Source organism: Singulisphaera rosea (assembly GCF_054877945.1).
The window spans coordinates 57672-115342 of record NZ_JBTYIP020000021.1; the positions used below are offsets into that span (position 1 = coordinate 57672).

The 57671-nt window shown below is 65.0% G+C and carries 35 protein-coding genes (2 of these 35 cut by a window edge); 16 read left to right on the forward strand and 19 right to left on the reverse strand.

The window, feature by feature from the left end:
* The 5 genes from ACYOEI_RS28260 to ACYOEI_RS28280 all read right to left on the reverse strand — a co-directional run.
* Nucleotides 1–6448 carry the 5' portion of an FG-GAP-like repeat-containing protein gene (locus ACYOEI_RS28260; protein WP_462853003.1) on the reverse strand. The gene continues 1271 nt to the left of window position 1, outside the view, so the window shows 6448 of its 7719 coding nt (coding positions 1–6448); its start codon is at nucleotides 6446–6448; its stop codon lies beyond the left edge, outside the window.
* A 650-nt stretch (nucleotides 6449–7098) separates the two neighbouring features.
* Nucleotides 7099–8124, reverse strand: coding sequence for a CPBP family glutamic-type intramembrane protease (locus ACYOEI_RS28265; RefSeq protein WP_462853004.1), 1026 nt, complete (start codon nucleotides 8122–8124; stop codon nucleotides 7099–7101).
* Nucleotides 8125–8404: 280 nt separating this feature from the next.
* Nucleotides 8405–9475, reverse strand: a complete 1071-nt coding sequence (cobT, locus tag ACYOEI_RS28270; RefSeq protein WP_462853088.1) for a nicotinate-nucleotide--dimethylbenzimidazole phosphoribosyltransferase — start codon at nucleotides 9473–9475, stop codon at nucleotides 8405–8407.
* A 41-nt stretch (nucleotides 9476–9516) separates the two neighbouring features.
* On the reverse strand, nucleotides 9517–10008 hold the full coding sequence (locus tag ACYOEI_RS28275) for a DinB family protein (protein ID WP_462853005.1): 492 nt from the start codon (nucleotides 10006–10008) through the stop codon (nucleotides 9517–9519).
* Between the two features lie 37 nt (nucleotides 10009–10045).
* Nucleotides 10046–11104, reverse strand: coding sequence for a hypothetical protein (locus ACYOEI_RS28280; protein ID WP_462853007.1), 1059 nt, complete (start codon nucleotides 11102–11104; stop codon nucleotides 10046–10048).
* A 147-nt stretch (nucleotides 11105–11251) separates the two neighbouring features.
* On the opposite strand from ACYOEI_RS28280, the gene ACYOEI_RS28285 reads away from it, so the two are divergent.
* Both ACYOEI_RS28285 and ACYOEI_RS28290 read left to right on the forward strand, forming a co-directional pair.
* The gene (locus ACYOEI_RS28285) at nucleotides 11252–11800 is read left to right on the forward strand and encodes a cob(I)yrinic acid a,c-diamide adenosyltransferase (RefSeq protein ID WP_462853008.1); all 549 of its coding nucleotides are present in this window, start codon (nucleotides 11252–11254) and stop codon (nucleotides 11798–11800) included.
* Nucleotides 11797–12558 (forward strand): SDR family NAD(P)-dependent oxidoreductase, encoded by a 762-nt coding sequence (locus ACYOEI_RS28290; RefSeq protein ID WP_462853009.1) that lies wholly within the window; start codon nucleotides 11797–11799, stop codon nucleotides 12556–12558. The genes ACYOEI_RS28285 and ACYOEI_RS28290 overlap by 4 nt, the downstream gene beginning before the upstream one ends.
* Nucleotides 12559–12660: 102 nt before the next feature.
* Here the strand turns inward: ACYOEI_RS28290 and ACYOEI_RS28295 are convergent, their stop codons facing one another.
* Together ACYOEI_RS28295 and ACYOEI_RS28300 are read right to left on the reverse strand one after the other, a co-directional pair.
* Complete coding sequence (locus tag ACYOEI_RS28295) at nucleotides 12661–12852, reverse strand: hypothetical protein (RefSeq protein WP_462853010.1); 192 nt, start codon at nucleotides 12850–12852, stop codon at nucleotides 12661–12663.
* A 310-nt stretch (nucleotides 12853–13162) separates the two neighbouring features.
* Nucleotides 13163–14302 (reverse strand): DUF1559 family PulG-like putative transporter, encoded by a 1140-nt coding sequence (locus tag ACYOEI_RS28300; protein WP_462853011.1) that lies wholly within the window; start codon nucleotides 14300–14302, stop codon nucleotides 13163–13165.
* 1219 nt (nucleotides 14303–15521) lie between these two features.
* Between ACYOEI_RS28300 and ACYOEI_RS28305 the strand changes: the two genes are divergently transcribed.
* The 3 genes from ACYOEI_RS28305 (at nucleotide 15522) to ACYOEI_RS28315 (ending at nucleotide 19189) form a co-directional block, all read left to right on the forward strand.
* Nucleotides 15522–16778: a Gfo/Idh/MocA family protein gene (locus ACYOEI_RS28305; protein WP_462853012.1), complete on the forward strand. Its 1257-nt coding sequence runs from the start codon at nucleotides 15522–15524 to the stop codon at nucleotides 16776–16778.
* 238 nt (nucleotides 16779–17016) lie between these two features.
* Nucleotides 17017–18114 carry a DSD1 family PLP-dependent enzyme gene (locus ACYOEI_RS28310; RefSeq protein ID WP_462853013.1) on the forward strand — a complete coding sequence of 366 codons (1098 nt, stop codon included), beginning with the start codon at nucleotides 17017–17019 and terminating at the stop codon, nucleotides 18112–18114.
* 292 nt (nucleotides 18115–18406) lie between these two features.
* A complete protein-coding gene (locus tag ACYOEI_RS28315) occupies nucleotides 18407–19189 on the forward strand; it encodes a sigma-70 family RNA polymerase sigma factor (protein WP_462853014.1) in 783 nt (260 codons plus the stop codon).
* Nucleotides 19190–19377: 188 nt separating this feature from the next.
* On the opposite strand, the gene ACYOEI_RS28320 is transcribed toward ACYOEI_RS28315, so the two are convergent.
* Together ACYOEI_RS28320 and ACYOEI_RS28325 are read right to left on the reverse strand one after the other, a co-directional pair.
* The gene (locus ACYOEI_RS28320; protein ID WP_462853015.1) at nucleotides 19378–19563 is read right to left on the reverse strand and encodes a hypothetical protein; all 186 of its coding nucleotides are present in this window, start codon (nucleotides 19561–19563) and stop codon (nucleotides 19378–19380) included.
* A 221-nt stretch (nucleotides 19564–19784) separates the two neighbouring features.
* A complete protein-coding gene (locus ACYOEI_RS28325; protein ID WP_462853016.1) occupies nucleotides 19785–20798 on the reverse strand; it encodes a sugar phosphate isomerase/epimerase family protein in 1014 nt (337 codons plus the stop codon).
* A gap of 194 nt (nucleotides 20799–20992) precedes the next feature.
* On the opposite strand from ACYOEI_RS28325, the gene ACYOEI_RS28330 reads away from it, so the two are divergent.
* Complete coding sequence (locus tag ACYOEI_RS28330; protein WP_462853017.1) at nucleotides 20993–21646, forward strand: HAD family hydrolase; 654 nt, start codon at nucleotides 20993–20995, stop codon at nucleotides 21644–21646.
* Between the two features lie 27 nt (nucleotides 21647–21673).
* Here the strand turns inward: ACYOEI_RS28330 and ACYOEI_RS28335 are convergent, their stop codons facing one another.
* From ACYOEI_RS28335 to ACYOEI_RS28355, 5 genes are all read right to left on the reverse strand, one after another.
* Nucleotides 21674–22780, reverse strand: coding sequence for a YncE family protein (locus ACYOEI_RS28335; RefSeq protein ID WP_462853018.1), 1107 nt, complete (start codon nucleotides 22778–22780; stop codon nucleotides 21674–21676).
* 121 nt (nucleotides 22781–22901) lie between these two features.
* Entirely contained in the window at nucleotides 22902–24323 is a 1422-nt protein-coding gene (locus tag ACYOEI_RS28340; RefSeq protein WP_462853019.1) for a DUF1501 domain-containing protein, read from the reverse strand.
* Between the two features lie 25 nt (nucleotides 24324–24348).
* The gene (locus ACYOEI_RS28345; RefSeq protein WP_462853020.1) at nucleotides 24349–28206 is read right to left on the reverse strand and encodes a PSD1 and planctomycete cytochrome C domain-containing protein; all 3858 of its coding nucleotides are present in this window, start codon (nucleotides 28204–28206) and stop codon (nucleotides 24349–24351) included.
* A gap of 424 nt (nucleotides 28207–28630) precedes the next feature.
* Complete coding sequence (locus tag ACYOEI_RS28350) at nucleotides 28631–29740, reverse strand: 3-keto-alpha-glucoside-1,2-lyase-like domain-containing protein (protein WP_462853021.1); 1110 nt, start codon at nucleotides 29738–29740, stop codon at nucleotides 28631–28633.
* Between the two features lie 179 nt (nucleotides 29741–29919).
* Nucleotides 29920–31932, reverse strand: coding sequence for an alpha/beta hydrolase family protein (locus ACYOEI_RS28355; protein ID WP_462853022.1), 2013 nt, complete (start codon nucleotides 31930–31932; stop codon nucleotides 29920–29922).
* A 141-nt stretch (nucleotides 31933–32073) separates the two neighbouring features.
* On the opposite strand from ACYOEI_RS28355, the gene ACYOEI_RS28360 reads away from it, so the two are divergent.
* The gene (locus ACYOEI_RS28360) at nucleotides 32074–34572 is read left to right on the forward strand and encodes a PSD1 and planctomycete cytochrome C domain-containing protein (RefSeq protein ID WP_462853023.1); all 2499 of its coding nucleotides are present in this window, start codon (nucleotides 32074–32076) and stop codon (nucleotides 34570–34572) included.
* Nucleotides 34573–34595: 23 nt separating this feature from the next.
* A complete protein-coding gene (locus ACYOEI_RS28365) occupies nucleotides 34596–35963 on the forward strand; it encodes a DUF1501 domain-containing protein (RefSeq protein ID WP_462853024.1) in 1368 nt (455 codons plus the stop codon).
* Here the strand turns inward: ACYOEI_RS28365 and ACYOEI_RS28370 are convergent.
* Nucleotides 35953–41973 carry an NACHT domain-containing protein gene (locus ACYOEI_RS28370; protein ID WP_462853025.1) on the reverse strand — a complete coding sequence of 2007 codons (6021 nt, stop codon included), beginning with the start codon at nucleotides 41971–41973 and terminating at the stop codon, nucleotides 35953–35955. The two genes, ACYOEI_RS28365 and ACYOEI_RS28370, sit on opposite strands and share 11 nt — an antisense overlap.
* A 201-nt stretch (nucleotides 41974–42174) precedes the next feature.
* Between ACYOEI_RS28370 and ACYOEI_RS28375 the strand changes: the two genes are divergently transcribed.
* Nucleotides 42175–42840, forward strand: coding sequence for a hypothetical protein (locus ACYOEI_RS28375; RefSeq protein WP_462853026.1), 666 nt, complete (start codon nucleotides 42175–42177; stop codon nucleotides 42838–42840).
* A 77-nt stretch (nucleotides 42841–42917) separates the two neighbouring features.
* Here the strand turns inward: ACYOEI_RS28375 and ACYOEI_RS28380 are convergent, their stop codons facing one another.
* Entirely contained in the window at nucleotides 42918–43727 is an 810-nt protein-coding gene (locus tag ACYOEI_RS28380) for a hypothetical protein (protein ID WP_462853027.1), read from the reverse strand.
* 758 nt (nucleotides 43728–44485) lie between these two features.
* Here ACYOEI_RS28380 and ACYOEI_RS28385 point away from each other — a divergent pair.
* The 5 genes from ACYOEI_RS28385 (at nucleotide 44486) to ACYOEI_RS28405 (ending at nucleotide 52179) form a co-directional block, all read left to right on the forward strand.
* Nucleotides 44486–46000: a hypothetical protein gene (locus tag ACYOEI_RS28385; protein ID WP_462853028.1), complete on the forward strand. Its 1515-nt coding sequence runs from the start codon at nucleotides 44486–44488 to the stop codon at nucleotides 45998–46000.
* Between the two features lie 144 nt (nucleotides 46001–46144).
* A complete protein-coding gene (locus ACYOEI_RS28390; protein ID WP_462853029.1) occupies nucleotides 46145–46771 on the forward strand; it encodes an RNA polymerase sigma factor in 627 nt (208 codons plus the stop codon).
* On the forward strand, nucleotides 46768–49425 hold the full coding sequence (locus tag ACYOEI_RS28395; RefSeq protein ID WP_462853030.1) for a WD40 repeat domain-containing serine/threonine protein kinase: 2658 nt from the start codon (nucleotides 46768–46770) through the stop codon (nucleotides 49423–49425). The genes ACYOEI_RS28390 and ACYOEI_RS28395 overlap by 4 nt, the downstream gene beginning before the upstream one ends.
* A gap of 331 nt (nucleotides 49426–49756) precedes the next feature.
* Nucleotides 49757–50725 carry a WD40 repeat domain-containing protein gene (locus ACYOEI_RS28400; protein WP_462853031.1) on the forward strand — a complete coding sequence of 323 codons (969 nt, stop codon included), beginning with the start codon at nucleotides 49757–49759 and terminating at the stop codon, nucleotides 50723–50725.
* A 443-nt stretch (nucleotides 50726–51168) separates the two neighbouring features.
* Complete coding sequence (locus ACYOEI_RS28405; protein WP_462853032.1) at nucleotides 51169–52179, forward strand: sulfotransferase domain-containing protein; 1011 nt, start codon at nucleotides 51169–51171, stop codon at nucleotides 52177–52179.
* Nucleotides 52180–52234: 55 nt separating this feature from the next.
* Here the strand turns inward: ACYOEI_RS28405 and ACYOEI_RS28410 are convergent, their stop codons facing one another.
* Nucleotides 52235–54259, reverse strand: a complete 2025-nt coding sequence (locus ACYOEI_RS28410) for a YjhG/YagF family D-xylonate dehydratase (protein ID WP_462853033.1) — start codon at nucleotides 54257–54259, stop codon at nucleotides 52235–52237.
* Nucleotides 54260–54511: 252 nt separating this feature from the next.
* On the opposite strand from ACYOEI_RS28410, the gene ACYOEI_RS28415 reads away from it, so the two are divergent.
* Together ACYOEI_RS28415 and ACYOEI_RS28420 are read left to right on the forward strand one after the other, a co-directional pair.
* Entirely contained in the window at nucleotides 54512–54775 is a 264-nt protein-coding gene (locus ACYOEI_RS28415; RefSeq protein ID WP_462853034.1) for a GlsB/YeaQ/YmgE family stress response membrane protein, read from the forward strand.
* A 43-nt stretch (nucleotides 54776–54818) separates the two neighbouring features.
* Entirely contained in the window at nucleotides 54819–55328 is a 510-nt protein-coding gene (locus ACYOEI_RS28420; RefSeq protein ID WP_462853035.1) for a DUF4112 domain-containing protein, read from the forward strand.
* A 7-nt stretch (nucleotides 55329–55335) separates the two neighbouring features.
* Here ACYOEI_RS28420 and ACYOEI_RS28425 read toward each other — a convergent pair whose 3' ends face one another.
* Both ACYOEI_RS28425 and ACYOEI_RS28430 read right to left on the reverse strand, forming a co-directional pair.
* Complete coding sequence (locus tag ACYOEI_RS28425) at nucleotides 55336–56688, reverse strand: DUF1501 domain-containing protein (protein ID WP_462853036.1); 1353 nt, start codon at nucleotides 56686–56688, stop codon at nucleotides 55336–55338.
* Between the two features lie 47 nt (nucleotides 56689–56735).
* Nucleotides 56736–57671, reverse strand: partial view of a DUF1549 domain-containing protein gene (locus tag ACYOEI_RS28430; RefSeq protein ID WP_462853037.1) — the end only. 1629 nt of this gene lie beyond the right edge of the window; the window shows 936 of its 2565 coding nt (coding positions 1630–2565); its start codon lies off the right edge, out of view; it ends in the stop codon at nucleotides 56736–56738.

A 57671-nucleotide genomic window follows, 5' to 3' on the forward strand; every position in this document is an offset into this window, starting at 1 on the left:
TGCGCACCTGATACTCGCCGTCGGGCAGGTGGGCGCCCGACCCGGCCGGGCCGCCGAACCGATAGGCCCCGCCAGCCAGCGTCGTCATCGAGGGCTCCGAGGGGTCGAGCTTGCCGTTCCGGTTGAGGTCGAGGTAGACGACGGCCCCCTCCCTCGGGACGTCGCCGGCCTCACGCTTGCCGTCGCCATTGGCGTCGTCGAAGACCACGCCCGTGATCTGTGCGGACGGGGTGGCCAAGTTCGGGGCGAGTTGCGAACTCGTGAAGTTGACCGTGGCGTTCTGCCCCGTGGTGACGAGGATCGCCAACGGTTGGTTCACCGGGCTTTTGTTGAGCAGCACGAACGACGCGCCGGTCGATGCGTTGGAGTCCGTGACCACGAGGTCGTTGAGGCCGTCGCCGTTCACGTCGGCCGCCACGAGGGTCCAGTACGAAGAATCACTCAGGGTGATGAGCGAGGGGTTGATGCGGTCGAGATAATATCCATTGACGCCCCCCTGATTCGGGTAAACATTGACCACCCGGGACGAGAGGGGGAGAGCGACAAGGTCGGGTTTCAGGTCGCCGTCGAAGTCCGCCAGGGCGATGGACCCGGAACTCTCCACGGAGGCGCCGATGTCGGTCGGGACGGGCGTGGGGAGTTGGAGATAAGTAAGAACGTCCGCGGGAAAGGATCCCGTCGCATCCTGCAGGGCGTAGAAGAAGGCCCCGGTGGTGGAGAACACCACGTCGAGTCGGCCGTCCCCGTTGATGTCCCCGACTGCCGTCGGAGATTCGCTGACGGGCGTGAAATTGATGATATTCACGCTCTTGAATGAACCCGTGCCGTCGCCGAATAGCTCGGCCGCGCCGAGCGTGAGCTGCGGGGAGGGACCGCTCGTCACCAGGTCCAGGTTCCCGTCGTTATTCATGTCGCCGACGGCCAGCGCCCGGCTCGTGCCCACGGGAGACGCGACGAGTACCGGCGCGGCGCCGAGGTGCAGCAGGGCGATGCGCTCGGCCGTATTCGACTGCCCGGACGGGATGTAGAGGACGGCCAGCTCGTCCAGTCCGTCGTGGTTGAAATCGCCCGTGGCCATGTCGAACGCCTGACTCGCCCCGAGCTGCCACAGGCCGGAGGTCGTGCTCAGCAGGGCGGAGCGATTCGTCCCGCCCTGGTTGAACAAAACGTCGACCACGCCGTTCGGGCTGAGCACGGCGAGGTCGGGCCGCCCGTCGCCGTTCAGGTCGGCCACCTTGATCTGGGCGGCGTTCGTGAAGCCGATCGCGTACTCGACGGGAGCGGAGAAGGTCCCGTCCCCCTTGCCGAACAGGATCGCGACTTCCTTCGATTGCACCGAGGGGATGGCGAGATCGATGTGGCCATCCCCGTCGAAATCGGCGGAGACGACCCAGTGCCCGAGGCCACTCGTGTCGAGCGGGGTGGGCTGAAATTGCGCATCGGACGTGAAGGGGGAAGTCTGCCTCCACCCCTCCGGCACGGTCTGCTGGATCGTGTAAGAGCCAGGGGTGAGATTCGTGAAGATGTAACTGCCGTCCGTCCGGCTGGTGGCCGTCGCGACGACCTTCCCGTCCTGCAACAGGTGGACGGTCCAGCCGGCCAGCGGGGTCGCCGGGTCGAGCTTCCCCCCGGCGTTCAAGGTATTCCCCTGGACCGTGCCGCTGACGGTCGCGAAGGCCAGGGCCCCGAAGTCATTCCGCGTGCCCGAGTCGTCCGTCTGCCGGACGTCGTAGCCCGACGCGTCGAGCGTTACGGTATGCCCCTGTGCGAAGCTTGTCTGGAAGTAGCTCGGGGTCATGCCTCCGTCGGCCAGCGCCAGGATTTGAAAGGGGCTCAGGGCCGTGTCCCACACGCTCACGTCGTCGAGGAAGCCTCCCATCGGAAACGCGGGGCTGTCCCCGCCTTGGTTCCCGAGATCGAAGCTGACCTGATCGGTCGTCGCGATATCGGGGGACGACAGGGCCCCCGCGCCGCCGCTGCCGTCGAGGTAGCCGTTGACGTAGAGCTTGATCGGTGATGCCGTATCATTCGGGTCATACGTGAAGGACACGTAATACCATTGGTTGTCCGCCAGCGATGTATTGCCGCGGACCCCGACGGATTGCCCGGTCCCGACCTGGCGGAGGTCGAGGTAGAGCTTGCGATCGCCCGAGCCGTTGCGCGAGAAGTCGTTGAAGCTGACGAGCAGCGACCAGCCTTCGAAGGGACTTTGCGGCGACTGGGACCCGGCGATCATCTGCTTGAAGCCCGTGTCGGTGGTGAAACGCACCCAGGCCCCGGCGGAGAAAGCCCCGGTGCCCGGCTCCAGGTCGTCGTGTTGCGCCACCTCGACGAACTGGTTGCTGCCGCTGAGCTTCAGGACGTTGTTCGAGGGCCCGCTGAAAGGGCGTGCGTCGATGCCGAACGTCGCGGCCGTGCCGATCTGCGGGCCATTGACGAGGGTGCCGCCGTGGACGTTCGCGCTATTGGACGTGTCGTAGACGTAGGTGCCGTTGACATTCTCGAACGTGTACAAGGCCGCCGCCCCGGCCGGCGGGACTACGACCACGTGATAGGTCCCGGCTTGCTGTCCGGCGAAGGGGGCGAAATTGTAGCTGCCGTCGCTCCGAGTCGTGGTGTAAGCCTCGCCGGGATCGAGGCGGCCGTTCTGGTTCTGGTCCAGGAATACCAACCACCCCGCGAGGCCCGGCTGGCCCGCCCGCTGGTGGGACCCGTTCAGGTCATTAAACACCGTCCCCTGGATGGCCGACTTCTCGTTCACGACGAAGTCGGCGTTTTTAGGGTTGGTCCCGTCGTAGGTCCGGGACTCGGTGTTGCCGTTCACGCCGAAGTCGAAATAATCCGGCAAAGGATTGATGAGCACGACATTGAACGGCGTATCGTCGGGCACCTGGGGAACTTCGACCGTGGCACTGCCGTTAATGCCGGTCGTGAAGGACTTCTCGATCAACAAGGTCGTCGGGCCGAGGATCTGGTCGACCACCTGATCCCCGCCGTAATCCGTGGTGTTGCCCAACACGGTGATGGTCCGCCCGACGGTCAGCCCCGCGGGCAGCGGCGAAGTGAACGTCAGCAAGGCCTTGCCGCTGGCGTCCTTGGTGATGCTGGAGATGTTCTGGGTGACCCAGCCGGAGATCCCGTAAAAGCCGCCGTTGGAAGTCGGGGCGGAGACCGGCTCGTTCGAGTCGAGGCGTCCGTTGTCGTTCACGTCGATGAAGACCGTCCAGCCGTCTTCTCCCTCGCCCGATACGTCGGGCTCGCCGACCTCGTTCTGTTCGTTCACGCTCCCCTGGATCGCGTAGTCGGTCGTGAAGCCGTCGGAATAGGCCGAGAACACGGGGGTATTGGTGCCGTCGTCGATGACTGCATACACGTAGTACATCCGAGGCAACAAGTTGCCGGGGGTCGCCAAAGCGAGGGAGGTGATGTTCCCGCTCGAATCGACCTGGTACGGGACGTTGCGGGCGATCCGCTTGCCGTCGTAGCCCGAGGAGTCCGTATCGAGGTAGAGATCCATCGTGGTCGAGCTCGTGAACGCCGAGTCGACCTTGGCGTGGATCGGCACCTGGATCGTGTCGCCGTGGGGATTGGACGGGGTGGTCAGGCCGATCACGGGGGGCGGGTTGTAGAAGGTCGCCGAGAAATGCGGTGAATCCCAGCCGCCGACGGTGGCCGTCGCTTGGGAGTCGGCCGAGTAGGGCTGATCGGTCACCACGGTCTGGTTGACCAGAATGGCGTTGACCGCATGCTCCACGTTGTACCCGGAGATGTCGGATCCCTTCACGGTGAAGAAATCCCCGACCTTGAGGTCGCCCAGCGACTGCGAGAAATGGATCAGGGTGTTGCCATGGCCGTCGTCGGTGATGCTATCGATTGTCGCCGAGGTCGGCGGGAACTGGTAGTTGGTGCTCGTCAGCTTGAGGATGTAGCTGCCGCCCGACGGCTTGAGGGGCACCGACGGCGGATTGTCCTTGTTGCTCGGGTCGACGATGCTGATGTTCCGCGACGTGGCCGTATCCAGTTGCGTCAGCTTGGTGAAGCCCAATTGCGCGAACTTCGGGTCGTCCTCGGAGATGAACGTCTTGCCGCCGTCGGTGCTGACGCTGATCGTCTGGGTCCCCGAGTTGGGCGCGAAGTTGACCGATAGGTTCGCGCTGGTGGCGCCATTCGGGACGTCATACTCCTGTGTATACGAGTAGACCGACGGCTGGTCGTTCGTGGGCTCGTTCCTGAGCTTCGAGACGTCGTGACTGCCGATGATCTTCACCGACTTGGTGTCGAACGTGTAATCGAAGCCGATGTCCACCGAGGTGACCACCAGGTTGATGTCCGTCCAGGCGGCGACATAGCTATTTTCCGGGTGGTCCTCCTGGTAGGAGAAGCGGAAATCCATCGAGGCGAGGTGGGTGCCGCCGATGAGCGGCACGCTGTGCGGCACGTTCACCGAGGCGTCGACGGCAATCCAAAGGTCGCCGCCATTGTCGAAGTTGAATTTCGCGTCATAAGTAAACGTGCCATCCAGCAGCGACGCATGCACGTCGGCGGAGTACACCTGGTCGTTCCAGTCCAGGTCGATCTCGCCCGAGCCCGTACCCAGCACGCCGGTGGTGTTGCCGTTGCCGTCGGTGAAGGCTCCCAGCCACACGTCGGCGCCCAGGGTCAATTCGTCCTCGTTGGCACTGAACCCCCCTACGGCCCGGAACAGGGTGCACTCCTGCCCGAAGATCTTCACTTCGCTCCCGAACTCGACCACGATCTCGCCCGAGACGGTCAAATCCCTGGGTTGGTCGATGTTCTGGACGGTGGCCTCCATCCCGACCAGGAATAGTCCCGTGTCGCCGATGGGGATGCGCCCCTGCTTCGATCCGTCCCATTCCAGGGAGATCTCCTGCAGCTTGTCGTCTTCGAACGCGATTTCCCCGGCCACTCGCCAGTTCTCGGGGAAGGACATCATCAGCGTGACGTCGAATTGCGTCACGAGCGTGGTCGGGTCGACCGAGTAGTCGACCTCCAGGTCGTCGATCTTGAAGACCCCCAGGTTGACGTTGGTCAGTGCCAGGGAGAGGTTGTCGACGGTCACCGCGCCCGTCGAGGTATTGATGTGGACCCCGCCGGCGCTGCCGGTGGCGCCGAACGTAGCGGTCGCCTTGAACAACTCCTCCACGCTGATCCCGCCGGTGAGCTTCATGTCCCCGGTCGCGCGGGTGTAGTCGATGTTCAGGCCCTCGGGGGAGACCATCAGCCCGAACAGGTCGATATCGCCGGAGATCGTGAGATCGAGGGTATCGACCTGGCCGCCGACGATCTCCAGCCCGGGCGTGCCGGTGTTGGGGTCGGCCACGAAGGAGGCCGCGACGGTGTCGAACACCTTGTTGCTGACGGAACTGACCGCCTGCTGAGCCGTCGAGACCTTCACGTCGCCGGACATGGCGAATATCGACGATTTCGAGGACGTCCCGGGCTCGAAGTCGATCGTCAGCGGGTGGCTGGAGGAGCCCAGATCGATCTTCAAGCCCAACAGGTTGAAGCTCTCCACCACCCCCAATTGGAACGTGGCCACGGCGCCGTCCTTGACGACGATGCCGTTGTTCTTCAGGCCCACGTGCACGTCGACCCCTTCCAGGCCGAAAGTGATGCTCTGTCCCCCGACGCGGACGCCCACGTTGTCCGCACGATCGTAGTTGGCCGTGAATGCCGCCGAGCCGAATTCCACGCCAGCCAGCTCGAATGAAGACTTGAGCGTAGCGGTCATCTGCTGCACGCCGGGCACCGCCCCCAGCCCCGGGGCCGGGTCGACGACCACGAACTGGCTGCTGCCCGAGACCGTCCCGGCCAGGCCCGTCAGCTCTGTGTCGGTGTCAGCGACCGTCACCTTCCCTTGCAGGCGGATCACGGCGTCGGACGTGTCGGGGACGTCGTCGGGGTCGAAAAACCGGAGGTTGTCCGGGGTGAACGTCGCGCTGCCGTTATCGATCGTGACCGGCAGCCCCCCCGAGGCGAGCGCGACCCCTGTCGAAGAGTTGAGCAGGTCGGCGGCCGCGATCGTCACGTCGCTCAGCCCCGTCCAGAGGTGGATCGGCGACGAGGCCGACGCGGGGGCGATATCGACCTCGACGTTCCCGTTGACGGTGAACGTCGACGTCGGGTTATTGTCCGAGTCGGAGAAGAACACTAACCCGCCGAGTCTCAACAGCGGCTTGAAGGATTCTCCCGAGGTCGGGGTGAGCCCGAGATCCGCGCCGTTCGTGACGGTGTATGTCGAGGCGGCGGAGTTGAAGGTGAAATCCCCTTCGAATTGCAGGGGGCCGAGAGTCACCACCGCCGGAGTCACCCGGTCCTCAAGCCCCTCGAAAGCCAGGGAGGCCCGGGCAGGAGGGCGTCGCGCCCCAACTCGGCGCGTGGACAGCTTCTGCGCGGACTCGAGCCGCTTCCGGAGGGCTTTGTTCATCGGTGTGTCCGGTGTAACTCAAGGCGGGATCAGCGGTGTTCCAGGCTGGGCAATGGGCCGGTGTCATGACACATTGCGAACGTGGAGCAACACCTCACCGTCGGCGCCGCCGGCCTCGCTCCGCCGTCAACGCGATGGAGTGGTGTTCCCCGCGGACGAGTCCACGAGTGACAACGGACTGTCTCGCGACGCCAAACCCGGCCCGATCGATCGATCACAACCGCGTCGAGGCCCTCGCCCGGCTCGAAGACTCGGAGGAATGAGCCGGCCAGAGACGTCGCCGATGAGCAGTACGAATCACAGGTACGTATTGACGATCTCGCCGCGCTCTCTATGGCACATATTAGATCGAAGCAAAACGACCGAGTCTAGGGAAAAATGCGATATCTGCGAAATATGTACGCTGAACGGCTTAGTTAGAGGTCGTGTTGATTTTCACGAACGTAATGCCGATCAAATCCAAATGACTCGGCCCAGGACCCCGGCGTGTGCTCTGTTTGAGATAATGAACATGTGATTAAAATTTGAGCTGCCCCTGGCCGGACGGGTCGCAGGATTCGCCGGGCGCGATCGCACACGCTGCGGCGTGGTTGCTGCCATGCAGCACCGGTTGCGCACCCTGCCTACGATTTCACGGGGTTCAGTCCCGTCTATTCCTGCTCGCGATTCTCGAGGATCACCTCGAGTTGTTCCTTGACGCCCGCCCGGAGGTAGTCCACGGAGACGCGGTCTCCCGCCTTGTGGATGAGCAGGAATTGCAGGAGGCTGCCGGTGTCGCTGACGGGATTCCCGTCGAGCGTCGTGATGATGTCGCCGGCACGAAGTCCCGCCTTGGCCGCCGGTCCGTCGGGGACGATCTCTTGAACGAGGTGACCCTCGTGGACGGCCACTCCCCCGACACCGATTCGGGGACTGTTCGACATCCAGGTCAGGAGCAACATCATCAACACCAACGCCGCGCTGTTCTGAAGCGCGTGCATGAGCATGGAGGTGACAATTGTCTTCCTCCAGAGATAAACGGCGCCGAGGACCATGCCGATCACCGAGATGAGCGAGATCTGCAGCGGCCCGAACGGATGAACGAGGCCGAAGATGATGTCTTGCAACGGGACGGCGAAGAAGGGACTCATGTGTCGGCGGAGCTTGTTGAAGAGCATGCCCCGGAAGAAACTTTCCTCCGCAATCGGCGCGGCACAGACCGCCAGCAGGACCAGGGCGATCCTGTCCCAGGGGTTGGGCGAGCCGGCGATCGGGGCGAGCGGAAGCTCGGGGGTCGGCGGCTTGCCGTTCACCATAATGATGACCATGAGGCAGCCGAGGAGCAGCATCCACATCACCGGGATCGAGCCCAGCGCGATCAGGCCCTCGAGTCCGATCCTGAGGATCCCGGGACGCTCCGAGAATCGAGGGGATGTCCCCAGGCGCCAAGAAGCCATGACGAGCGGGAACGAGAACAGCCAGATCATGTTCAAGGCCGTCATGGGGATCCAGATCCATGAAGGGATCCAGGCGACCCACTCGGCCTTGAGCACCACCGAGATCACGCGCAGCAGGATCAGCGGGATGAACCCGAGCAGGATGTCGCTCCATCGCCAAGGGACGTCGGCGAAGGCAAACGGCGTTTTCTTGGAATCGAAAGCGAATTCGCCCGAGAATTCCGAGGTTAAGATGTCCATCGACGTTTCCGTTTGGTGATTCGAGTCAATATCAAATCAAAACTTTTTAACCAAGGAGGAAACACGGATCACTCAAGAACTGAATATTTGATTCGCATTCGAGATCGGTGCCAATCTACGTCCCCTGTTGAACAGTTCGGCTTCCTCGCATCTTAAGGAAATGTTGGCTGAAGCTGGAGGGCGGCGAGGGAGGGACGCTCTCTGGATTCTCCGCGGTGTATCTTGGGTCTTGCTTGGTGGAGCCCGGCGGGTCGTGCCGCGAATCCGCGCGAAATCCGACTCAGTCGAAGGGAAGAGAAGTTTTCTCCGAGACGCCGGCCGATTCGAACGTGGCCATGTCGCGGAGGATATCGCCGGAGGCGGCGATCAGGGGCAAGGCCAGGGTCGCTCCCGTCCCTTCTCCCAGCCGGAGCCCGAGTTGGAGGAGCGGGGCCAGCTCCAATTCCTCGAGGACGACCCGATGGCCGGGCTCGGGGCCGAGGTGGGCGGCGACGAGAAAGCCACGGACGTTCGGGCAGAGTCTCGCGGCGATCAGGCCGGCGACGCTGCTAATTAGGCCGTCGAGGACGACCATCGCCCGACGCCGACAGGCGCCGATGGCGAGGCCGGCCAGGCCGAGGATCTCGAAGCCCCCGAGCCTTGCGAGCCAATCCCACAGATCCTCGGAGCCCTGCATGTGTTTCGCGACCGAGGCGTCGATCAGTCGGCACTTCTCGAGGTAAGCCGAGTCGTCGACGCCGGTCCCTCGGCCGGTGACGAGCTCGGCCGGCGTCCGGGTCAAGGCCGAGAGGAGTGCGGAGGCGGTCGTCGTGTTGCCGATCCCCATCTCGCCCAACGCCACGACGCGGACGGCCTCGGGCCGGATCCAGGCCTCCGCCATCTCGAGGCCGACACCGACCGCGCGGAACGCCTCGTCTCGGGACATCGCGGGGCCGACGGAGAAGTCGCGGGTCCCGGGGCCGATCGGTCGGGAGACGAGATGATCGAGGTCGACCAGACTCGGGGGGAGCGACGCGACGCCGAGGTCGACGACGCAGACTTCCGCACCCGCCCTCCGCGCCAGGACATTCACGGCCGCGCCTCCTGCAACGTAGTTCGCGACCATCTGGCCGGTGACTTCCGCGGGATAGGCGCTCACCCCCCTGGCCGCGATTCCGTGATCCGCGGCGAAGACGGCGACAAGAGCCGGGTCGCCCGAGGGGCGATCGGTCCCCTGGATCGAGGCGAGCTGCCGTCCTAGGTCGAGGAGGCGTCCCAGGCTTCCCGACGGCATCGTCAAACGTGCCTGCCGGTCGGCCGCCTTCGATGCCCAGGACGGGTCGGGAGGGGCGACGTCCCGGATGGCACGTATTAGCGCCTCCGGGACGTCTCGTTGCGGTCCCGAGGGGCCGCTCAAAGCGCCACCGGCTTCTTGAGCGCGCGGCGTACCGCCACGAACTGGCCGACGTGCAACAGGACGTGCGTGCCCATCAACTGGTACAGCGAACCGACCGTCGGGCACGTCTTGCGCGAGGCCTCGGGGCCCGGCGCGTCCAGCTCTTCTTCGCTCACCTGATCGAGCAGCGCCTTCGTCGCCTCGCGTTGCGCCTTGGCCAGCTCGAGATAATCGGCCTTGGTCAAGAAGCCCTTGGGGTCGATCGCCGACATGTCCTCCCGACCGTGCTGAACGTCGAACCCTTCGGGAAGCTTGGGGCTCGAGCCCGGCACGAGCCTGTCGAGCATCCGGCTCTCGGACAAGATCAGGTGGCCGAGCTGCCAGGCGATCGAGTTCATCCCCTCGACGGGGGTCATCCGGATCTCGGCGTCATCCAGATCGCCGACATACAAGGAGACGAAGCGATCGGCCATGGCATAGGTCTGACGAATGACGTCTTTCGCAGTCATAAAGGTCGTGCTTCCCGGGAGGAGGATGGGCCGGCGATCAGCGCGAGGCGCTTGCGTCGCCTTTGATGACAAAGTCGGCGATGAACAATTGAGACTTCTTATCGGACGTCCGGCCGCTCGACGTCCAGAGGACGCGCTTGCCGTCGGGGCTGAAGACCGGGAGGCCGTCGAATCCTTCCTGGAACGTGATCCGTTCTTCGCTCCCCGAGTCGACGTCCATCAGGTAGAGCTCGTAGTTCTGATGGCCGTGCCGGCTCGTCGCGTAGAGGATGTGCCGGCTGTCGGGGTGGAACGACGGGCCCCAGTTGACGAACGAGTTGTCCGTGAGGGCCCGCTCGGCGGTCCCTTCCGTGTTGTTGATGTAGATCTGGAGCAGGTCGTTATTCTTCCGGTCGCTCCGGTAAATGATCCGCTTGCCGTCCGGCGAGAAGAACGGCCCGCCGTCGTACCCCTTCGCGTTTGTGATCCGCTTCGGATTTTTGCCGTCGGCGTCCATCACGTAGATTTCGCCGTCACCGTCGCGGAATGATGTAAAGACGATCTTGGAGCCGTCCGGCGAATAACTCCCCTCGGCGTCGTATCCCGTTGCGTCGGTCAGTCGGACGAGGTCCGATCCGTCGAGGTTCGCGCGGAAGATGTCCATCGTCTCGGGGAATTCCCACTTGTACCGCTCGGTCCGGCTATAGGCCGGAGCCCGGGGCCCTTCGGGCTTCTTGGGATCGAGATGCGTCGACGCGAAGAGGATCGACTTCCCATCGGGGTGGTAGAACGCGCAGGTGCACTGACCTTTGCCCGTGCTGACCATGATCGGATGGGCGTCTTTGGCCAGGTCGGCGGTGAAGATCTGGTAGTCGTCCCGGTTCGGAGCAGGGGTCAGGAAGATCGTCGGCGGCGGGTTGCTGACGGCCTGGAAGATGATCGCCTTGCCGTCGGGCCGGAAGTAGCCTTCGCCTGCCTTTGCGAAGCCGAACGTCACCTGGCGGATGTTCTTGAGGTGCTTGGCCTCCTGGACGGCAGCTTCTTGGCCGGCCGCCGCGGAGGCGGCCGAGGGAGGCTGGGCGACCAGCACGGCGGTCAACGTCAGGAGGCTGAGCATGGGGAGGAGCTCCGTCTTGAGGTTCGTGACCCGGTGAGTGCCCAGGAAGAGACGACCTTTCCCGCACGGGCTGGCGTGCCTAGTATAAGGCCGGGCACAAGGGGTCGCCAATGGTGACCGAGCGGTTGGGGGCGGGGAGACGAGGCCTTGAAGATCTACACGAAAACCGGCGACGACGGGTCGACCGGGCTGCTCGGCCGGGGACGCGTCGCCAAGGACGACCCGAGGATCGAGGCCTACGGCACGGTCGACGAGCTCAACGCGGTCCTCGGGATCGCCCGAAGTCAGGGGATCGATCGGGAGTCCGACCTCATGCTCGCCCAACTCCAGGATCAACTCTTCGTCCTGGGATCGGCGTTGGCGGATCCTTCGCCGACCGGCCCCTATCACGGGGCCGTCACGGCCGAGCATGCGGCTTGCCTGGAAGGCTGGATCGATACGCTCGAATCCGAGCTCCCCCCCCTTCACCAGTTCATCCTCCCCGGCGGCTCGCCGGGCGCGGCGCAGCTCCACCTGGCCCGGACCGTCTGCCGACGCGCCGAGCGTTGGGTCGTCAAGCTGGCCCGGCAGCCCGACGAGGATGTCCCCCTGACCCTCGTCGTCTACTTGAACCGGCTCAGCGACCTGCTCTTCGTGCTGGCACGCGCGGCGAACCATCGGGCCGGCGTCGCCGACATCCCCTGGGGTGGACTATGAGCCTCAAGGGCCGAGTCGTCCTGATCACGGGGGGGCGTCGCGTCGGATCCGACCTCGCCCGGCGCCTCGCCGAAGCGGGGGCCGCGGTCGCGATGACGTATCGTACGAGCCGGGAGTCGATCAACCGGACGATCGCCGAGGTCGAATCACGGGGGGCCCCAGGACTGGCGATCGAGGCGGACCTCTCGATGCCCGAGGAGGCCGCGCAGGCCGTCGCGCGGGTCGTCGAGCGATTCGGCCGGGTCGATGCGCTCGTCAACATGGCGAGCGTCTACCGACGGACCCCGTTCGCCACGCTCCAGCCCGAAGACCTGGACGCCATGCTCGCCGCCAACCTCGTCGCCCCCTATCACACGGCCATCGCCGCCGCTCGCGCGATGCTCGGCCGCGACGCGGGGGTGGGGGACGACGGGATCAAGGGACGGATCGTCAACGTGGGGGACTGGGCGACCGATCGACCCTACAAGGACTATCTCCCCTACCTCGTCGCCAAGGGGGGACTCACCACGATGACGCTCGCCCTGGCCAAGGAATTGGCCCCCGACGTCCTGGTGACCATGGTCCAGCCCGCGATGATCGACCCGCCCCCCGACCTTTCGGAAGCCGAGCGCGACGAGGTCGTGGCCGCCACGCCCCTAAAGCGGGTCGGCACGCCCGGCGATCTCAACCGGCTGATCCTCTACCTCCTCGACGGCACAACGTTCAGCACGGGGGCTTGCTATCGCGTCGATGGCGGGCGTTTCCTGGGGACGGACTGAATCCGAGCCCCGATTCGAGGAGAGAGCCATTCGAGGCATTGCCGACCGACCTGGCTTCGTCGCGAGGTCGTGGTCCCTGTTCCGCGAACGGGCCGGCATCGGTCAATGCTTCTTATTGGCTTTCTCCGCCCTCTTCTTGGCCTGGGCCTCGAATTTCTCCTCGGCCTGTCGGACTTCCTCCGGCATGTTGGCCTTCGGGTCATCGGCGGTGGGCGGTGCCGGGTAGTCCTGGCTGCAACCGAGGTAGCTTGCCATCAGCAAGAAAATGGCGCAATAACGGACGAGACGCTTCATGCACGTTCCCTCATTGAAACCGGGTGGCTGATCGGAGAGCGGGGACGGCGGTCGGACCCTACGTCCGGGGCTGGACGGGATCTTCAAACGCGAGCGTGACGCCGCGATCGATCGGGCGGAAACGAAAACGCCCGACCGTGGGGCGAGGGACGCTCGCGGGTCGGGCTCATCAAGGATTCGTTGGGCATCGGACATCCTACCTTCCGATGCCAACGCCCTTTTGAATTCTCCAGTTGAGAGAGGCGAACGCGGCCCCACACCTGCGGGGGCCGCATTCGATCCACGCGACACCTTTTCGCGAGGAGGCGTCTCAGTACGAGTCCGCGCTCACGACTTCGGAACCATTCCGGGACCCGAGGGCCCACCAAGCCTGCGGATTGACCGTGTCCTTGATGAACTTAACCGAGCCGTCGGCATAGGCCTCGTTAATGCCGCCGGGGTGGTTGCTGTTGGGAGGGGCGCTGCCGAGGGGGGCGACGTAATATCCGGCCCAGACCGAGTTGCTATCGATCCCCGCGGGCTCGCCGGGGTTGGTGCAGTTCATCTGGTTCGGAGTGCCGAAGTGGTTGTACGAGGTGAGGACGAGCCACACCGGGAACGTCGCGATCCACATCTGGCCGGGGCCGCCGCCGTACCGGGTCCCCTGGGTCCCGGGGATGGCCCGGCAGGCCGAGTAGAAGCTCAAGGCACCCGTGAGGCCCGAGCCGGCCGCGACGGCACCGCCCGGCGATCGGAACGTCCCGCGCCTGGCGTTCGGGCTGCTCCGCGTGAAGCTCGAGGTATTGACGCCGATCAGACGCTCGCTGATCAGGCCGGTGTTCGAGGTCCCGTCGGTGATCGACGCGATCGTCACCGGGCCGTAGGAGGCTCCCGAATAATAGCAGTTGGTCGCGGGGCACATCGCCTTGTTGTTCGTCGGGACGATCGTCCCGCTCGCGATCTGGATGACGCCGGGGCCGCCGTAGTTGCCCATGTAGTTCGTCATGCCGTAGTACAAGGTTCCGCTGATGAGCCTGAGCGGCTGCCAGTTGTTCTCCGAGGGGCACATCAGGAGCGAAAGGTTGGCCGAGGAGACCGTGGTGTTGGCCAGCCCATTCCCCGTCCCCATCGCGTCCATATTGAAGTTGGTCGCGTTGTAGAAAGGCTGGGCCTCGGTGTACTGGAGCAGCGGCGGGATCCAGCTATAAGGGAGCTGGGTGTCCGACTTGGCCACCCAGTTGGTGGAGTGCGGCGGGAAGACGCCGTTGGAGCTCTCATAATTCATCACGGCCAGGGCGAGCTGCTTCAGATTATTAGTGCACTGGATCCGGCGAGCGGCTTCGCGGGCCGCCTGCACCGCGGGGAGCAGCAGGGCGATCAGGACGGCGATGATCGCGATGACGACCAGCAGCTCGATGAGCGTAAATCCGCGTCGGGGTCGCTTACACTGCGTCTCGGGAAGCCAATTCATCGGGAGAAGCCTCGAAAGGACAACGTAAATGAGAGACCCACCGCTCCGTGGGACGTCGGGGAGGAGATCTGTAAGGAGACGACCGGCGCGAAGCCCTCGGGCCCGTGCGGCCCGGCCGTCACCGCCTTACTTGGCGCGACTAACCTCGAATCGACGGCCGTCGTCAGCCCAACGGGCTGCTCGTCTCGAACTCGAATTCGAACGACCATCCACTCGCCCAGGCCAAAACGAAGGGTGGCAAGCCGTCGTCAAGGCGCAAGGAGAACCGCATCGGCCCGCCACAGGTCGAAGAAAATCTGTTCAAAAATTCAATGAATGATATGATCACTCATCGAATTCGTGGCGCCGCCCCTTTGGAGCTTGCACCGACGGGAGACGTCTGCACGGTTGCCGTCGACGGCGGGGCTCGATAGGGCCTCCGCGCGCCGGGGTCGAAGCCGGAAGCTCCCAAGGGAGTTTCGACTTCAACGGGCAGGAAGCCCGTCGGACGGCGTGGTGGAGAGGGCACCGTCGACGGCTCGGTCTGGGGGCCGAACTTCGTGCCTTCGCCCGGGGAGGACAAGGGACACATTCGTCGGCGAATGAATGTCAATCAAAACATGCGTGACACTGAATCGATTGAGCAAAACCCTTATTAGTCTACGGACTGATCTGCTGACAACAACAATCCTAATTATAGCAAAGTTTTCACGGAGTCAAGGTGAAAATCCTCGCGAAGTCTTCGCAATCCGGTCCCCGCCCCGTCGCCCTAAAACAAAACCCAGCCGCGACATCTGTAGGTTTAATTTATTAGGTATCGAGGCCCTTTGGATTGATCGTATCGAGATGCTTTTCTGTTTATCGGGTCTTTTCCGTCCGCAGGAACCGCGACCATTCCCGGCGATGTCGAAGGCGAGGGCCTCGGCGGGGGTGGAGCTGTGTAAGAGGGGGAGGGAAGTCGACACGTGCGACCGCGAGTATCTCGAGTTCTACCCCCGATTGTCCTGGGTGAGACCCGGAACAGGGGCAGCCACGAGACCCTGGTAACGCACCCTTGGGACGGCTATAACCGATCCGGTACGAGCCCGGCTGGGCACTGGCCGAGGTCCGCGCGACGAAAGGGAAGGCGTCGGTTGGATGGCGGATCCGGGATAAGGTCGAATCCCTTTCGATTGCGGACAGGGTCTCCGGGCGGACGGCCCGGGATATTCACCGTAGCCCCCTCATCGGAGGTTCGTCGATGACCGAGACTCGCAGGACGTTCTTCGCCGCGGCCGGGGCGTTGGCTCTTGCCGGCGGGCGGGCCTTGGCATCGCCCAGCGACCGCGTCCGCCTGGCGGTCATCGGGGTCCGCGGGCGCGGGGCCGACCTTGCGCAGGCCTTCGCCTCGAGCAAGGACGCCGAGGTCGTGGCGCTCTGCGACATCGACGACGCCGCGTTCGCGAAGGCGGCGAAGGCGGTCGAGTCATCCGGCGGCAAGGCCCCGAAGGTCGAGAAGGATTTCCGCCGATTGCTCGACGACAAGTCGATCGACGCGATTGCCATCGCGACCCCGGACCATTGGCATGCGCTCTTAACCGTCCTGGGGTGCCAGGCCGGCAAGGACGTCTACTGCGAGAAGCCCGCCAGCCACAACGTGGTGGAGGGGCGGCGGATGGTCGAGGCGGCCCGGAAATACGGCCGCGTCGTCCAGATCGGCACCCAGCGCCGGAGTATGGGTCACATCAAGGACGCGGTCGAGTATGTGCGATCGGGCGCACTTGGCAAGGTGGGGATGTCGAGGGCCTGGATTCACCAAGTCCGGCAACCGATCGGCCGCGGGACGCCCGGCCCCGTCCCGGACGGGGTCGACTACGAGATGTGGCAAGGCCCCGCCCTCGACCGGCCGTTCACGGCGAATCGCTTCCACTATAACTGGCACTGGTTCTGGAACTGGGGGACCGGCGAGATCGGCAATAACGGGATCCACGGCGTCGACGTCGCCCGATGGGGACTCGGCGTCGACGCCCCGCTTACCGTCTCGTCCGGCGGAGGTAAATTCGTCTTCGACGACGATCAGGAGGTCCCCGACACCCAGGTGGTGACCTGGGAGTTCCCCGGCGCCTGCCTGGTCTGGGAGCATCGGATGTGGTCCAAGCACGGGACCGAGGGGGCCAGCTTCGGTATCGCCTTCTATGGAGATAAGGGGACGTTGATCGTCGATGAGAAGGGGTGGCATGTCGAGGATGGCGAAAAGGCGGGCGGGCCGGTCCGTGGCCAGTTCGCCGACCACATCGACGACTTTCTCAACTCGATCCGGACTCGGAATCGTCCCAACGCCGACGTCGAAATCGGGCACGTGAGCACGCGACTTTGCCACCTGGGTAATATCGCCCATCGGCTCAAGCGGACCTTGACGTTCGACGCGAAGAGCGAGACGTTCCCCGGCGATCCCGAGGCCAACGCCCTCTTGAATCGGGAATATAGTCGGCGATTTGAGATGCCATCCCAGGTCTGAGTTGACTCTCGTTGATTTGATGATGAGAATAGGGGATCGATCGGGACGGCGGCGAGTGCCGACCCCGTGAAGTCGGGCCGTTCGACGTGGAACGGCCCCCGGCTCGAGTTTTACGCCGGTCAATTCGAACCGAATTCACGTATCGTACGAACTACGGATTCAGATCGACCGGGCTTCCTCGCGGGAGACGCGGGGGGACGTCCCGGGCCGATCGCAACCTACCCCCGAGGGTCGCCGGATGCTGCTCAGCGCGATCGGACTTCCTGTTTCGGATATCGACACCCCGGCGCTCCTCCTCGACCTCGATGCGTTCGACCACAACGTCGAGACGATGGCCGGCCACCTGCGCTCGCGCAAGCTCAACTGGCGGCCCCACGCCAAGGCGTTCAAATCTCCGGCGATCGCCCATCGCCTGAAGAAGGCGGGGGCGATCGGCGTGACCGTCGCCAAGGTCTCCGAGGCGGAGGTCATGGTCGCCGGAGGGATCGACGACATCCTGATCGCGCACCTCGTCGTCGGCCCCAGCAAGGCCGCCAGGCTCGCCGGCCTCCAGCGACATGCCGACGTCAAGGTGACGGCCGACCACCCCGACCATCTCGGCCCCCTGGGGGCCGCGGCCCGGACCGCGGGGGTCCAGATCGGCGTCCTCGTCGACGTCGACCTCGGCATGAAGCGTTGCGGCGTCGCCTCGGCCCGAGAGGCCGTCGAACTCGCCAGGCGGATCGCCGACACGGCGGGCCTCCGATTCGCGGGCGTGATGGGCTACGAGGGGCACACCCTGATGATCGCCGACCCCGAGGAGAAACGCGCCGCCATCGCGCAAGCGATCGGCCGACTCCTCGAGGCCAAGGAACAGGTCGAGGAGGCCGGACTCCCCTGCCCGATCGTCTCCGCGGGCGGCACCGGATCCTATCAAATCTCCGCCGACATCCCCGGCCTCACCGAGCTTCAAGCGGGTGGCGGGATTTTTGCATGTCAGTACTACCTGAAGAATTGTCAAGTTGAGGGGCATCGCTCGGCCCTCTCGGTGTTCGCCACCGTGATCGGCCGACCCGCCCCCGATCGCGCCATCCTCGACATCGGGCACAAATCGATCAGCGAGTATAAAAACACCCCAGTTGTCAAGGATCATCCAGGTTGTCGAGTGTTGGGCCTCTCCGCCGAGCATACTACCGTCGAGGTCGGGCCGGAGGCCTCCTTGAAAATCGGTGAAAAGGTTTTTGTGGTACCGGGTTATAGCGACTTTACCTTCGTCCTCCACGACCGCGTCCTGGGCCATCGGCAAGGCCGGATCGAAGCGTCCTGGGATCTCCTGGGACGTGGCAAGCTGCAATGATGCCACCGATAGGATCTCGACGAATGATTGCATGCGTGTTATCGTTGGGGTGGGCCACGGGATTTGATCTCGATGGAAGTTGGAGATTGGATTAGGTTGTGGCCACGACCACGGGTCTCGATCCGCGGATCACGTCCTATGCTTCAACGAGAACCTGGCCCGAGCATCCAAGGGTGTGAACGGACGTTGATGGCTGCCGGTCGGTCGAAAGTTTGACAAGCTTGGCCGGGACAGTGGTTCGCGAAGCGAAGCCGAGTCGTTACTGGGGATTTGGGTAAGGGGAGGAGCTGGGGTGGCCGTGGGTCAAAGGGAAGCCAAATCGCGGAGATCGTATCGCCCGACGGTCGAGGCGCTCGAAGCGCTCCGGCTGCTGAGCATCGGCACGCAGGTATTCCCCGACCTGGCGGTCGAGCGCGACGTGTACACGGGCATCGGCCCGATCGAGGTCAATACCGTCTCGGACCCGGGTCCGGCCTGGGATTTGGCGCTCGATCAGACCGCGGTCGCGGACCTTTTCGGCACGGCCCCGGTCGCGACCGATCCCAAGGCGATCGCCTCCGGTTTCTCGCAGATGAACCGGTATCTGAGCCGGAGCTGGTATCGGGCGGGGATCCCGGTCCAGATGCACGACGATTGCTCGCAGGCCGTGTACGTCTCGCTCCTGAAGACCCTCGGGCGCGACCCGTTCGACTCGCTCATGGAGAAGATCGGCAACGTCGGCATCCGAGACGTCCTGAGCCGGGAGACGTCCGAAGGTCCCGATTTCTTCCGGGCCGTCGACACGGTCAAGAAGCGTGCCCAGCGCGAGCGGTCGTACGTGTCGCTCGACTCCGTGACGTCGACCGCCACCGCCCCCGACGACGAGACGAGGACGGATTGGCGAGGGGCATTGCAGGAAGTGATCGACCAGTCGCTCAACCCCCGAGAGGCGGCGCTGATCTATGCCACCCTCAAGGGCGAGACGCCCGCCGAAATCGCCCAGCAGTGGGGCGTCGCCCCCAAGACGGTGAGCAACGAGAAGACTCGCGTCATCCAGAAGCTGCGCGAGGCGCTCTCGGACGATCTCGAGAACTGAGGTCGGGGACGAAGCCTGCGGATCGAGCGGCTCGGACCCAACCCCATTCCTCGAGAATGACGTGTTACGAGCCCGAATCGCAAGCGAGCGAATCCTTTCGCAAGAAATCGAGAGATCTTTACTCGGTTGCGATCCGGGCTTGTATCCGAGGAAGACGCGGCTCGAAGGTTCGCGGGACTTGTCAAAGCTCAGGCGTCAGACTTCTTAACCTTCGGGTCGGCCTTGGATTCCCCGGCCTTTCCCGACTCTGGGGTGTCATCCGACGACTTGTTGTCGGAGTTCTTGCCTTCCTGTTGGCCGTGTTCGAGCTCGCGCTTGCCGAAGATGCTGTCGAAGTTCGGGAAGCCGTATTTGCGGACGATGGGGCCGCTCATCGTGGATCTTGCTCCCTTCGCGGGTTGGTTGGGGCGTGGTCTCGATTCGTGGAGGAGGGAAAGACGGACGCCCGTCCTCCATTCGGGAGACGGGCGCGTCCGATGGGTTGAAACCGCCCTGATGCTCTAATGTGCCGGGCATGAGGGGGCTTCGTCAAGAGTTGGGGAGCGTTGAGCCGGGGACCGAGAGGCTTGGCGTTCGGCGCGATCACGGGGATCGCTCAGCGCTTGGCGGCGGATTGGGCCTCGGCGAATGCCGAGTCGAATCCTCGGCCGGACGAGGGGAAGTCGATCTTCTCCTTGACGAACCGGGCGGCCTCGGCGGCGCCGTGCTCGCGGTCCATGCCGGGATCTTCCCACTCGACGGAGAGCGGGCCGTCGTAGCCGATCTGGTTCAGGACCCGGGCGATCGACTCGAAGTCGACCTGTCCACGCCCCGGCGAGCGGAAGTCCCAGCCGCGTCGGGGGTCGCCGAAGTTCAGGTGGGAGCCGAGGATCCCCGTCTTCCCGTCCAGGGTCCGCGCGGCGTCCTTCACGTGAACGTGATAGATGCGGTCCGGGAAGGCGCGGAGGAACGCGACCGGGTCGACCATCTGCCAGAGGAGATGGCTCGGGTCGAAGTTGAATCCGAATTCCGGCCGGAAGTCGAGCGCCTTCAGCGCGGCCTCCGCCGAGTAGACGTCGAAGGCGATCTCGGTCGGATGGACCTCGAGCCCGAACTTAATCCCGCACTCGCGGAAGACGTCGAGGATCGGGTTCCAGCGCTCGGCGAGGAGCTTGAACCCGTCGGAGATCGTCGAGTCGGGGACCGGCGGGAAGGAATAGAGCAGATGCCAGATCGACGAGCCGGTGAAGCCGTTGACGACCTTCACCCCCATCTTCTTGGCGGCCCGGGCGGTGTCCTTCATCTCCTGGATCGCCCACTCGCGCTTCTTGTCGGAGTTGCCGCGAACGTTCTCCGGGACCCAGTCGTCGGTCCTCGCGTCGAGGATGTCCAGCACGAGCTGGCCGACGAGGTGGTTGGAGATCGCCCAGCACTTCAGCCCGTATTTGGCGAGGAGGTCGTGACGCCCCTGGCAGTACCCGTCGTCGTGAAGCGCCTTCTGGACGTTGAAGTGGTCGCCCCAGCACGGCAGCTCGATGCCGTCATACCCCCACTGGCTCGCCTTCTGGCAGATGACTTCGATGGGCAAGTCGGCCCACTGGCCTGTGAACAAGGTGACGGGGCGAGCCATGGTTGCGTACTCCCGGGTTGTTGCGACGGTCGCCCCGAAGCGGACCCAACGTCGGGATCGTTCGGGGAAAGACGCAACCATAGGGCTCGCGCCCGGGAAAGTCAACGATTTGACGGCCCGCGCCGACGGAGGGATAATAGACACTCTCGTGACCGACTTCCGACGCCTCCTGCTCGACGAGCTCGCCGCCCAAAATGCCTCCTCTCGCTGTCTTCTTCGACTTCGACGGCGTGATCGCCGACACCGAAAACATCCACGTCGCGAGCTGGCAGCGGACCCTCGCCGCGATGGGCTGGGGGGCGAGCGACGAGGTCTGCGCCCGCGCCGTCGAGATCGACGATCGGGTCTTTCTCAAAGAGATCTTCGATAAACATAAGATCGAGGGTGGGGACATCGACGGGTGGGTCGGCCGCAAGCAGGCGCTGACCATCGACCTCCTGACTGACTCCCCGAGGGTCTTCCCCGGCGTCGTCCCGCTAGTCGAAGCTCTGAAGGGCCGGGTCAAACTGGCCGTCGTCTCGACCACCTGGCGCGCGAACATCGAGGCGGTCCTGGCCGCGTCGGGCCTCGCGTCGGCCTTCGACGCGATCGTCGGCAAGGAGGATGTGGTGAGGGTCAAGCCCGACCCCGAGTGCTACCTCCTCGCGCTGGAGCGAGTCGGGGTCTCTGCCGCCGAGGCCGTCGCGATCGAGGATTCACCCATGGGCCTGACAGCCGCGAAGGCCGCCATGCTCGGGACGATCGCGGTCGGGCATCGGCTCCCCCGAGGCGATTGGTCGGGGGATTCCCACTACGTCGACGGCCTGGCCCGATACGCGGACGTGCTGAAGGCCCTGGAACTGGCCTGAGGACGATTCGATCTCGGGGGATCTAATTCAGCGGACCCGCCCCAGTCCGAACTGGTCGCCGGTCCGGGACGGCTGCCCGTCGTGGAAGTCGATCTCGACCATCTTCTCGCTCTGCACCGGCTTTCCGTCCTCGTCCGAGAGCCTGGCCACGATCTTCCGGCTCTTCACCTCGACCACTTCTCCCGTCGACGGATAGGCGTAGCGCCCATCGAGGGTAAACGTCACCCAACCGGGCTCGTCGCGAAGCTTGATGCTTTCGAGCGGCTTCGGGGGCATGACCGTGGCGTCGAAGATGTGGACGCGCTGGTTGAAGGCGTCGACGACCCAAAGCTCTTTCTCGTCGGGGGTGAGTCCGATCCCGTGGCTCGGGCAGCCATGCCGCTTGATCGGGCCCTTCTTGTAGCCGGCGACCTCGACCCGAAACAACTTCTTGCCCGTTGTGATGTCGCCCACCTCGAAGCCGAGGAGTTCGTTGACGTTGACGAAGCAGAGCGTCTGCCGGCCGTTGACCGTGAACGGGCGGATGCTGGCGGCGAACGGGCCCACGGTCCCGGCCGCCTTGTGGTTCGCGGTGTCCGAGACCGTGAGCAGGGGCGACTTCAGTCCGGCAAGATACGCGTGCTTCCCGTCGAGTCCATAGACCGTGTTGTGCGAGCCCGAGTCGGGGACGACCTTCGCGATGACCCGGCCATCGGTCGCGTCGACGACGTTCCAGTGGGCCTGCTCGAACGAAGGCAGATAGATCACCTTGCCGTCGGGAGAGATCGCCATCCGGTCGCACCCTCCCTCATAGGCCTTCTCCCAGAGGACGGTCTCGGTCAAGAGGTCAAGGCAGGTGAGGGTCCGGATCGTGCTGATGTACACCCGGTGGGAGTCCGCAATCGCGCAGATCCCTTTCACGTTCTCGGGCTTTCCCGCCGGCCCGATCCCGGCGGTCCGGATCCGCTTCACGAAGCGATGACCCTGGTCGATGTCGAAGACGAGGAGCCCGTGTCCGCCGTACTCGAGGTAGTCGCGGATCCCCGGCACCGCGACGTAGAGGTACCGATGATCCTCGGCAGTCGCCGAGGGAGGACTGGTCGCGAGCAGGGCGATCGAGACGACCCAAGGGAGTAGGAGAGCGGGTCTGCGCATGGAGGAGCCCTCGCCGAGTTACTGCACCGGACGTTATGTCCGCCCGGTGCATGGACGCGTCGAATCCTCTCGCGTCGTCGAATTCAACGAGCCTTCATGCTGCGGCAACGGCCGGGAGCGATCACGAGAGGATTTCCTTGACGACGTTACCCGAGACGTCGGTCAGTCGATAGTCGCGACCGGCGTGGCGATAGGTGAGACGCTCGTGGTCGATGCCGAGGAGGTGGAGGATGGTCGCGTGGAAGTCGTGGACGTGGACCATCCCGTCCGCCACGGCGATCCCGAGCTCGTCGGTTGCCCCATGGACGATCCCCGGCTTCACGCCGCCCCCCGCGAGCCAGGACGAAAAGCACTGGTGATGGTGTTCGCGGCCGGCGGCCCCGGGTTGCGAGTTATAAGGTGTGCGGCCGAACTCGGTGGTCCAGACGACGAGCGTGTCGTCGAGCATCCCGCGCGACTTGAGGTCGGTGATGAGTCCGGCAATCGCCCGGTCGACGTTCTTGGCCAACGGCACGTGGTCCATCATGTTGCCGTGCGAATCCCAGTTCCCCGACGAACCGGTGTCGATCAACTCCACGAACCGGACCCCGCGTTCGGCGAGTCGGCGACCGATCAGGCACTGCCAGGCGAAGCCGGCGGTGCTCCCCCGCTCGAGTCCGTACAGGGCCAGCGTCGCGTCCGACTCTCCGGAGAGGTCGAAGAGCTCGGGGGCCTCGTGTTGCATGCCGAAGGCGGTCTCGAACGACTTGATTCGGGCCTCGAGCACCGGCTCGTCCTCTCGTTGTCCCCGATGCCGCCGATTGGCCTCGCGGACCATGGCGAGCTCGAGCTCCTGGAGCTGCGATGAGGAGACGCGCCGATTGACGTTGGCGATGGGGACCGGGCCGGGGACGATGTGCGTCCCCTGGTGGCAGCCGGGCAGGAAGTCGGAGCCCCAAGTTTGCGTCCCGGCATAGGGAGCCCGGGGTGCGACGGCGACGAACGAGGGGAGGTTCTGGTTCTCAGTTCCGAGGCCGTAGCTCACCCAGGAGCCGATGCTCGGCCGGGCGAACGTGAACGACCCGGTGTGCATGCCGAGCGTCCCTTCGTAGTGATTCGTGTGGTCCGACGACATCGAACGGATCACGCAGAGGTCGTCGACGATCGACCTCACCTGGGGGAACAGGTCGCTGACCTCCGTCCCGCAGGTCCCTCCAGGCCGGAAAGTGAACTGGGGGGCTTTAAGGTAGAGCGTGAATTCGCCGAGCTTCCCCTGGAAGTTGTCGACCTTGATCGACTTCCCACCGTCGGCGATGAGTCGGGCTTTCGGGTCGAACGAGTCGACGTGCGAGACGCCGCCGGTCATGTAGAGGAAGATGACCCGCTTGGCCTTCGGGGCGAAATGCCCGGGGCGAGGCAGGAGCGGGTCGGCGACCTCGACGCCCGGACGCGATTCGGCAGCGGCCAGGTCGGCGAGCATGCCGCTCAGCGCGATCGATCCGAAGCCTCCCGCCGCAGATTGGAGGATCTGTCGTCGCGTCGGTTTGAAGTCCGGGATTCGCATCGGGGCGGTCCTCCGGTTCGTCCGGTCAGTCGATGTAGAGGAACTCGTTGCTCGCGAAGACGGTCCTCGCGAACGCGGACCAGGCGCCGATCGCCCTCGACTCGGTCGAGGGCTCGACCGATTCGAGCGCGCGAGTGTAGCGGTTCAGGAAGGTATGACCCGAGGCCAACTCCTCGGCGTCGGGCTCGCGAGCGATGGCCATTCGGTAGGCGAGGCGGAGGCGTTCGTCGTCGTTTGACCCTCCGTCGATGAGGCGTCGGGCGAACCCCATGGACTGCTCGTGGACGAACGGGTCGTTCATGAAGAAGAGGGCCTGCGTCGGCACGGTCGTCGGCGACCGCTTCGCGGTGCTCGCGTTCGGGTCCGGGCCGTCGAAGAGGGCGAGGAACGGATGGCGCTTGAGCCGCTGCGACATCAGGTAAACCGTGCGCTGATTGTGCTCATACGTGGCGCCGAACGGCCCGTGCTGCGAGAAGACGGTCCCGACGGGGGGGAACGGATGGACGCCTCCTCGAGACCGGTCGAGGTTCCCGCCGAGCATCAGGAGCGAGTCGCGGAGGGACTCGGCATCAAGTCGTCGGCGGGGGAATCGCCAGAGGAGCTCCACGCCCGGGTCGACATCATCTCCGAGCGGGTCGGCCGTACTCGAGAGTTGGTAAGTGGTTGAGAGCATGATCAGGCGATGCATCGCCTTGATCGACCACCCGGACTGGATGAACCGGAGGGCCAACTCGTCGAGGAGGCCCGGGTGCGTCGCGGGCCGTCCTCGCTTGCCGAAGTCGTTTTCCGTCGCCACCAGGCCGTTCCCGAAGTGGTCTTTCCAGAGACGGTTGACCATCACGCGGGCGGTCAATGGGTTCTCGGGCCGGGTCAACCACTGGGCCAGTTGGAGGCGACCGCTCCCTCCCGAGATTTCCGGGACGGAGTCGCCGCCGATGACCTCGAGGAAACGCCTCGGGACGAGGTCGCCGGGCTTGGTCGGCTCCCCACGTTTCTGGATTCTCGCGTCGTGCGGCGTTCCTTCGGAGACGCCGTAGGCCGCCGCGGCGAATGGCCCTTGCTCGAGAAGTTCCGTACGGCGGCGCTCCAGCCGAGAGCGAGCTGTCGTCACCTCCGCCCGTTGCTTGACCAGCACGGAGAGGGGAGTCCTGGAAAGCTCCCCTGCACCGGCTCTGGGGGACGAGGCGACAGGCTTCGGTGCTGGGTCGGTGGAAGGGGGAGAAATCGGTTCGTCGCGGACACCAACGTTGTCGAGGTCATGACTCGGCTTCACGCCTCCGATATGGCCATAGCCGTCGACGAAGAAATAGTCGATCGTCCCATCCCAGGCCGGGTGGAAGGCCTTGCCGGAGAAGCTCCGAAGGTCGCCTGGAGTGCCGATGGTCCCCGAATAGGTCCGTGACTTGAGGTCGAGCACGAGCTGGACGTTGTACCAGGAACCGAACTCGAGGGGGCGGAGCTCCTCGATCGATCCACCGTTGCGGACGAAGAACGACCCGTCATTGGCGAAGAGCTCGACCGCGGCCGAGACGCCCGGGCCGTGCCCGAGGTAGAAGCGGTAAGATCCGGATCCCGCCGCCGCCTTGTCCCCATTGCGGAAGTCGGCGTTGAAGTAGAGACGTTCCTGGCGGGCCACGTTCCGCGTTGGGTACAGGGTCACCCCGAGGCCGTTGTTCGCACCGTCGTTGGCGAAGCGTGCCCCCAGTTTCCCGGCATCAAAGAGATTCCGGTAAGGGCTCTGTGCATCGGCCGAGGCCCGGACCGTCCCGACGAAATCCCAGGGGAGGACGGGCGCCTCGTCGCGGTTTTGGAACTCGAGGCCCCCGTCTTCGTCGCCTCGCGTCCGGATCTCGGCCTCGATCGCGGCGAAGTCGGTTTTCGGGGCCATTTCAGGCGCAACCTTCGAAGGAGACTCTACGCTCGGCAAGCTCGAGTCGCCGACGGCGACGTTATCGACGTCGATCGCGGGGCCTGCTTCTGCCGTCCCCCCCTGCCCTGCAACGAGGAAGCCGTCGACCGTCCCATCCCATTCCGGGGCGAAGGCTTTGTCGACGAACGTCGTCAGGTCACCTGGAGATCCCACGATGCCGGAATAGGTCCGACGCTCGAGGTCGAGGGTGAGCTGGAGATTGAGCCAGGCGCCCGGCTTCAACGGCCGAATCGGGACCCGGGAGGCGCCGTCGCGGATTGTCAGGGAACCGCCGCCGAGGTCGATTTCGACGGCGGGGACGCGACCGAGTCCGTGACCGAGAGAGAGTCGATAGACGCCCCCGCCTGGCTTCCCGTCGTGGTACCGCACGTCGATGTTGAAGTGGAGACGCTTCGATCCCCCGGCCGTCCACTGGGGCCAGAGCTGCTGCCAGAGTCGATTCTCGGACGAGGGGCTCGGGAAGCGGATGCCGATCGTCCCGACTCGTCCCGTCAGGTTCGTGAACGGGCTTTGGGCATCGGGCACGGCCTCGGGACGCCCCTCGAACGACCAGGGGGGGACCGGAACACCTGTGCTTCCGCCCGCGGATTGCGCCTGGAGCTCGAAGTCGCCGTCGAGGTCGGTGAGCGGCCGGACCGTCGTCTTGCTCGGGGCGACCTTGAACGCCGCCAACTCGGTCTCTACATTCGCGAGTTCGCGGCGATAGGCCAGGAAACGCGCCTGCGCCTCCCCTCGAGGCTGGAGGGGGGCCATTGTCCGCACGCCCGGCTTCTGCTCCGAGCCCGGGAAGGGATAGCGGGTGCTCTCGAAGATGCCGTAGAGGGCGTAGTAATCGCGTGCCGAGACGGGGTCGAACTTGTGGTCGTGACAGCGTGCACATCCCAGGGTGAGCCCGAGGAAGGTCTGCCCGAGGGTGTCGATCGAGTCCTGGATCGTCAGGTGGTGGTAGTTCTCGGAGTCGAACCCGAAGCGCCGAGAGACGGCGATGAAACCGGTCGCCGACACCTTGCGGGCGAAATCCTCGTCCGGGTTCTCCTCGGCGAGTATGTCGCCGGCGACCTGCTCGCGGACGAACTGGTCGTAGGGCAAGTCTCGGTTGAAGGCGTCGATCACGTAGTCGCGGTATCGGATGGCCTCGCGTACGGGGTAGTCGGCGGTTTCCCCGGCCGTGTCGGCATACCGGACGACGTCGAGCCAGTATCTGCCCCAACGCTCGCCATAGGCCGGGGACGCCAACAACCGGTCGACGACCTTGGCGAAGGCATCGGGCGAAGCGTCGGTGAGGAACCGGTCGACGTCCTCCACCGTGGGAGGTAGACCGGTCAGGTCGAATGTCGCTCGACGGATCAGGGTCCGCTTGTCGGCCGGCTTGGCAGGTTGGAGTTTCTTGGATTCGAGCGTCTCGAGGATCCAGAGGTCGATCGGCGAACGGGCCCGGTCGCGATCGAGGACGGTCGGGGCGAGAGTCGGCGTGGGCGGGCGGAAGGACCAGAAGCTTCGGTCCTCGGCGGTGATCGCCCCTCGCCTGACGTTTGCCCCGGTCGCTTCCTCCGGCCAGGCGGCGCCGTCGGCGATCCAGCGCGAGAGGGTGGCGATCTGCCCCTCCTTCAACTTCGGGCCGGGTGGCATCTGCACCTCGCCCTCGTGGCGTACCGCTTTCACAAGCAGGCTCTCGTCGGGCTTCCCCGGCACGATCGCCGGGCCGCTGTCCCCCCCTTGCATCATCGCGGCCCGGGCGTCGAGGCGCAGGTTCGACTCCTGCTTGGAGGCGCCATGGCACTTGATGCAGCGGGCGACGAGCAAGGGCCGGACGTCGTTCTCGAACGCGGCCAGGGCTTTCGCATCCGCGGCCACGCCCTTCGAAGCGGGCTCCTCGCCTCGAATCCCTGGCACAAGGAGGGCGCCGAGGAGGAAGGCCAGCGCGACTCGAGGTGATCGAAGCGGTCCCATCATAGTGACCCTCGGCGGAAAGCCTCTCGAGACGAGGACTCTACCCAACAATCTCACCGCCATCCCATCCTCGTCGACGGGATCGCTCCCGTGAAGATTACCCGCTGGAGCAGGTTTTTCTCCAACCTTTTTTGAATCAACCAGTAGGTCTGCGAACGGGGTAGGAATGTCTTCGGAGAGTCATATCCGGCAAGATCTAGCGTCGCATCACGGTTCGTGCACGACGACAACGTCCAGGGTGTGTCTAAAGCGGTAGGTCGGGGGTGAATCCTTGCCCCGTAACCTATTCCTTACCTGTGCATACGGGTTACTGAGCCCTGAACGTGGGCTCTTGTTCGAGATTTCTCCGACAAGCCCCACCGAAACCCGTTCTCGAAAGGAAAAACGAGCTTCGGGAGCCTGCCAATTTCTTCCTGTCTGGCTCCGATCACTTGGAAACGCGTTTCATCTCGCGCTCTCCATCCCCGATCTTGAAGTGGACGCCCGTCACGTGACCCTGGCCGTCCTTGTGGAAGGTGAAACGTCCGTCCGTGAACGGCATGTCGAATTCGGTCTCGGAGATCGGCTCGAGGACGAGCGGCTGGGGTCGGAACGGGTAGGTGATGACGAGGTGGCCCCCTTCGCGGGTGATCGTCGCGGGAGGGGCGTCGGGCTTCTCGTCGGAGACGTACTGGCCGGGGTATCGATCGAGGACTTCGGTCGGGAGGGTGACGACCTTCGGGCGCTCGAGATCCTTGGCGGTCGGGGCGGGGCGCTCGGGAATCTCGCGGAGCCAGATGTTGCGGTAGTGGACGGGATGGTCGTGGTCCTGGAGCGAGATCGGGCCTCGGTCTCCTTGATCGGTGTACGGCAGGGACTTCAGCCAGGTCGTCGGGCCGAAGGGCTCTTCGTTGTTCTGCACGAGGATCCCATTATGGAAGAGGGTCACGTGCGCCGGCTCGAGGAGCTTGCCCGCCGCGTCGAAGCGAGGACGGCGGAACGCGATGTCATAGGTCTGCCACTCTCCGGGCGGGCGCGAGGCGTTGAACAGTGGGGGATACTGGCCGTAGATCGACCCGGCCTGGCCATCGGCATAGGTTTGGGCCTTATACGAGTCGAGCACCTGGATCTCGAACTGGCCCATCAGGAACAGGCCGCTGTTGCCGCGATCCTGCCCGGTGCCGACCGGAGGGCTGGGCGCGGACCATTCGACGTGAAGTTGGATGTCGCCGAAGTGGCCTTTGGTCTCGATCGAACCGGTCCCCGGCGTCGTCGCGAAAGATCCATCGGCGACCTTCCAACGCGCGGGGCCGCCGAGGGAGGATTTCCAGGCGTCGAGGTCGGTGCCGTCGAAGAGGATGACCGCGTCCTTGGGAGGCTTGGACGCGATCGGAGCATCCGCAGGCTCGACGACAGGGGGTCTCGGGCGATGGTTGTCGTGCTGCCTCCAGCGCGGGGGGTTCGGGCCGCTCTGGACCTGCGCGACGGCCAGGCCCGCCAGGACTCCGAAGATCGCGAAGACGAAAACCGACTTGGCTCGGGGAGAGGGCAAACGCATCGTCATGAAACCCCTGAAGACTATGGGCCTTGGCGTCGTGGAACCGGCAGGGCTTGGGACAGACCCATTGGTCGAGTCTCGCCCATAAGGCCATTGGATACTGTTCCCCGGGCGACAACGCAACCACGTCGCAGCGGACGTTTCGATCGCCCGGCCATCCGTCCGGTTCGCGACCTTTTTCATCGTACGGTCAGTTTCCCCGTGGCCTCGAAACTCTGATAGATCGTCCGGACCCGGTGTCGCAACGGCTCTTGGCCCCCTTCAAGGCTGAGCGGGCGGGGGGCGATCAGGCCGAAGGCTTCGGGAACGTCAAGGACCCGAAGCGCATTCAGAAGGATCGGAGCTTCGCGATCCATTAGGCTTGTGGGCGGTGCGGACGCGAACACCCCTGCAATCTCCGGCTCGAGAGTTGCTGCGAAGGCCGCAAGGACTCCCGCGGGCCCCGACCCCACGAGGGCGACCGCCCGATTCTCCGTCGCCGTCAGCCAACGCGCCGTGGCGATGATGTCGAGGATCCGGCCGGAGTCTGGGGTTTCGCCGAGGATCATGTGGGCGCGATTGACGAAGTTCGGCGGGTTCGTCCGCGTCCAACGCGTGGCGCCCCATCCTCGAGGTTCGAGGAACACGGCCTGGTCGCCGGCGGCAGTACCGTCCGGGAGTGCGGCCAGGCTCGACTCGCGCGATTCCCCCTCCCGCCCCGAAATCACGAGGAGAATCCGATCGGGCTTAGGCGCATCAGCCGGTCGGGCGGCCCGACGGAGCGGCACGACCACGCCGGGCTCGGTCTCGAGTTGGACGATACCCTCCGACTCGCGGAAGACTCGTGCCGCAGGGATCGTCGTGGGCCAATCGACGAAGACTCGCCGTCGCAGTTGATCGAGGAGCCCTTTCCGCCACGCCTCCGAGCGGCCCATTTCCGGAAGCTCGACCTTGGCGATCGGGACGAAGGTCTGGTCGATCACACCGTTCCTGGCGTCGGCGGGGATGTCGCGGCCGGTCGGGAAGACGCGGAGCGTCTGGGGATCGATCGGGAACGTCTCCTTGCCGCGAGGCCCTTCCACGAGGTCGACCTCCGAGTCGTCGACCGGCCCGGCCTCGCGTTTCAGATGGATGTTCATGAAACGGAACGCTGCGCGGCGGATATCCCCGCGGTACGCGTGGCCGCCGATGCTGACGAACGCATCGACGAGATCCCCGGCCCCGAAGAGGCTGTAGAAACGCTCGAGCCGGGCGATGATCCGTTCGTTGGCGTTCATCGGGAACATCACATCTTGATCGCTGTTGACGAAGAGCAAGGGTCGTGGGGCGACCAGTGCCGCGGCACGCGTCCAAGGCCAGTGATGGGAGTTATAGAAGAACATGCAATCACAATGTTCGTTCACAATCTGGGCACCAACATACGACTCGAGGTCGGCCATCCCACTGACGGGGATGGCCACCTTGACCCGTTCGTCGGCCGCCGCGATCCAGAACGTGACCACACCCCCGCCGCTGATCCCCGTGACCCCGATCCGGGTCGCGTCGACGTCGGGCCGAGAGATGAGGTAGTCGAGCCCACGCATCCCGTTCCAGCATTCGACCCCCGCGGGCGAGTACCCTCGGGAGAGCCACCACCATCGGCCCTCACGATAGGTCCCGTGGTGGATGCCGGGGATTTCGCCCAGTTGGAGGGTGTCGACCACCAGGCAGAGGTATCCGTGTCGCGCGTACCAGATCCCATGCGACTGGAACGCGACCTTGTTGCCGTCTCGGCCCATCGGGGTGTGGCCGCAAACGTAAAAGATGGTCGGGAGCTTCGTCCCCGGCTCGACCTTCGAGGGGCGATAGAGGTTGCCCGTCACGTAGAGGCCGGGCACGCTCTGGTAGTGGAGGTTCTCAACAATGTATCCATTACCCTCGAACGTCTTCGTCACCGTCGCACTGAGGGGCGAGCGCGCGGGCAAAGGGTCGAGGCCGAGCATGTCGAGGAGCTCGCCGTGAAGTCGAGGACGCATCCTTGCCCAGTCTTCGGCCGTCGTGATCCCCTCGCGAAAATGGTCGTCGAGTGCCTTCGCCCGGGTCGATAAGTATTGTTGGATCATCGCATCGCCGGGCTCTCCTCGACTCGGGGACCGCTCCGTCTGGGCACGGGCGAGCCCCGGGACGAGGGCCACCATCGTCGCGACGCCGATCATCCACGATGGCACGTGCATGGCCTCGTTCTCCGCGGCACTCGGGCGTGAAGGGGAAAGAAGAGAGGCGTTCAGGCTACCGGCACGGGCGGTGTCGTGATACTGTATTTTGAGAATTGTTCGACCTTGACGAGCCCTTCGGCCTAGGCGGAGGTCTTCGGCATGAACCGGATGTGTCTCGGGCTGGCTCTGACCCTGGGTCTCGCGTCGGTCGGCACGGCGGCCGAGGTGACCCCGAACGCCGCGACCTCGGAGGCCTTCTTCGAGTTGAAGGTCCGGCCGGTCCTCGCCAACTCGTGCGTGAAATGCCACGGCGAGAAGAAGGCGAGCGGCGGCCTGAGGCTCGACTCCCGCGAGGCGATGGTCGCGGGGGGCGAGAACGGCCCAGCGATCGTCCCGGGGGACGCGGGCGGCAGCCTCCTCGTCCGGGCCATCGGGCACGAGGACGAGACGCTCCAGATGCCGCCGAACACGCCCCTGCCCCGCGCGGCTCGGGACGACCTCGCGGCATGGGTCGCGTCCGGAGCCCCCTGGCCGAAGGCTTCCAACGCCCGGCCGATCGAAGGGTTGGCCCACTGGGCCTTCGGCCGGCTCGGGACCGTCGCGATCCCCGAGGATCCCTCCGGCTGGGCGACTTCGCCGATCGACCGCCTCATCGCCGCAGGTCACCGGGCGGAGGGTCTACACCCCGTCGCCCGTGCTGGGAAGCGTGAGCTGATCCGTCGAGCCACCTACGACCTCACGGGACTTCCGCCCGAGCCTGGCCGCATCGAACGGTTCCTGGCCGACGAGCGGCCGGACGCGTTCGCTCGGCTCGTGGACGAACTCCTGGCCTCGCCACGCTACGGCGAGCGATGGGGACGCTACTGGCTCGACCTCGCCCGCTACGCCGACACGGCCGGGGATAACTCCGACTACCCGATCCGCGAGGCGTATCTCTATCGCGACTACGTGATCGACGCCTTCAATGCGGACATCCCGTACGACCGGTTCCTTCACGAACAACTCGCGGGCGACATCCTCGCGGCCGAAGGCCCCGCGGACGACTACGCACGACGGGTCATCGCCACCGGCTTCGTCGCGCAGGCCAAGCGGTTCGGCACGGTCAAACTCGAGGACATCCACCAGATCATCGAGGACACGCTGAACACGACCGGCCAGGTCGTCCTCGGCCTTTCGCTCCGCTGCGCCCGATGCCACGACCACAAATTCGACCCGGTGTCCTCGCGCGACTACTACGCCCTCTACGGCTTCTTCGCCGGGACTCGCTATCCTTTCGCCGGGTCCGAGGAGGCCCCGCGCCCGAGTGAATTCGCCCCGCTCGTCCCGCCGGACCGGGTCAAGGAGTTCGAGGCGACTCACGCCGAGACCCTCGCCCGGCTCAAGGCCTCGCTCGTCGAGGCCGAGTCCCGAGGCGAGCCGACGCGGAAGGCTCGCGACGCGAGCCTCGCCATCGCCGAGGCCGAGTTCCTCGTCGGGGTTGCCGGTGTCCCGGAACGTGCCGCCGCGGTCGAACGCCTGGAACAGGCGCGGGTCGCTCAGGCCCGGGCGACCCGTCAGCGCGAGGCCCAGCTCAAACAAATCCGCGCCGAGATCGCCCGGCTCGAGAAGGCCGGGCCGATGGCCGTGGCCCCGCTCGCCTATTCCGTGCGGGATGGAGAGCCCACCGACGCGAAACTTCAAAAAGGGGGCGACCCCACCAAACTTGGCGACGCGATCCCTCGAGGGGTGCCGAAGATCTTCGAGCCCGACGGCCGAATCGAGGTGCCGGCCAAGGGGAGTGGTCGGCTCGCCCTGGCGCATTGGCTCACCGAGGGGCCTCCTCGAGACCTTGCGGCCCGCGTGATGGTCAACCGGATCTGGCAGCACCACTTCGGCCGGCCCATCGTCCCGACCCCCTCGGATTTCGGCCTACGGGGGCTCCCGCCAAGTCACCCCGAACTGCTCGAGTGGCTCGCCGCCGACTTCCTCGCCTCGGGCTGGTCGATCAAGGCGATGCATCGACGGATCATGCTCTCCGAGACCTACCAACTCGCCTCCGAGCACGACTCGGCCGCTTCGGCGATCGACACCGGCAACGCCTGGTACTGGCGTTCCGACCGACGCCCGCTCGATGCTGAAGCCCTGCGCGACTCGCTCCTCGCGATCGGCGGGAACCTCGACCTAAGCCGACCGGGCGCGCACCCATTCCCCGCGACGGAGTCGTGGCGGTACACGGCCCATCACCAGTTCAAGGCGCTCTATGGGTCGGAGCACCGCAGCGTCTATCTGATGGTGCAGCGACTCCACCCGCATCCGTTTCTCTCGCTCTTCAACGGGCCGGACACGAGCGTGACGACGCCTGTGCGCGACCAGTCGACGGTCTCGCTCCAGGCGCTTTATCTCTTGAACAACCCGCTCGTGCACGAGCAGTCGCTGAAGCTCGCTCGACGATTGCTCTCGAGCGAGGGGACGGACGAGGCTCGACTCCGCCTCGCGTTCCTCCTCACATTCGGCCGGAGGCCGCTCCCGGCCGACCACTCGCGAGCGGCCTCGTTCCTGGAGCACTACGACAAGCGACTCGAGGACGAAGGGCTGCCTGCCGATCGACGCAAGGTCGAGGCCTGGGCGGCGATCGCGAGGACGTTGTTCGCCTCCAACGAATTCCTATACATCGATTGATCGACGATCGAGGGCCCTCCCCCATGCCCGCCGAACCGCTGAACCGCCGGTCCCTGCTCCGACGTGCCTCGGGCTTCGCGGCCGCTTCGGGGCTGGGGCTCTACCGACAGCTCTCGATCGCCTCGGCGGCGAACGGAGGGCATCCCCTCGCCCCCAGGGCCGGCCACTTTCCCGCGAAGGCGAAGCACCTGATCGTCTTCTTCATGACCGGCGGGATCTCGCACCTCGACACGTTCGACTACAAACCGCAGCTCCAGAAGGACCACGACAAGAGCGTCGGCGGTCAGAAGGTCCTGGCCTCGCCCTATCGGTTCCGCCCGAGGGGACAGTGCGGGAAGATGGTGAGCGAACTGTTCGAGCACGTCGGCGGGGTCGTGGACGAGTTCTGCTTCTTTCATACGGTCACGGGAGACTCGGCCGGCCACTCGGCGGCGACGTTGGGGATGCATACGGGCTCGGTCACGATCCCGATGCCCAGCCTCGGGTCGTGGATCAGCTACGGGCTCGGGACGCGCAACACGAATCTTCCCTCGTTCGTCGTCCTCGCGGCCAAGGAGCCGTATAACGGCTTCCAGGTTTGGGATTCCAACTTCCTGCCGGGCTATCACAAAGGGGTGCGCGTGATCCCCGGCCCCAATCCCCTGCCCGACGTCAAAAGCCCGGTGACTTCGGCCTCTCGGCGAGAGCTCGAGGAGCTCATGCTCCGCGACCTGAACCAGGCTCACCTCTCATCCCGGGATGGTGACGCGGCCCTGGCCTCGCGGATGACGACCTTCGAGACCGCGCAGGGGCTCATGCGCGAGGCCCCCGAGGCGTTCGACATCGGCCGAGAGTCACAATCCACTCTCGAACTCTACGGCGCGACATCCGGCGACCCCGGCTCGTTCTCCGCGCAGTGCCTCATCGCCCGACGGCTGGTCGAGCGCGGAGTCCGCGTCGTCGAGCTCTTCGACGTGGGGTCGAACACGAACTGGGACAGCCACAACAACATCGACGACCACCGGGCCCTGTCCCGGACCATCGACCAGCCGATCGCGGCGCTGGTGACGGACCTGGCCCGTCGCGGCTTGCTCGATGAGACGCTGATCGTCGGTTGCTCGGAGTTCGGCCGGACCCCCTGGCAGGACCTGACACCTCGCGGCCGAGGCCACCACAGCAAGTGCTTCACTTGCTTCCTGGCCGGCGGGGGCGTCAAAGGAGGTTTCAGCTACGGCGTCTCCGACCACTACGGTGACGGCCCCGCCGAGAATCCCGTCCACGTCCACGACTTCCACGCCACCATTCTCCACCTGATGGGGCTCGACCACACTCGCCTCACCTATCGCTATTCCGGCAGGGACTTCCGTCTGACCGACGTCCACGGAAACGTCGTCCGCGACGTCATCGCGTAGGCGGCGTAAGGATCGACCGCGGTTCCGGCGCTTTGCGGGCGAGACCCTTCGCGATCGGTTTCAGGATCGGCTCGTAGTCCTGAGAGGCCCGTAGCCGATCGGATGAACGGAATCGGTCGACCAGCCGAGTCGCCATCGCGATCAACCCAACATTGCCCTCCGGGTCGGCCTGGGCGAGGGCCAGGAGGACCGTGGCCTTGGTCGTCGGCTCGAGGTTCAGGTCCTCCGCCGCGACGTAGGGTGGCTTGGACGCGAGCAAATCCGCAGCTAGATCCGCCGAGGAACTCAAGCATTCGCGAAGGGCATGGATCGCATCGGCCCGCCACCGGGTCGAGTCTGGGAGCCTGCCGTTCGCGTAGGCGACGACGCTGAGCACGAGATAGGCTCTTGCCTTTGCTTCGGGATCGAGTTTGGCCGCCTGACTTGCGAATCCTTCGAGCTTGCCGGACGCCAGGTCGGACAGGGCGTCCGTCCTCGCCGCCCTCAACCTGTCCTCGAGTTGGCCGGTCACCTGGCGGAGTTCGGCCAACCGGCCGGCGAGTTGCCGCAGGATGAGCATGCCTCCGAGGGCCGCCTGATAAGACTCGGGCGCGGATTTCTTACTTCGGGTGATGAACTCTTCCTGCTCCCGGATCGCTCGATCGAGATCGCCCCGGGCCGATTCCATGATCGAGAAGATACCGTTGCGGAGCATCGGCCAATCGTCCTCGGTCGCCTTGACTCGCCCCGCGTATCCCTTGCGATCCCCTTCGGCGAAGGCGATGTCGAGGGCCTCTGCGCGAAGTTCGAGATCGACGGCCCGGAGCTTGAGGGCGAGATCGCAGGCTTCGAGTGCCTTGGCAAACTCCCCCGCTCGGTCGTCGCAGGCTGTCTTGATCCTCAACGCGTGGAAGTTGTCGGGGATGATCGCGAGGGTGCGGTTCACGTCGGTCAACGCTTCGGAGATTCGAGCCCGGTTCTCGGCCGCGATGGAGAGAACTCCCGGGTCTTCGGGAGCCGATTCGAGGAGAGTGCGGAGGTAGGTCGCGATTGCTTCGCGGTCTTGCCGGATCCTCAGGAAAGACAACCAGGCTCGATGCCGCTCGACGTCGATCGGCCGACGGTCCAGCCCCGATTGGAGGAACCGTCTCGCGCGTTCGAGCTGCCCCTTCTCCTGGCAATGCTCGATATAGGAGTTGTAATCCGATCGGTCGGCCTGAGCTTGCCCGAGGTATCGTTCGGCTTCCGAGAACTGGCGTTCGAGCGACCAACGCGACTGCGACCAGCAATAAAACGGTAGGACTTCGCGGAGGACGATCAACTCGTTGGCCCTCACCTCCGAGGACTTCTCCGAATCGGTCCGGTCAGTTCGTTCGGGAAGCGGTTGGAAGGGGATGTCCACGCCATCGAACGTCTCGAACGACCCCGACGCGTAATGGTCCGTCCCCGGACGCCAACGGCCCAGGCGTGGCGCGTACCTCGTCACCTTGCGCCTCAGGACCGCGCCACCCATCGGGTTGAGGACAAAGATCGAGTCGTCGAAGAGTCGGATGAATGCGTTTCCCGACCGGATGGAGAACGGGATCGTCTCGACGGCTTTCCCGGCCAGGGAGACCCGGGCGCGATGGTCGCCTTCGGTAACGACGAGGTTGGCGATCTGCCCCGTTTGGACGACGAATGAACGTCCTTCATCGATCTGGATGGAGAGTGGGTCGGAGAGTCCGTTGACGCAGTAGACCGTCCGATTCCCCGAAAGGGAGCGATCGGCGAATGCGAGGATGCACGCGGCAAAGATGAGGTTCTTCGCGACGAAGCGCACTTTCGCCAGGGGATCGCGGCGCGGTCGGCTCAGTGGTTCCGAAGGGCTTCCGCCAGGGGGCGCTCCGTCCGTCGTCGAGTCGAACAAAGGGTCGGGTACGCCGCCCTCGCGATTCGAGGGCCAGTCGCCGAAGAGTTCATCCAGATCACCGCGGCCCTCGTCTGGCTTGAGTCCACCCTCCGCGGATCGTTCCTGCCGATGACTCTGTTCGAGATCGTAACGAAGCCGCCAGTATTCGCTGGCGGCGGGGTCCTGGCCGACATATGGCTCCACAGCGACGATGACCGAGAGCCAACGCCCGGGCGAGATCCCGAGCGAAGCGCTAGTGGTCCTCCGCAGGAGATCCGACTGGACCGCCGGGTTCATCGCCCCTCGACGGAAACGCCGGGCCCACTCCGCTGCCGACCGCGGTGCTCGCGTCGGGTTCACGAGAGCGACGCGTCGAAACAAATCCCGGATCAACGACTCCACGACATTCAAGAACGCGAGACCCACCCCGAGAAACAGGAGCAGGCCGAAAAGTCGCCACCAGGTGATATGAATATTCCAGGACCAAAGCGTGTCCGATACCTGAGCGATCGTGGCGATGACGAGGACGAACCCGAAGAGCGCCACGACGAGGGGGCCGACCCGATACACGACGAGCCCCGCAAGGGATCCGACACCTTGATAGACGAGGTCTCTCAACGATTTCCAGCCACCGCGCGTGACGTCGTGAGCGAGGCGAGTGACGAGGTGTAACGCCGCGAGGGCCGATTTCCAGAGGACATAGCCCATCCCGAGGAGGAAGAGCGCGGCGAACCCCTTGACGAGAACCTGCCCGACCACGGGGAAGCTCCGGTCGAATCGGCGGCTCCAGGCTCCGAGAAGGGGGAGCAGGACATAAAGACCCGCGGCCCCCGACACGATTCCCAGGGCGATCTTCACGAACTTGAGATCGGAATCCCAACCCGAGTGGATCCGTGCGGCTTCGAACAGGGTCTTACGTCGAGGTTCGCTCAGGAGGTCGTCGGCGAGCCATGCATGGGTCGCCTGCACGCCCCAGTACAGCCCTTGAACGACGATGACCATGACGACCATTAGCAGCGGCGCCCCGAAGACGATCTCTGCGATCGGGAACTCGCCGGCCTCGGCTCGGTTGATGAAGACCACGACCAGGCTCGTCGCCCAGCAACTCAACATCAGCCGGCGCCAGGCGGGCGCCGGGGACATTGCGGCGGTCGAGCCCGCCACCAGGAGCGAGGTGACGAAGCAAATCGCCTGGACCTGGGCCGAGGTAAACCCCGGGAAGCCCTTCCGGAAGAAGGACAGTAGCGGATAGGCGTGCGACGTCATCGTCAGCACGAGTAACCCGGTCGCCAACACCCCGGCCAGGAATAGGAATTGGCTCACCACCGCGCGAAGAACGATCGACCGACGGACGGGATCCGTCCGCACGGCTCGGTCATAGGCCCAGCAACGGGACGGTCGGGCCAGCTCCGAATTCGCCAGGTCGAGACCGAGCTCGAAGACCAGGTCGGCGTCGCCTCGGACGTGCGTCCCCGCTTGCGACGCGACGGCGGCGATCGCCTGCCCCTTCACCCAGTCGATCTTGGAGCGGAGCGGGACCTCCAGGGACTCGATCGGACAGAGGCCCCGAGAGTTTTGCCAGGCCAGGAGCATCTTGACCTGAGTTGTGGGCAGATCTCCCCGGGCCAGGAGTGTGAGGCTGGTCACGAACGCGTCGCGGAATGAGGGCGAGACCCGGCCACGCTCGCCGCCGAGCTCTCGGATGATCCGAGAGGCGAACTCGACACGGTCCGCCAGCAGTCGTTCATGTTCCTCCGCCGCATGACCTTTCGACGGATCCTTGGACGTGCCTTGCGATTCCTCGGCGACTTGCCCCATCGAGGCCTCGACGACGGCGAGGGCTTCGGAGTGCCCCCCTTCCATCGAGACGAGGTTCAGCAAGGTCTCCTGCCAGCGAGGGTTGTCGATCAGCGCTTCCCAATGGACCGATTCGGACGCGTGCCGGTCGTGCGCCAGTTGGTGGGCGGTCAGGTATTCCTGGAGCCGATGATGCGTGAAGCGATAGGCATCACTCGACCCCATCTCGACGCGAGCGAGTAGCCCGCTCTGGCATCCCGACTCGAGGACAAGGTCGGTGCGCTCCTCGCCCCAGTCCGTGAGGTCCTCCCGGCGCACATAGACTCCGCCATGCGTCCGAGTCATCCGAAACGCCAGCTCGGCCCACGCTCGATAGACCTCCCGACGACCGGGCTCGCCGAATCGAGGATCGTGGGGAAGTCGGCCTAGGAGCCGGTCATAGAGCCGGTCGATGTGATACCTGAAGAGCTGGGCACGCGACTTCGGCCAGGTCCCGGTGCCGGAGCCGGCGATGAACTCGCAGACGAGCGAGAGGATCTGCGGATTCCGAGCGGTCGGCCCGAGGCCGTCTCGGTCGCTCATGAGCCGGTCGGCGAGCGCCTCGGCATCGTACGAGCGTCCGTCGATTGAAAGGGGGAGCTCGCCGCGGAGATTCTTGCGGACGAACTCCCGGACCTGCCGCCGATCGAACGGCTGGAGGATGAGCATCCGACAGCGCAACTCCGGACTGAAGTCGTTAATCCGGCAGGCGAAGAGCGACGCGGTCCCCCGCCGATGTAGGCGAGCGAATTCGCTCAATGCGACGAGGCGATCGAGATAGCCATCTCGCTCCATCTCGTCGATCCCGTCGAACAAGACCACGAGCCGCCGCTCGCCGGCCAACGCCAGCAGCTTCGACCCGAGCCGCTTGGAGAAAGGCTCGGGCAGGCTCCGTTCGATCAACTCCCAGACCGTCTCCGACGCGCCCCTAAAGGCCGACGACCGGAAGCGGGCCGCGTGGACCGGGATGACCACCTTCGGTCGGAGTTGCCGACGGCCGACCCGAGCCAGGTCCGAGGCGATCTCGGCCAGGGTGCGGGTCTTGCCGCTGCCCGCCTCGCCGAGCAGCACCATCGGCTCGTCCTGGCGAGAGAGGAAACGCGCGGCGTCGTCGACGACGTAACTCTTCTTCACGGCCGAGGCGAACCCCTCGGTCATCCCGTCGCCGCCTTGGGTGACGTCGGACAGAACGCGGAGCTTTTGTCGGACCTGCTCGTGAACGTTCGGCGCCAGGGAAGCCGATGCCCGGCCCGGCTCGGTCGGACTTTCCGGGACCTTGCTAACGCCGGTGAGCGGTTCGTAGGTGCTCGGATGATCGCCGTCGCCGAGAGGCAGGAGCGAGGCGAGGTAGTCCTGGACGACCTCGTACTCAGGGGGCAGCGCCCGACCGAGGGCGAGGAAGACTCGATGGTGCAGCCGAGGCCAGACCGCCTCAAGCAAGGCAAGGAGGCGGGGTTGGCTCCATCCCGCCGGCGCGAGGGACGGGGATCTCTGCCGGAGGTCGAATTCGACCTCGTCCCCTCCCCAGTTCGTGAATCGGTAGGTGACCGGAGTCTGTCGGAAACCTCCCGCTTGGTGTCGTTGCTTGAACTCCTCCCCAATCTCGGTTGCGAGCCGGGAGAGGTCCGGGGGGAATGGCTCGTCCTTCGCGAGCTTTAATGCCGATAGGACGGCGTCGGAGAAAAGGCCGGTCCTTCGGAGGGGGTCGTTCTTGGCCACTTCGCCGGCCCTCGATCCCATCCAGACGAATTGTTGGGGGAGTTGCCGACGATCCGGGAATGGGAACGTATCCGGCCGATGGGACGGGCGATGACGTCCTTCGGGGTTGGCGCAGGCGTCGATGATGAAAACCTGTCGAGATAAGCCGGAGTATCCGCGGTCTTGCAAGGCTCGGGTGAGCGAGTGAGCGTCGAGCGTGGCGAAGTCCCGCTCGGAGGCGTTCGCGAAGAGCAGGTAGCGTTCCTCTTCGCCGAGCTGACCGTGCCCTCCCCAGAAGACCCAGAGGAGGTCGCCTCGGGCTTCGGGGAGCCGCTCGAGGAATTCGCGACGGATCGTCTCGCGATCGGCCGGCCCCGCGCGAGAGACTCCGCCAATCGACTCGAGGGCCGCCAGTTCGGGCTCGGCCTCAGGGAGCGGAGAGACGAAGAGTCGGATGTTCTCGGCGGGGACTCCCCTCGAACGGAGCCAGCCGGCGAACCGGCAGGCGTCGCTCGCCGGGCCGGGCAGGTCGAGCCCGCGGATCCCGTATGTCTCGATCCCCACGACGATGGCATAGGTCTTCAGGGGATCGGCGATGTTGTCGTGCATTCCAGTCGAGTCCGTCCGTCCGATGGGTTCCCGGCGCTGTCCGGACGCAACTTCTCACCGCTTCGGCTAAACTACAACTCGAACATGGGAGGGGGCAAGCGGCTGGGGCACGTTCTCACCCCGGGCCGAGAGGCCTCTCGTGACGTCTCGTGGCCCTCAAGGGCTACTGCGGACCGCGGTTCCGACAAGGGGACTCGTACGATGAGCGGAGCGACCCAGAAGGACGACCTCAGGGAATTACTCAAGAGCCTGCTCGAGCCGGAAGCCCGGTCCTGCTTCGAAGGCGAGGCCATCGACCCCGCGATCCTCGAGCAAGCGACCTCCGCGATTCTCGAGGCCGTGGACTCGGCCCAAATCGAGCCGAGTGTCGAGGTGGCGACGGACGGACTCCAGGACCGTTCCTTGAAGTTGAGCGCCCATGGGGGGAAGCTTCACGGCAAGTCGGTCAAGCTCAAGAACCTGACCCTCAACCGGTCGAAGCTCGTCGAGTTCGCGACCCACTCGCTCGTCCTCGGCGGTCACACCCTCGAGGGCAAGGAGTCGCCGAGCTATACCATGTCGTTTCTAGGGATCCTTGGCCTGCTGCTCCTTGCCCGTTGCGCGGCGGAAGCCTTCAGCATCGAGCTCACGGAGCAGGACGCGAGCACCTGTTTCGGCTTGATCAAGGCCTTGGGGACCGCCGCTTCGGCATCCGAAGCCGATGTCGTCGAGGTGACCAACCAGGCCCGCGAGGCGTTCAACCTCGGACCCATCGGGGCGCTTGCGATCCATCGGTCACTCGAGAACCTCCGATCTCTGAAGGTGGTCGACCGACCTCCCGGCAAGCCCGACCACTGGATGATGATCGAGACGTTCTCGATGGCTTGAGGCGAGGCGTCGTCGACGCTTCCGGCGGTTTCACGAAAGGACGCAGTCGACTAACTCGGTGTCGGGGCTCGACCAGCCTAATCGTCCGACGACTCCGCCCGAAGCTTCCTGGCCCGATCGATCTGCCGGCCCAGGAGGATCGACTGGTCCTCGGTCAGGATCGCTTTGAGCCGGGCTTCGGGCATCTCGGCCAGCCGTAACAGGAGGACCGTGCTGTTCAGGGCGGACGACCCTTGGCGAGGAGGAGGACACTCGCCGAGCAAGGCCCGGAACCGCTCGCGCTGGCTGTTGTTTAGCTTCAGGTCGCGAGTCGCCGTCGTCACCAGGGAATCGAGCTGGGCGGCGTACCGCGTCCGCCAGCCTTGCAGCATGGCCGCTTCATATCGCTCGAGCTGCGCAGGCTCCATCGCGTTCCGATGCGTCTTGGCGAAGAGCGACCCCGGCCCGAACAATTCCGACTCGGATCGAGCGACCCTCAAGCGGGCGGCGAGTTGGTGGATTTCGCCAAGTCGGTCGGGATCTTCGGCACTTCGGAGGAAGACCGCTCGGCCCTCCTCGACCCGATGAAAGTAATGCGAGATATCGCCTCGCCCCGCCAATTGAAGCTTGCGACTTTGGGGCTCCGTCAGCCCGCAGATCTGGATGGATTCCTTCACCTTCTTATCAAGGGATGACTTGAGCCCCTGCTGGATGTCTTGGGGGCTTTTTGTACCGAAGACCCAGCGGTCGAATGGATCCGCGTTCGGACTCGCCGGGTCGGTCGGAGGCGCCTCGACTCGAACTGCCGCTCGGTCGTCCGGTTCGCGTGCCGAGGCCGATCCGGCCACGCCGAGCGCGATGGCGGAGGCAATCCCGACCAGCCCGAGCGTTCGCGTCGGGGAATTCATGGCGAATCCTTTCGCGGGATGAAACCCCGACGGGAGGTACGCGATCGGGTGCGTTGGGCTCGGTCGCTCAAGTCCGACATGGTTGGCGTCAGGGGCGTCCGGGGTTGGCCGGCAGGTTGCCCGAACCTTGAGTCCGGGCCGAAGGATAAACCAACGTATTCCCAGCCGGTCAAGAGGTCAATGCCATGATCGAGGCGATCGAGACCCGGACTTGAAGAGGTGGCCTGTCAAATTCGAGAATGGTGATATTTTATTCGATTTGTCGAGAACTGGCCGGTGGCCAAGCGGCCCTGCACACGGCCTAGTCTCCGAGTCGGACGTCGGGGGGGCCTATGTCACCGGTTTCGGGCGTCGACGAGCCGACGCCTCACCCTCGAGTGTCTCATTGAAATTATATTTGCTATATGATTTGGTTTAAGTATAATTGTTTTGTTGTTCATTCTGTTTCCGTCGGGTTCACGCTCGCAGGAGCCCGAGAGGTTCGTCGGGTCGGGAGCTCCTTTGTGGCTCCCTCTCCGCCTGCGACGCGGCCTTATGGCAACATAGCCGAGAGCGGAACAAGAATGAAACACGATCGACCCGGATTCCCAGCGGTCCCGTGTGGAATTCCCTCGCCCTTGGGAGCTCGCACTGTGGTGATCGACCGGGAAGATACGCTTGTCGATTCGTACACGGATACGTGGCTGGTCTCGAAGTGAACTGGTACCGTCCGTTGGGATTGGCGACGCGAGTTTCATCCGACGAAAAGGATACAGCCGATGATGGGTTCCCCGCGTATTTCTCTCGCGAGGCTCATGGTCTGCGTTGCGGCGATCGCGCCTGGATTGGCCGCGTTGCGCCTGCCGACGGTGGGGATGTTCGGAGTCGCGTTCCTCGCGACCGGCGCGGTCCTCCTGCTCGCGGTCGTCGGGGCGATCTGTCGACGGGGCCCCTCGCGTGCCTGGTGGATCGGATTCGCCCTCTTCGGCTGGGGCTACCTGGCCTTGGTGTTCGGCACGAGGCCGACGGACCCCTTGCATCCCATGCTGGTGACAAAGACCATTTTGCTCCCTTTGAAGGCCCTGATCCTTCCGAATCTCCAACCCCCGCCCGCCAGGGCGATTGGTCGGGACTTCGACTCGATCATCGCGGCCCTCGTGGGCCGGTCGTCGTTACCGGGTCCGGGGTGGGTCACCATCCCGACAATCCGCGATCCCTTTCTCTTGATCGGGCAGACTCTCATGGCGCTCTTGGCCGCAGTCCTGGGCGGGGTACTGGGACGAGCCTTATTCGGCCGCCAGCCCGGGTGGCCGGAGCAGCCGGAGTTCGAGACTCACAGGTCGGCACGGGCTTCGTCTCGCCAAACCCCCACGCCACTCGCCTTCGGATGTCGTCCCGAGTGGATCCTCTGCGGGGGTGCAATCCTGGTTGCGGCCACTGGGATGACCGCTGGCCTCACCACCTCACCGCTCCCATTTGAGTTGTCCTCCGTCGTCACGGCGGCTCTGCTCGGGCTGGCAGTCCTTGCCGCCACGATGGGCCCGGAGTCGATGAGGGCACGGTGGCTGGGGGCGGCGCTCTTCGGATGGGGAGCCATTGCGCTCGGCTTTCATACCAGCGTCACCCGGGCCTTCTGGGCGAGCGAGACGTTGGAGTCGAGGGCGAAGTTACCCTACTCCACTCTGCCGCGAGGCCTGGAGCCTCTCGACGATCCCGAACTCGAAAACCTGATGCGGAGTCTGGAAAATGGTTTTCCCCAAGCGAGCTCACTGGCCGCCCTGTTGACCGAAATCCCCGATCCTGACGGTGCCGTCCTCAAGGCGCTGGAACGATCTGTACCATTGCCGTTTCCGAACGAAACGCCGATCCATGCGGTTCTCGCCCATATTCGGAGCATGACACGATCACCCGAGTTGCCCAACGGCCTATCGATCTATGTCGAGCCGGTTGCACTCCTGGAGGTTGAGAAGACCTTGAACTCGCCGGTCCATATCGACCTCGCGGACGTCCCGCTCTCGGACAGCCTGCGACTGGTGTTGAGGCAACTCGACCTGGACTACATCGTCAAAGGACGGCTGGTCCTCGTGATGCAGCGAAAGGATATTCTCGCCCTGAGCATCGGACGGAGGTATGCGTCGATGCTCGGAGTTCCCAACACTCCATTCCAGAATCTGGCTCAGTGCGTCCTGGCCTTGCTTGCCGCCGCCGTTGGTTCCCTCGCAGCTCGGTTCGTCGCTCCGGATTCGGTGGACCCACCAACCAATCGTGGTCCCGGTGTCCCTGTACTTGGGTGATTCGAAGGGCTGATCATCCAGAGGCCCGTTTCAAATCCGTCATCTGCGGATCGTATTCCGTCTCTTTTTCTCAGTCTGAAGTCGTCTCATGGTTTTTTTGAAAGATCTCGACGGGTGGCCGGTGTTCTCTGAGGGAGGATCGGAATGGCGGACGTGCCGGCCACGCGGATGAGCCTGTTATTGCGACTGCGGGGACCGCGAGATGAGCGTGCCTGGGCGGAGTTCGTCGCGATTTATACGCCACTCATCGAGCGAGTCGCGCGGTCCGAAGGGCTCCAGTCGGCCGACACGGAGGACGTCACCCAGGAGGTCCTCCGCGCGGTCGCCGGGGCGATCGATCGATATGACCCCGATCCTTCCAAGGGCTCGTTCCGAGGCTGGCTCTTTCGGATTGCACGCAACCTGGTCATCAACATGCTGGCGGCCCGGCGATTTCGCCCGCTCGTGACGGGGGATTCCGACGTTCGGGACCTGCTCGATGCACTACCCGTCCCGGATGGGGCGGAGACGGCTTTCTTCGAGGGCGAGTATCGTCGCCAGATGTTCTTGTGGGCGGCCGGGCGGGTTTGCACTGAGTTCCGCCAATCGACCTGGAAGGCGTTCTGGTCGACCGGCGTGGAGGGTGCCGACGCCAAAGTCGTGGCCGAAGAAGTTGGCATCTCGGTGGGTGCGGTGTACATCGCCAGGAGCCGCGTGATGGCCAGGTTGAGGACGGTCATCGAGCAGGCCGAGGCGGATTCGGCCTGGGAAATCCCCGGAGGTGGGCCTTGATTCATGACGCGAATCGCCCCTGCGATCGGGACCGCCTGCGTCGCCTGCTGGACGACCGGATCGAGGTATTGGAACGCGACGAGCTCGAGCGGCACCTCGAGGATTGCGTCCCGTGTCGCCAACTCCTCGAGGACTTGGCCGCGGGGCAACGATTCTGGGCCGATGCCCGGCTCGTGGAGGGGGTTCCCAGCCCTTCGCCCGACCAGGACGGCCCGGCTGGGGTCGACGAAGACGAAACGGCCTCATGGATTTTCCTCTTCGACCCGCCGGACGTTGAATGTCCCCGGGCGATCGGGAAGCTCGGCCCCTACGACGTGCTGGAGATCCTCGGCCGAGGGGGCATGGGCGTGGTCTTCAAGGCCAGGGACCGGGCCCTGGACCGGTTGGTGGCGATCAAGGTGCTCGCGCCCGGGATGTCGCTGGGTGCCTCGGCGCGTCGGCGATTCGCTCGCGAGGCGAGGGCGGCCGCCGCGGTGAGCCACGAGCACATCGTGGCGATCCACGCGGTCGACGAGGTCCGGGGATTCCCCTACCTCGTCATGCAATACGTTGCCGGCCGATCGCTCCAGGAGCGGTTGGACGAGGATGGGCCGATGGACGTCGAGGCGATCCTCCGCGTCGGCACGCAGACCGCCAGGGCGCTGGCCGCGGCCCATGCGCAGGGGGTCGTCCACCGCGACATCAAGCCGGCGAACATCCTTTTGGAAAACGACCTCGAGAGGGTGAAGCTCAGCGACTTCGGCCTGGCGCGAGTGGCCGACGACGCGAGCCTCACCCACACGGGCGTCATCGCGGGGACGCCCCAATACATGGCCCCCGAGCAGGCCCGCAGCGAATCCATCGACGCGAGGGTCGACCTCTACGGCCTCGGGGCCGTGCTCTACGCGATGGCCGCGGGTCGCCCTCCGTTCCGCGCCCACTCGGCCTTGGCCGTGCTCAAACGCGTCTGCGAGGATCCGCCCCGGCCCCTCCGGCAAAACAACCCCGAGGTCCCGGTCTGGCTCGAGCGACTCATCAGCCGCCTCCTCGCCAAGGATCCCGCCGACCGGATCCAGACCGCGACCGAGGTGGCGAACAGCCTCGAGCAAGGCCTCGCTCGCCACCGAGACATGAACCAGGGGCGGGTCGAGGAGACTTCGGGGTCAGTTCGGCCTTCGCGTGAAACTCCGCTTCGGCCTTCGCGATCTTTGTTCTCCCGACCGTGGATCTTCGCCGTCGGCCTGGTCCTTCTCATGGTCGTCGGCCTGGGCGGATCCGAGGCCGTGGGACTGACCAAGGTCCGTGAGGCGGTTGCGACCATCCTTCGAATCCGGACGCCCGAAGGTGTGCTCGTGGTGAAGGCGGATGACCCGAACCTAAACCTTCAAATAAACGGCGAGACGCTGGTGATCGGCGGAGCGGGCGTCCAGGAGATTCGACTGCGTCCCGGAGTCCATCGGGTGCGCGCTCTCCGTGGCCAGCAACCCATCCAGGACTCGCTCGTCACGATCCAGAAGGGAAGACGGGAGATCCTCGAGATCGGTGTCGTATCGGACGTTGGCATCGTAGGAGTCGATCGGGGCGAGGCTGAAGGGCCCGCAAACTCGTCGGCGGCTTCTGTAGTCAAGGCCGACTTGCCTTGGGTCGAGGGAAAACCCAGCCTGGTTTGGAGTCTGGCCTTCTTGCCGGAAGGAAACCGACTGGCGATCGGTCAAGAAGCCTTCGACGGGACGTCGACGCTTCGTCTCCATGACCTCGTAACGAAAAAAAGTCTCGATCTTGGCGCGAAGGCCCAGGCTCGGAGCGTTGACGTCTCACCCGATGGTCGTCGCCTCGCCGCCGGTTGTTTCGACGGCCACCTGTTGGTGTATGACCTGGAGGTTAACCCTCCTTGCCTGATCTTGGATCAAGATGCGGATGGAGAGACGATCAACGTCGTCCGTTTCACTCACGATGGTCGTCACGTGATCTCGGGGACGTGGCAGGGTCACGTCCGCTGGCATCACCTGGCGACTTCAACGATCTCACGGGCGTTCGACCATCCGTCCGAGGTCTATGCGCTGGCGATCGACCATTCGGACTCGATCCTCGCCGTTGCCGGAGAGTCCGGGATGATCCAACTCATCGACCCGACGTCCGGTAAGGTCCTCCACAACCTATTGGGGCACGGCGGCCCGGTGGAGTCGCTCGCGTTCTCGGCGGACGGCCGTCTCGCCTCGGGGAGTTGGGACCGAACGGTTCGCCTCTGGGATCCTCGTGCCGGCACGCTCGTCTCGACCCTGACAGGGCATCGTCGCGAGGTCCTCTGCGTGCGGTTCTCCCCGGACGGAAGGCTCCTCGCGTCTTCCGAGGGCAAGGGCGACGGGGGTGACTCCAATACCTCGTCGTTCGATTGTCGGATCGTGATCCACGCGGTCCAGTCCGGGGTCGTCTTGCACAACATCCAGGCCCACCTCAACAGCATCTATACGCTCGCCTTCTCCCCCGAGGGCTGGCTCGCCTCCGGGAGCATGGACAAGAGCGTCAAGCTCTGGAATCCCGCCACCGGCGCCCTCCGCGACATGTTCGTGCCGGGGATCGCGGGCATGGAGTCGGACGTACGTCCCAGGCCCTCTCCGGTCCACGACGACTTACGGAAGCCCACCACGATCGCGCCTGCGACGCGGGGACGTTGAGATGGTGACCGGTCAATCGGCCTCGGTCTCGCACGCTTGCGGGTGACCTTGCCATCAGAATGAACTGAATGATCGTGTGTTAATTCTTTGAATAACGCACATGAATGCGAGCGATGTGCGAGGTGTCGGAGTGCGCGCCGAGCTCGGCGGCCTGGGGCCGCGTGGCTCGAGTCGCGTGTCGGGAGCACTTCATTCACACCCGGCAGGTCCGTCCATTTACCTTCGAGGGAAAACCATGTCCGAGAGCGTTCGACGAGTCAAACGGCCCGGGAATGGCTTGCCCTTTCCGGGGATACGAACCGGTTTTCTTCTCCTGACGGTCGGCCTCCTGATGGGAGTGTCCTGGCGCGACGACGGGGCACCACACTCCCTCGTGCTGTCACGCCACACCTGCGGCATCCGGGCGATCGCCGGCTCTGCTGCAAGCCGTCAGGTCGCCTGGATCGGCTGGGACGGTACCATCGCGCGGACGGAGTGGGATGCCTTCGGGCCCCGGACCACAATCTTGGAACGCGAGCTCGAAGGGGGGCCTTCGACGCTGGCTTTCAGCCCCGATGGCACATGTCTGGCGCTGGGGTGCGAAGACGGGAGCATCGAGGTTTTCGATAACGCCAACGATCGTCTGTACCTTCGATTTGACTCGGGCGGCCGGGGCGTGAAGTGTGTCGGATATTCGCCGGACGGCAGGGTTCTGGCGACGGGCAACTTAGACTCGAGGATACGGCTTTGGGATCCAGGGACCGGACGATTACTCGCGACATTTCCCGGACACAAGTCGGCGGTGAGCCGCATCGCTTTCGATGATTCGGGCGCTCGGCTGGCCTCGGCCGACATCCAGGGCCGCGTCCTGATTCGGGACTGGCGCGTTTCGTCCACGATCGACGAGTGGGCCCCTGCGGGCCGGGTGCTGGATGACGTGCTCGCCTTGGAGTTCTCACGGCAAGAGGATTCGTTGGTCTTCGCCCGGCGGACACAACCGCTCGTTTTCCTGCGCAACCCTTCCCAGGGTTTCGTCAAGACGACGGACCTCCTCGGCACCGCCACGACGGCCTTCGTCCCCTCGCGGACCGATCAGGGCCTGGTGGTCGGAGATCGCCGAGGTCATGTGGAGGTTTGGGATCCTCTCGGCGTCCACCGCCGAAGAACCTGGAAGGCCCATCAGGGCGGGGTCACGGCGTTAGCCTACTCATCCAACGGTCGATCCCTCATCAGCGCGGGCCAGGATGGGATCATCCGGCTCTGGGCCACGGCCGAGGATCGACAAACCGACTTGGCCTCGACCGTTAGCGAATTCGAGTGATCGCTTAAGAAAACTTGTTCAGCCGATGCTCGGACTCGGAGGTAGTGTCTTCGTGGTTCGTGGTAGTCAAACCCGGGTTGTCATCGTGCGGAGACCTTGGTCCCTAGGTGGCGGCAAATTCCTGTCGTGTTAACACTCTCTGTGAAAAGAGTTTACGTCGCTCGCTCCTGCAACCTCGCCAGCCAAGTCCGGCACTCTCGCCCCTGACGTTGTCGCAACGACCTTGTGCTCTTTGGCGTCGACGATAAAGTCTCGCTCGTTCGGTGGGGAACACAGCATGGTGGCAGTGGAAAACTCCCTCCCGAAAAAATCCACTTCTCCGAAATTCGGCTCAAGGACGGAGGCCCCAGACGCCGATACCGAGCAGAGATGTTGTCGTGGGCGTATCGCTCCGAACGGATTCGGATCGCGTCCCCACCGCGCCAGCATTCGGGATTGCACGTATGTACGTCCTTTGTGCCGGCATGTATCGTGCCTGTTCGACCTGGCAATACGAAGTCATCGCCCACCTGCTCGAGCGGCACCGGGGCGGTGATCGGCTTGGATACCTCACGGGCGAGGAGTTCGCCGAGAGGGATCGGGCCACCAGAGATCACGCGGGCTGGACGATCCTCAAGTCGCACGAAGGCCATCGGCAGTTCTCGAAGGTGGTCGCCGAGAAGCGGGCCATCGTCGTCTACGCCCACCGGGACGTGCGCGACGTCGTGTTCTCGCTCATGCACAAGCGGGGCGTGAGCTTCCGCCGGTTGTTCCGACAGGGGATGATCCACCAGATCTTGGTCAACGACCGGTTCTGGTCGAGGCAGCCCAACGTGCTCACCCAACGATATGAGCAGGTGGTTGCGAATCCCGTCGAGGGCGTCTTGCAACTCGCGAATCACATCGGGATCGAAATTTCCGAGCCGGAAGCCGCGGAGGTCGCGTCGGAGTACTCATTCCAGACGAATCGAAAACGCACGCAAGAGCTGGTCGCCCGGCTCCGCGACCAGGGCGTCGACCTCGAGGACCCGTCGAATCTCCAGTACTACGACCACCGCACCCTGCTCCACTGGAATCACATGAGGGAAGGCCGCCCGGGGAACTGGCGAGAGCTCGCCTCGCCCCGAGAACGGGCCATCCTCTCTCGACTCTGCGATTCGTGGTTGATCAACCATGAATACGAGGCCGACACCCGCGGGCCTCGGGCGGAACCTCGAGGGCTGAGCACTCGTCTTCGTGATGAGCTCGAATTGGCCGGTGCCTGGGCCACGTGTGCGTTGCGATGTGCCGCGCTGCGATATCCGAAGAGTGCCTCGCTGCTGAAGCGTGTCCTGCGGATCTCCAACGCAAAGCCCCCGGCCGTGCCCGCCAAGGCCCCTACGCCGAATACCGTCCGCGTCGACGCGGCCCAGGTCGGGGGTACGCCAGCCGGCGCCCGATCTTCCGCCGATGTCCTCCAGTCCTCCGACCAATAAGAACCCACCCCGAAACCCGGCTTTATAAGAAAAAGCCGGGTTTCCCAACAGACTCTCAGACTCGACCCGCGACATCGGCGTCTTTCGAGATGGCGGCTTGTCCGGCGCGAAGGGTCGCAAGGATGGCGTCGGGGTCGTAAACGCAACCACCCCAGGTCCCTCCGCCGATGGCTTGCAGGGCGGCCCAGAGCCGGGTGTCGTCGGGGAGGTCGGGGTCGGGCGAGAGACCATCCATCGGGGTTCGGGCGTCGAGGACCTGGGTCGCCGCCTCGGCGCCGATGTCGACGCCGCCGGGCCCGACGAGGTCCACCGAGCCTTCCAGCCGTAGCCGGTCGATGACGATCCGGATCAGATCCCCGTCGCGAAGCTTGCCGATCGGGCCCCCCGCCAAGGCCTCCGGGCCGATGTGGCCGATGCACGCGCCTGTCGAGACGCCGGAGAATCTCGCGTCGGTCAGCACGGCGATGTGCTTGCCGAAGGACAGGTGTTTGAGCGCGGAGGTGATCTGGAAGATTTCTTCCATGCCCGCACCCATCGGCCCCCGGCCGGCGAGGACGAGGATGTCGCCGGCCTTCAGCGGGTGGTCCGAGTAGCCCTTGATGGCCGCGATCGCCTCGCGCTCGCGGGTGAAGACGCGGGCGGGCCCAACCTTGCGATAGACCCCGTCCGGGTCGACGACGCTCGGGTCGATCGCCGTGCTCTTGATCACCGATCCTTCGGGGGCGAGGTTGCCTCGGGGAAAGGTCACCGTGCTCGTGAGCCCCACGGCCCTCGCCTTCTCCGGGTTCATGATCACATCGTCGGGATCGACGCCGTCTTGCTCGAACAGGAGATCCCTCAAACGAAGGCGCCTGGTCGACTTCTCCCACCAGTCGAGGTTCCGCCCGAGTGGCTCGCCCGTGACGGTGAGGGCGGACTCGTCGAGCAGTCCGAGGGCGCGGAGGTGCAGCATCACCTCGGGCACCCCCCCTGCCAGGAAGGCGCGGACCGTCGGGTGGTAGTAGGGGCCATTGGGCAGGACGCTGACGAGTCTCGGGACCTTGACGTTAATCTCGTGCCACTGGTCGACGGTCGGTCGATCCAGGCCGGCGGCGAATGCGATGGCGGGGATGTGGAGCAACAGGTTCGTCGAGCCGCCGAACGCCGCGTGGACCGTCATCGCGTTGCGGATGGCCGAGTCGGTCAGGATATCGCGACTCGTGAGGCCACGTCGGGCGAGCGCCACGAGCGCCAGGGCCGAGCGTCGGGCCACGTCTTTCCAGATCGGCTGGCCCGATGGGACGAGGGCCGTGTGTGGGAGCGACATCCCGAGCGCCTCCGCGACAACCTGCGACGTCGCGGCCGTCCCGAGGAACTGGCAGCCGCCGCCGGGGCTCGCGCAGGCGCGACATCCGAGCTCGGCGGCCTCGGGGAGGGTCAGCTCATCGTGCGCGTAGCGTGCCCCGATCGACTGCACCTTGCCCGCATCCTCGCCCTCCTTGGGGGGCAAGGTCACACCGCCCGGGACGAGGACGGAAGGGAGTTGGCTGGATCCGGCCAGGGCGAGGAGCATGGCCGGCAACCCCTTATCGCAGGTCGCGACCCCGAGCACCCCTTTGCGCCTCGGCAGCGAGCGGATCAGGCGGCGGAAGACGATCGCGGCGTCGTTGCGATACGGGAGGCTGTCCATCATCCCGGTCGTCCCCTGCGTGCGACCGTCGCAGGGGTCGGAGACCATCGCCGCGAACGGTGCGACGCCGAGCGAGCTCAGTGTCTCCGCTCCTTCCTGGACGAGCAACCCGATTTCCCAGTGCCCCGTATGATAGCCAAGCGCAATCGGGGTCCCATCGGGCGCCCGGAGACCCCCCTGGGTGCTGAGGATCAAATACGGATCGCGATCGACCTGCTCGGGCTTCCAGCCCATACCCGCATTCTGGCTCAGTCCGAAGAGGTCGCCCGACGGCCAGGTCCGGAGCATCTCGTCGGTCAACGGGAGCGAACCCGCCGGGCCGTCGGCCTTGGACTGGACATCGAGGAGGCTCGAGTCCTCGGATTCCACGATTTCGGTGAAGGAGGGGCTATCGGTCCGGGCGCTGGCCATGAGAGTGAATCTCTGGGGAGTCTGGCGGGCTCGACGGTCGCCGACTCGGTGCGGGGTCGACCTGGTTTGACTCCACGATCAGAGCACGAAACGTCCCCGATCGCAACCCGGGCCGGGTTGCTGCAAGACATCGCCCGGATTTGGCATCACGTGTGCTGATGCCTTCTTTCCAACGCGGTCCCGGACCCCTCTCCAGGCTCCGGACGGACACAATCGGCCGGAGAACGTGATACCAAGAGGTGAAGTTTAGTGATGGGCAATATCATCGGATGGATCGTCTTCGGTATCGTGGCGGGGGCGATCGCCCGGGTGCTCCATCCCGGGCCGGACCGGATGGGCCTGGTATCGACGACGCTCCTGGGCGTCGTCGGGTCGTTCGTCGGCGGGGGAATCGCGTACGTCCTCCGACTTGAGACCTCGCCTTATCAGCCTGGCGGATGGCTCTTGTCGATCCTGGGTTCCGTTCTCCTGCTGACGTTGGGGTTCTTCAGCAAGCAAGCCCGGTCGCTCCACTGAGCGAGTCTCGTCGACCGGAACACTCTTCCGAAGGTGATGGCCCGTGAGACCGACCAAGACCACGCTCGAACCCCCCGCCTCTCGTGCCGAGACCGCCGGACTCGAGCAACTCGCCTGGCTGATGGACCGTGCCTTCCAGATCCCGGGGACCCGGATCCGCGTCGGGCTCGACGCGATCCTCGGGCTCTTCCCGGGCGCAGGGGACATCATGACCGGGGTCGTCCAGATCGGGATCGTCCTGGTCGCACTCTATCGCTTCCGGGTGCCGAAGCCGATCGCGGCCAGGATGGCGGCCAACGTCCTGCTCGATACCGCGCTCGGAGCCTTGCCGATCCTCGGCGACCTCTTCGACGTCGCGTTCAAGGCGAATACGAGGAACCTCCAGCTCCTCAACCAGGTTCAAGAGGCGCGTCGGCTGGAAACCCAGGCCGACACTCGCCCCTCGATTCTCTTCCTGACGTCGATCGCGGCGGCCCTGATCCTCGCGCTGGTGCTCGTGATCGTCGGCTTCGTGACCGTCGTTCGCTGGCTCTTCGAGCGTACTTCGGGCTGAACGCGGCTCAGGCACTCGCGGCGATTGCGCTCAACAATTCCTTGGGCGGGTTGCCGTTGTCGACGAGACGGAGCAATCGCCCGTCGGGTGCCTGCATCTGGAGATTCGGGTCGATGCCGACCGCCGAGTACAGGGTCGCGGCAAGGTCGGCCGGCGTGACGGGTCGATCCGCCGGAGAGTCGCCCTTGGAGTCGGTCCGCCCGATGACCGTCCCTCGAGGGATCCCCGCCCCGGCGAGGAGGGCGCAGTTGGCGCGGCCGTGGTGGTCGCGACCCGCATTCCCATTGATTTTGGGAGTGCGCCCGAACTCGCCCATCATGACCACGAGCGTCTCGTCGAGGAGACCCCGTTCCTCGAGGTCGCGGATGAGCGCGGAGACCCCCTGATCGAGCGGGGGGGCGAGCGTGTTCCTGATCGTGGGGAAGTTCTGGGCGTGGGTGTCCCAGCCGAGCGGGCCCATGCCGCGATCGTTCAAGGTCACGAAGGAAACCCCGCCCTCGACGAGGCGCCTTGCGAGCAAGCACGACTGACCGAACGGGTTCCGGCCGTAACGGTCGCGGACCAAGTCCGACTCGCGGTTGATCTGGAACGCCGACTGCGCGGCACTCGAGGTCAACAGGTCGTAGGCCTGGTCGGCGAAATGATCACGACTGGTCGAGAGCGTGGTCGGGGCGACGTCGTGCGCGAAGTTGTCGAGGGTGTGGACCATCGCCCGACGACGACGGAGTCGATCGAGGGTAACCCGGTCCGGCGGGGTCAGGTTGTTGACCCGGAAGCCCGGTTGGCTCGGGTCCCCCGAGACGACGAACGGGTCGTAGGCCGGCGTCAGGTACCCGCTCGACGAGAACAGCGGCGCATCGGGGACGGCGACGTAGGGCGGGAGCAGGCCTCGGCCCGATTCCCGGGTCTTGGACACGACGCTCCCGAAGCTCGGGTAGACGAGCGCGGGGTTGGGACGATACCCGGTCAGCAGGTGGTGGGCCGCACGGTCGTGATCGGCCTCGGGCGACGTCACGCTCCGGATCAACGTGGTGCGGTCGAGTACCCGGGCGAGATTGGGAAAGACTTCACTGATTCTCACGCCGGGGATGGCCGTGTCGATCGGTTTGAATTCGCCTCGGATGTCGACCGAGGCGTCCGGCTTGGGGTCGAAAGTGTCGATATGCGAGGGGCCGCCGGCGAGCCAGATCAGGATGCAGTTCTTGGCCCGGGTGGTCGAGTTCGTCCCCGTCCCGTTCGCGAACGATCGGAGTCGGAGGAGGTCGCCAAGTCCGAGGCCGCAGACACCGAAGAGCCCGGCCCGCAGGAAGGAGCGGCGGCTCGGGCCTCGACAAGGGATGGCGTTCGCGGGAGCGGTCATGTTCGGGTCTCCCCAGGGGGTTCCAGGACCGTCGATCGGAATCAAGGTCAATGGTTGAACGCGAATTCGCGGGAATTCAGGAGCGCCCAGAAGAGATCCTCGGCCGTCTCGCGGGGCGTGGTCGACTGCTTCAACTCCGCCGTCCAGTGCGAAAGTTCCTCGGCCGTCGGCGGGCGGCAGACGGTCCGGTAGTAGAGGTTCTCGACGATCTCTTCGGGCTCTGGGCTGAGCTCGAGAAGGTTGGCGAGGTAGCCGTTGAGATGTGAGATTTTGCCTTCGATGGTATCGCCGCCGATCAGCAGCAGCGACTGCCTCAGGCTCAAGGACGGGGTCGCGACCGAGGAACACCCGATGGCCCGGGGGCATCGTCCGAAGGTGTCGAGGATCGAACTCGCGGTGGACGGGTCGGCCACGTCGATCGCCCGAGTCCCGAGCGCCCGATTCGGATACTGATTGACGACGTCGGTCGCCTGTGCAAGGGCATCGGCCATCTGGTGGGCGCTCAGCGGACGGGCCATCTGGTGTGAGACCAGACGCTCGTCGTGTTCGTTCCCCGGGATCGTTCCCGAGGAGAGGCCGTAGGCCTCCGACGTGGCGATCGTGCGGATCAAGTCGCGGAAGTCATATTTCGAGGCGACGAAGTGCCTGGCCAGGGCGTCGAGCAACTCGGGGTGGACGGGCGGGTTCGCGCGGCTCAGGTCGTCGGGCGGGTCGGCGAGGCCCTTGCCGAAGAACTGGGCCCAGGTCCAGTTCGCCATCGCCCGGGCGAAGTACGGGTTCTCCGGCGCGGTCATCCAATCGGCGAGCGCCTTGCGTGGGTCGTCCTTCTCGGCCACGGTCACCGCCTGCTTGTTCAGGAGCCGAGGCGAGGCCGGGGCCTTGGTACGCAGGTGCTCGACCTGGCCCTTCGGATCGACCTTGATCACCGTCTTGCCCATCATCCCACCGCCGCCCCCCCCGGTCCTCTGGACCTTGGCGAAGAA

Excerpts from the sequence above, each read along its gene's own strand:
- ACYOEI_RS28370 (WP_462853025.1), bottom strand. The coding sequence starts at position 41,973 with ATGCACGACAACATCGCCGATCCCCTGAAGACCTATGCCATCGTCGTG.
- ACYOEI_RS28400 (WP_462853031.1), top strand. The coding sequence starts at position 49,757 with ATGGGAGTGTCCTGGCGCGACGACGGGGCACCACACTCCCTCGTGCTG.
- ACYOEI_RS28415 (WP_462853034.1), top strand. The coding sequence starts at position 54,512 with ATGGGCAATATCATCGGATGGATCGTCTTCGGTATCGTGGCGGGGGCG.
- ACYOEI_RS28375 (WP_462853026.1), top strand. The coding sequence starts at position 42,175 with ATGAGCGGAGCGACCCAGAAGGACGACCTCAGGGAATTACTCAAGAGC.
- ACYOEI_RS28290 (WP_462853009.1), top strand. The coding sequence starts at position 11,797 with ATGAGCCTCAAGGGCCGAGTCGTCCTGATCACGGGGGGGCGTCGCGTC.
- ACYOEI_RS28265 (WP_462853004.1), bottom strand. The coding sequence starts at position 8,124 with ATGGACATCTTAACCTCGGAATTCTCGGGCGAATTCGCTTTCGATTCC.
- ACYOEI_RS28275 (WP_462853005.1), bottom strand. The coding sequence starts at position 10,008 with ATGACTGCGAAAGACGTCATTCGTCAGACCTATGCCATGGCCGATCGC.
- ACYOEI_RS28350 (WP_462853021.1), bottom strand. The coding sequence starts at position 29,740 with ATGCGTTTGCCCTCTCCCCGAGCCAAGTCGGTTTTCGTCTTCGCGATC.
- ACYOEI_RS28310 (WP_462853013.1), top strand. The coding sequence starts at position 17,017 with ATGCTGCTCAGCGCGATCGGACTTCCTGTTTCGGATATCGACACCCCG.
- ACYOEI_RS28345 (WP_462853020.1), bottom strand. The coding sequence starts at position 28,206 with ATGATGGGACCGCTTCGATCACCTCGAGTCGCGCTGGCCTTCCTCCTC.
- ACYOEI_RS28325 (WP_462853016.1), bottom strand. The coding sequence starts at position 20,798 with ATGGCTCGCCCCGTCACCTTGTTCACAGGCCAGTGGGCCGACTTGCCC.
- ACYOEI_RS28300 (WP_462853011.1), bottom strand. The coding sequence starts at position 14,302 with ATGAATTGGCTTCCCGAGACGCAGTGTAAGCGACCCCGACGCGGATTT.
- ACYOEI_RS28405 (WP_462853032.1), top strand. The coding sequence starts at position 51,169 with ATGTACGTCCTTTGTGCCGGCATGTATCGTGCCTGTTCGACCTGGCAA.
- ACYOEI_RS28340 (WP_462853019.1), bottom strand. The coding sequence starts at position 24,323 with ATGCGAATCCCGGACTTCAAACCGACGCGACGACAGATCCTCCAATCT.
- ACYOEI_RS28360 (WP_462853023.1), top strand. The coding sequence starts at position 32,074 with ATGAACCGGATGTGTCTCGGGCTGGCTCTGACCCTGGGTCTCGCGTCG.
- ACYOEI_RS28425 (WP_462853036.1), bottom strand. The coding sequence starts at position 56,688 with ATGACCGCTCCCGCGAACGCCATCCCTTGTCGAGGCCCGAGCCGCCGC.
- ACYOEI_RS28365 (WP_462853024.1), top strand. The coding sequence starts at position 34,596 with ATGCCCGCCGAACCGCTGAACCGCCGGTCCCTGCTCCGACGTGCCTCG.
- ACYOEI_RS28280 (WP_462853007.1), bottom strand. The coding sequence starts at position 11,104 with ATGCTCAGCCTCCTGACGTTGACCGCCGTGCTGGTCGCCCAGCCTCCC.
- ACYOEI_RS28410 (WP_462853033.1), bottom strand. The coding sequence starts at position 54,259 with ATGGCCAGCGCCCGGACCGATAGCCCCTCCTTCACCGAAATCGTGGAA.
- ACYOEI_RS28380 (WP_462853027.1), bottom strand. The coding sequence starts at position 43,727 with ATGAATTCCCCGACGCGAACGCTCGGGCTGGTCGGGATTGCCTCCGCC.
- ACYOEI_RS28335 (WP_462853018.1), bottom strand. The coding sequence starts at position 22,780 with ATGCGCAGACCCGCTCTCCTACTCCCTTGGGTCGTCTCGATCGCCCTG.
- ACYOEI_RS28355 (WP_462853022.1), bottom strand. The coding sequence starts at position 31,932 with ATGCACGTGCCATCGTGGATGATCGGCGTCGCGACGATGGTGGCCCTC.
- ACYOEI_RS28295 (WP_462853010.1), bottom strand. The coding sequence starts at position 12,852 with ATGAAGCGTCTCGTCCGTTATTGCGCCATTTTCTTGCTGATGGCAAGC.
- ACYOEI_RS28305 (WP_462853012.1), top strand. The coding sequence starts at position 15,522 with ATGACCGAGACTCGCAGGACGTTCTTCGCCGCGGCCGGGGCGTTGGCT.
- ACYOEI_RS28390 (WP_462853029.1), top strand. The coding sequence starts at position 46,145 with ATGGCGGACGTGCCGGCCACGCGGATGAGCCTGTTATTGCGACTGCGG.
- ACYOEI_RS28385 (WP_462853028.1), top strand. The coding sequence starts at position 44,486 with ATGATGGGTTCCCCGCGTATTTCTCTCGCGAGGCTCATGGTCTGCGTT.
- ACYOEI_RS28320 (WP_462853015.1), bottom strand. The coding sequence starts at position 19,563 with ATGAGCGGCCCCATCGTCCGCAAATACGGCTTCCCGAACTTCGACAGC.
- ACYOEI_RS28330 (WP_462853017.1), top strand. The coding sequence starts at position 20,993 with ATGCCTCCTCTCGCTGTCTTCTTCGACTTCGACGGCGTGATCGCCGAC.